The organism is Dyella sp. PARNA 12/25 (assembly GCF_055702865.1).
On record NZ_JBVQCI010000018.1, the window covers coordinates 1 to 43,881 of the forward strand.

General features: G+C 62.9%; 36 protein-coding genes. 18 read left to right on the plus strand and 18 right to left on the minus strand.

Annotated elements, in window-relative coordinates; genetic code table 11:
• Positions 1-235 precede the first annotated feature (235 nt).
• From rluF to AC0GUR_RS20750, 3 genes are all read right to left on the minus strand, one after another.
• Positions 236-955 carry a 23S rRNA pseudouridine(2604) synthase RluF gene (rluF, locus tag AC0GUR_RS20740; RefSeq protein WP_472879419.1) on the minus strand — a complete coding sequence of 240 codons (720 nt, stop codon included), beginning with the start codon at positions 953-955 and terminating at the stop codon, positions 236-238.
• 113 nt (positions 956-1,068) lie between these two features.
• A complete protein-coding gene (locus AC0GUR_RS20745; protein WP_472879420.1) occupies positions 1,069-1,842 on the minus strand; it encodes an ABC transporter permease in 774 nt (257 codons plus the stop codon).
• The gene (locus AC0GUR_RS20750; RefSeq protein WP_472879421.1) at positions 1,839-2,798 is read right to left on the minus strand and encodes an ABC transporter ATP-binding protein; all 960 of its coding nucleotides are present in this window, start codon (positions 2,796-2,798) and stop codon (positions 1,839-1,841) included. Before AC0GUR_RS20750 ends, AC0GUR_RS20745 begins: the two co-directional genes overlap by 4 nt.
• A 94-nt stretch (positions 2,799-2,892) precedes the next feature.
• On the opposite strand from AC0GUR_RS20750, the gene AC0GUR_RS20755 reads away from it, so the two are divergent.
• Both AC0GUR_RS20755 and AC0GUR_RS20760 read left to right on the plus strand, forming a co-directional pair.
• Positions 2,893-3,636, plus strand: coding sequence for an FAD-binding oxidoreductase (locus AC0GUR_RS20755; RefSeq protein WP_472879422.1), 744 nt, complete (start codon positions 2,893-2,895; stop codon positions 3,634-3,636).
• A gap of 330 nt (positions 3,637-3,966) precedes the next feature.
• Positions 3,967-4,332, plus strand: a complete 366-nt coding sequence (locus AC0GUR_RS20760; RefSeq protein ID WP_472879423.1) for a hypothetical protein — start codon at positions 3,967-3,969, stop codon at positions 4,330-4,332.
• Positions 4,333-4,356: 24 nt separating this feature from the next.
• Here the strand turns inward: AC0GUR_RS20760 and AC0GUR_RS20765 are convergent, their stop codons facing one another.
• From AC0GUR_RS20765 to AC0GUR_RS20780, 4 genes are all read right to left on the minus strand, one after another.
• Positions 4,357-5,397 (minus strand): fimbrial protein, encoded by a 1,041-nt coding sequence (locus AC0GUR_RS20765; RefSeq protein WP_472879424.1) that lies wholly within the window; start codon positions 5,395-5,397, stop codon positions 4,357-4,359.
• Complete coding sequence (locus tag AC0GUR_RS20770; RefSeq protein ID WP_472879425.1) at positions 5,394-8,153, minus strand: fimbria/pilus outer membrane usher protein; 2,760 nt, start codon at positions 8,151-8,153, stop codon at positions 5,394-5,396. The genes AC0GUR_RS20765 and AC0GUR_RS20770 overlap by 4 nt, the downstream gene beginning before the upstream one ends.
• The gene (locus AC0GUR_RS20775) at positions 8,150-8,896 is read right to left on the minus strand and encodes a fimbrial biogenesis chaperone (protein ID WP_472879426.1); all 747 of its coding nucleotides are present in this window, start codon (positions 8,894-8,896) and stop codon (positions 8,150-8,152) included. The genes AC0GUR_RS20770 and AC0GUR_RS20775 overlap by 4 nt, the downstream gene beginning before the upstream one ends.
• A 79-nt stretch (positions 8,897-8,975) precedes the next feature.
• Positions 8,976-9,530 (minus strand): fimbrial protein, encoded by a 555-nt coding sequence (locus AC0GUR_RS20780; protein ID WP_472879427.1) that lies wholly within the window; start codon positions 9,528-9,530, stop codon positions 8,976-8,978.
• Positions 9,531-9,998: 468 nt separating this feature from the next.
• Between AC0GUR_RS20780 and AC0GUR_RS20785 the strand changes: the two genes are divergently transcribed.
• The 5 genes from AC0GUR_RS20785 to AC0GUR_RS20805 are packed head-to-tail and all read left to right on the plus strand — an operon-like array spanning position 9,999 to position 14,369.
• Positions 9,999-10,619 carry a hypothetical protein gene (locus tag AC0GUR_RS20785; RefSeq protein ID WP_472879428.1) on the plus strand — a complete coding sequence of 207 codons (621 nt, stop codon included), beginning with the start codon at positions 9,999-10,001 and terminating at the stop codon, positions 10,617-10,619.
• Positions 10,616-10,810, plus strand: coding sequence for a helix-turn-helix transcriptional regulator (locus tag AC0GUR_RS20790; protein ID WP_472879429.1), 195 nt, complete (start codon positions 10,616-10,618; stop codon positions 10,808-10,810). Before AC0GUR_RS20785 ends, AC0GUR_RS20790 begins: the two co-directional genes overlap by 4 nt.
• A gap of 54 nt (positions 10,811-10,864) precedes the next feature.
• Complete coding sequence (locus AC0GUR_RS20795; RefSeq protein WP_472879430.1) at positions 10,865-12,433, plus strand: alpha/beta fold hydrolase; 1,569 nt, start codon at positions 10,865-10,867, stop codon at positions 12,431-12,433.
• A complete protein-coding gene (locus AC0GUR_RS20800; protein WP_472879431.1) occupies positions 12,430-13,164 on the plus strand; it encodes an ABC transporter ATP-binding protein in 735 nt (244 codons plus the stop codon). Before AC0GUR_RS20795 ends, AC0GUR_RS20800 begins: the two co-directional genes overlap by 4 nt.
• Complete coding sequence (locus AC0GUR_RS20805; protein WP_472879432.1) at positions 13,161-14,369, plus strand: ABC transporter permease; 1,209 nt, start codon at positions 13,161-13,163, stop codon at positions 14,367-14,369. Before AC0GUR_RS20800 ends, AC0GUR_RS20805 begins: the two co-directional genes overlap by 4 nt.
• 749 nt (positions 14,370-15,118) lie before the next feature.
• Here AC0GUR_RS20805 and AC0GUR_RS20810 read toward each other — a convergent pair.
• The 4 genes from AC0GUR_RS20810 to AC0GUR_RS20825 form a co-directional block, all read right to left on the minus strand.
• Positions 15,119-15,580, minus strand: a complete 462-nt coding sequence (locus AC0GUR_RS20810) for a thioredoxin domain-containing protein (protein WP_472879433.1) — start codon at positions 15,578-15,580, stop codon at positions 15,119-15,121.
• Positions 15,577-16,800 (minus strand): sialidase family protein, encoded by a 1,224-nt coding sequence (locus AC0GUR_RS20815; RefSeq protein WP_472879434.1) that lies wholly within the window; start codon positions 16,798-16,800, stop codon positions 15,577-15,579. Before AC0GUR_RS20815 ends, AC0GUR_RS20810 begins: the two co-directional genes overlap by 4 nt.
• On the minus strand, positions 16,790-19,075 hold the full coding sequence (locus tag AC0GUR_RS20820) for a TonB-dependent receptor (protein WP_472879435.1): 2,286 nt from the start codon (positions 19,073-19,075) through the stop codon (positions 16,790-16,792). Before AC0GUR_RS20820 ends, AC0GUR_RS20815 begins: the two co-directional genes overlap by 11 nt.
• A 206-nt stretch (positions 19,076-19,281) precedes the next feature.
• Positions 19,282-19,674 (minus strand): DUF2946 family protein, encoded by a 393-nt coding sequence (locus tag AC0GUR_RS20825; protein WP_472879436.1) that lies wholly within the window; start codon positions 19,672-19,674, stop codon positions 19,282-19,284.
• A gap of 326 nt (positions 19,675-20,000) precedes the next feature.
• Between AC0GUR_RS20825 and AC0GUR_RS20830 the strand changes: the two genes are divergently transcribed.
• On the plus strand, positions 20,001-21,701 hold the full coding sequence (locus AC0GUR_RS20830) for a dipeptidyl-peptidase 3 family protein (protein WP_472879437.1): 1,701 nt from the start codon (positions 20,001-20,003) through the stop codon (positions 21,699-21,701).
• A 154-nt stretch (positions 21,702-21,855) separates the two neighbouring features.
• A complete protein-coding gene (locus tag AC0GUR_RS20835; protein ID WP_472879438.1) occupies positions 21,856-22,311 on the plus strand; it encodes an REP-associated tyrosine transposase in 456 nt (151 codons plus the stop codon).
• A gap of 106 nt (positions 22,312-22,417) precedes the next feature.
• Here the strand turns inward: AC0GUR_RS20835 and AC0GUR_RS20840 are convergent, their stop codons facing one another.
• From AC0GUR_RS20840 to hemH, 5 genes are all read right to left on the minus strand, one after another.
• Complete coding sequence (locus tag AC0GUR_RS20840; protein WP_472879439.1) at positions 22,418-24,292, minus strand: aspartyl protease family protein; 1,875 nt, start codon at positions 24,290-24,292, stop codon at positions 22,418-22,420.
• A gap of 167 nt (positions 24,293-24,459) precedes the next feature.
• Positions 24,460-26,334 carry an aspartyl protease family protein gene (locus tag AC0GUR_RS20845; protein ID WP_472879440.1) on the minus strand — a complete coding sequence of 625 codons (1,875 nt, stop codon included), beginning with the start codon at positions 26,332-26,334 and terminating at the stop codon, positions 24,460-24,462.
• Positions 26,335-26,407: 73 nt separating this feature from the next.
• Positions 26,408-27,208 carry a helix-turn-helix transcriptional regulator gene (locus AC0GUR_RS20850; protein WP_472879441.1) on the minus strand — a complete coding sequence of 267 codons (801 nt, stop codon included), beginning with the start codon at positions 27,206-27,208 and terminating at the stop codon, positions 26,408-26,410.
• 44 nt (positions 27,209-27,252) lie between these two features.
• Complete coding sequence (locus AC0GUR_RS20855; protein WP_472879442.1) at positions 27,253-28,110, minus strand: alpha/beta fold hydrolase; 858 nt, start codon at positions 28,108-28,110, stop codon at positions 27,253-27,255.
• A complete protein-coding gene (gene hemH, locus AC0GUR_RS20860; protein WP_472879443.1) occupies positions 28,107-29,153 on the minus strand; it encodes a ferrochelatase in 1,047 nt (348 codons plus the stop codon). Before hemH ends, AC0GUR_RS20855 begins: the two co-directional genes overlap by 4 nt.
• Positions 29,154-29,262: 109 nt before the next feature.
• Here hemH and AC0GUR_RS20865 point away from each other — a divergent pair, with 109 nt between their 5' ends.
• The 5 genes from AC0GUR_RS20865 to AC0GUR_RS20885 all read left to right on the plus strand — a co-directional run bounded on the left by AC0GUR_RS20865 (position 29,263) and on the right by AC0GUR_RS20885 (position 31,877).
• The gene (locus tag AC0GUR_RS20865) at positions 29,263-29,952 is read left to right on the plus strand and encodes a lipid-binding SYLF domain-containing protein (RefSeq protein ID WP_472879444.1); all 690 of its coding nucleotides are present in this window, start codon (positions 29,263-29,265) and stop codon (positions 29,950-29,952) included.
• 70 nt (positions 29,953-30,022) lie between these two features.
• Positions 30,023-30,271 (plus strand): Sec-independent protein translocase subunit TatA, encoded by a 249-nt coding sequence (gene tatA, locus AC0GUR_RS20870; protein ID WP_472879445.1) that lies wholly within the window; start codon positions 30,023-30,025, stop codon positions 30,269-30,271.
• Between the two features lie 19 nt (positions 30,272-30,290).
• A complete protein-coding gene (gene tatB, locus AC0GUR_RS20875; protein ID WP_472879446.1) occupies positions 30,291-30,656 on the plus strand; it encodes a Sec-independent protein translocase protein TatB in 366 nt (121 codons plus the stop codon).
• Positions 30,643-31,407 carry a twin-arginine translocase subunit TatC gene (tatC, locus tag AC0GUR_RS20880; RefSeq protein WP_472879447.1) on the plus strand — a complete coding sequence of 255 codons (765 nt, stop codon included), beginning with the start codon at positions 30,643-30,645 and terminating at the stop codon, positions 31,405-31,407. Before tatB ends, tatC begins: the two co-directional genes overlap by 14 nt.
• A complete protein-coding gene (locus AC0GUR_RS20885) occupies positions 31,404-31,877 on the plus strand; it encodes a cupin domain-containing protein (RefSeq protein WP_472879448.1) in 474 nt (157 codons plus the stop codon). Before tatC ends, AC0GUR_RS20885 begins: the two co-directional genes overlap by 4 nt.
• A 680-nt stretch (positions 31,878-32,557) precedes the next feature.
• On the opposite strand, the gene AC0GUR_RS20890 is transcribed toward AC0GUR_RS20885, so the two are convergent.
• Together AC0GUR_RS20890 and AC0GUR_RS20895 are read right to left on the minus strand one after the other, a co-directional pair.
• A complete protein-coding gene (locus tag AC0GUR_RS20890; protein ID WP_472879449.1) occupies positions 32,558-33,925 on the minus strand; it encodes a S41 family peptidase in 1,368 nt (455 codons plus the stop codon).
• Between the two features lie 130 nt (positions 33,926-34,055).
• A complete protein-coding gene (locus tag AC0GUR_RS20895) occupies positions 34,056-35,255 on the minus strand; it encodes a murein hydrolase activator EnvC family protein (RefSeq protein WP_472879450.1) in 1,200 nt (399 codons plus the stop codon).
• Positions 35,256-35,638: 383 nt separating this feature from the next.
• On the opposite strand from AC0GUR_RS20895, the gene gltB reads away from it, so the two are divergent.
• The 4 genes from gltB to AC0GUR_RS20915 all read left to right on the plus strand — a co-directional run bounded on the left by gltB (position 35,639) and on the right by AC0GUR_RS20915 (position 43,817).
• On the plus strand, positions 35,639-40,084 hold the full coding sequence (gene gltB / locus AC0GUR_RS20900) for a glutamate synthase large subunit (RefSeq protein ID WP_472879451.1): 4,446 nt from the start codon (positions 35,639-35,641) through the stop codon (positions 40,082-40,084).
• On the plus strand, positions 40,081-41,520 hold the full coding sequence (locus tag AC0GUR_RS20905) for an FAD-dependent oxidoreductase (protein WP_472879452.1): 1,440 nt from the start codon (positions 40,081-40,083) through the stop codon (positions 41,518-41,520). The genes gltB and AC0GUR_RS20905 overlap by 4 nt, the downstream gene beginning before the upstream one ends.
• 606 nt (positions 41,521-42,126) lie before the next feature.
• The gene (locus AC0GUR_RS20910; RefSeq protein ID WP_472879453.1) at positions 42,127-42,987 is read left to right on the plus strand and encodes a methylglyoxal synthase; all 861 of its coding nucleotides are present in this window, start codon (positions 42,127-42,129) and stop codon (positions 42,985-42,987) included.
• A 68-nt stretch (positions 42,988-43,055) separates the two neighbouring features.
• A complete protein-coding gene (locus tag AC0GUR_RS20915; RefSeq protein WP_472879454.1) occupies positions 43,056-43,817 on the plus strand; it encodes an NRDE family protein in 762 nt (253 codons plus the stop codon).
• The last annotated feature ends 64 nt before the right edge of the window (positions 43,818-43,881 follow it).

Genomic DNA, 43,881 nt, shown 5'->3' on the forward strand with positions numbered 1-43,881 from the left:
GGGCCAGCAAAAGAAAAGTGACTCGAGCGTCGGCAGACGATCGAAACGCCCGCCGCGTAGGCGGCACGCTGGCGGGAGCGCCGAACCAGCGCCAAGAGCAAAGTCACTGGATCCCCGCCTTCGCGGGGATGACGGTGAGGGAGAGTACGTGTTCCCGCAAGCACCCCACCTTTTTCCCCTTATTTAGGTCTCACCCAAATACCCTCCCCGAAGGGGATAGGGGGCTAAAGGCGCGCTACCACTGCGTCCGACTCGGCAACAACCCCTTCAACTCCGCATCCGTCAAATTCCGCCACTGCCCCGGCTTCAAATGCCCCAACTTCACATTGACCACGCGCACTCGCCGCAACTGTGTCACGCGATAACCAAACTCTGCCGCCATCAAACGAATTTGACGGTTTAGCCCCTGTGTAAGAATGATCGCAAAGCCAAACTTGGCGATCTTGCGCACCTTGCAAGGCTTGGTCATCTGCCCATGGATGCGCACGCCACGCGCCATGCCCTGAAGAAACTCGTCAGTGACTGCCTTGTTCACCGCCACCAGATACTCCTTCTCGTGGTTGTTCTCCGAACGCAGGATCTCGTTGACGATATCGCCATTGCTGGTCAGCAGAATTAGCCCCTCGGAATCCTTATCCAGGCGCCCGATGGGAAAAACGCGTTGCTGGTGATCAACAAAATCGACGATGTTGTCCTTCACCGTCTGGTCGGTGGTGCAGGTAATGCCTACCGGTTTGTTCAGTGCGATATACACCGCGCGTTTGGCTGAAGGCGTGGCTGCGAGGATGCGTGCCTTGACGATTTCACCGTCTACGCGCACTTCATCACCTTCCAGTGCCTTGGCCCCGGTGGTCACGACTTCGCCGTTGATGGTGACGCGGCCGGCAAGCAGCAGCTCATCCGCCTCGCGGCGGGAGCAGATGCCAGCTTCGCTGATGTATTTGTTTACACGCATGGAATCAAAGTCTTTCCCTGTAGGAGCGCACTTGTGCGCGACAGCCCGGCGAGGCGGTACATCGCGTCTCTGCGGTCGTGCACAAGTGCGCTCCTACATGAGTGATGCAGTAATTACGAGCGCAAACCCACGCCGCGCTTGAGCAGATTCAGCGCAACCATGGACAGGCCCACCACAAACGCCAGCATCACCGCGAACGCTACGCCGATGTTCACATCGCTCACGCCCAGCACGCCGAAGCGGAACGCGTTGACCATGTAGAGGATCGGGTTGACCAGCGAGATGCTGCGCCACGGTTCGCCCAGCAGGTCCACCGAGTAGAACACGCCGCCCAGATAGGTGAGCGGGGTGAGCACAAAGGTCGGCACCAGCGCGATGTCGTCGAACTTCTTCGCGAATACCGCATTGACGAAGCCGGCCAGCGAGAACACGGTGGCGCCCATCAGCACCGACAGGAACGTGATGATCGGATGGGCGACGTGCAGATCCGTGAAGAACAGTGCGATCAGCAGCACCAGTGCGCCTACCACCAGGCCACGCGCTACCGCGCCGATCACGTAGCCAAGCAGGATCACCCAGTTAGGCATCGGCGATACCAGCATCTCTTCCACGGCGCGGCTGAACTTAGCGCCGAAGAACGAGCTGGAGATGTTGCCGTAGCTGTTGGTGATGATGCTCATCATCACCAGGCCCGGCACGATGTACTGCATGTAAGTGAAGCCATGCATCTGGCCGATGCGGCTGCCGATCAGCTTGCCGAAGATCACGAAGTACAGCGTCATCGTGATGGCGGGCGGAATCAGCGTCTGCGTCCAGATGCGCATGATGCGCATGATTTCGCGCCGCACGATGGTGTTCAGCGCAACGATATTCATGGTGCTGTTCATGCGACCTTCTCCACGTTTTCCTTGCCGCTGCGGCCGTTTTCCACCAGGCGCACGAACAATTCCTCAAGGCGGTTGGTCTTGTTGCGCATCGAGGTCACCGTCATGCCGCGTTCGCTCAGGCTGGCAAACAGCGAGTTGAGGTCGTGCGAGCGCGCCATTTCCACTTCCAGCGTGTGCTCGTCGAGGCGGCGCAACGTGATGCCGGGAGTCGCGGGCAAATCGACCGGCACGTGGTTGATGTCCAGCACGAAGGTTTCCACGTCCAGCGTGGCCAGCAGGCGCTTCATGGACGTGTTTTCCACGATGGTGCCCTGGTCGATGATGGCGATGTTGCGGCAGAGCTGTTCGGCTTCTTCGAGGTAATGCGTGGTGAGGATCACCGTGGTGCCGGCCGCGTTGATGCCGCTGACGAACTGCCACATGGAGCGGCGGATCTCGATGTCCACGCCGGCGGTGGGCTCATCGAGAATGAGCAGCTTCGGCTCGTTCATCATCGCTCGGGCGATCATCAGGCGGCGCTTCATGCCGCCGGAGAGCATGCGCGCCTGGTGCTGGGCCTTATCCCACAGGCGCAGCTCCTTCAGGTACTTCTCCGCGCGTTCGGCGGCGATCTTCCGCGGAATGCCGTAGAAGCCGGCTTCGTTCACGCAGATGTCGAACGGTTTTTCGAACTGGTTGAAGTTAATTTCCTGCGGCACCAGGCCGATCAGCTGCATGGCCTTGCCGCGCTGCTTGTTGACCGATACGCCAAACACCTGCGCATCGCCGCTGGTGGCGTTCACCAGGGAGGAAAGAATGCCGATCAGGGTGGATTTGCCAGCGCCGTTCGGCCCCAGCAGGGCGAAAAAGTCGCCTGGCTGGACCGTGAGACTGATGCCTTTGAGAGCTTCGACGCCATTGCTGTAGGTCTTGCGCAGGTTGTCGACGACCAGCGCGGGGGTGGGACTTGGGGACATGGGCTGCACCGGAGGGGCGAGCCCTTTATTATACGTGGCTTGCCCAGCCCGTCCGGTGAGACGCGGCGACCACACTGTTTCCTCCGGAAGTCCCATGGCCGACCACTTTCAGCTCCGCCTCGTCGACAGCACCATGCTGGCGCCCACCGTACGGCACCTGGCCTTCGAGCGCGCGGACGGTCAGCCCCTGACCTTTGTACCCGGGCAGTTTTTGCAGGTCCATTTCCACTATGAAGATGGCACCGCCACCAAGCGCAGCTATTCGGTGGGCACGGTGGGCGATGGCTCCTCGCCGGTGCAGCGCATCGAGATTGCGGTGAGCTATGTAGAAGGCGGCGCCGCCACCAAGCTGCTGGGCGACCTGCCGCACGGCGGCGTGATCGACGCCAGCGGCCCCTATGGCCGCTTCTGCCTGCAGGCCGGCGACACCAACAGCCGTTATATGCTGCTGGCCACCGGCACCGGCGTGACGCCGTATCGCGCCATGCTTCCGCAGATCGCCGAGCTGGTGAAACAGGGTCGCGAAGTGGTGCTGCTGTATGGCGCGCGCAATGAGGTGGAGCTGCTCTATGGTGAGGAGTTCGAGGCGTTCGCGCAGGCCAACGCGGGCTTCAACTTCTACGGGTGCCTGAGCCGCGAGCCGCGCGCCACGCCGCGCCCGAACGACCGCAAGGGCCACGTGCAGAACGTGCTGGCCGAACTGGCGCCAAGCGCCGAGCGGGACATCGCCTACCTGTGCGGCAACCCCAACATGGTCGATGCCGCCTTCGCCGCTTTCAAGGAATTCGGCCTGCCGGTGGCCCATATTCGCCGCGAGAAGTACATCTCCTCGCGCTAAGCGTCACCGGCTCGATCACAGGGCAGGCGCTTGCCCCGCATTGGCAGCGAGCGCTCTCCGACCTGTACTGCTGCATTAACGCGGTACAAACACGATATTCAAGTTATCTCGACATGGGCCGCTAACCCGACAGCCCGGCCCTTCCACTTATTCTTCCAACTATCCCGCTCTCGCCCCTGGAGGCCGAAAGTGTGATCTGTCTCACGCGAAAATGTGACCTAGTTCACATGGCTGAGACGTGCCTGGGTTTTCGATTAAAGGCCTGGTCGGCAGCGCCGATAGATCCCGAAAGTACCCCGCCTTCCCCGCGCGGTACGGGAAGGGGCCGTTATGAAGGGCTGGATTCGCAGGACCTGTGCAGGTTGCGTAGTCGCCTTGGCGCTAGGGGCGTCGTTCGCGCATGCGCAGGGCGAGGTGGTTTCGCAAGGCGAGGCGCGTTTGCAAGGCGGCACGATTACGTTTGTCGGGGCGATCTTGCAGTCGACGTGCAGTTCCATCGATGTGGTGCCATCGTCGCGCGGTGTTTCTCGCAGCGGTTGTGGCATGGTGCCAGGACATGCTGCCGCCCGTGCCTCTGTATATCGTCAGGATATCGTTTCACTTGAGAGCGACGTGAGCGGCAATCGTCTGCTCAACTATTTGGTCAGTTATGCAGGCGCTGCGAACACACGATTGCTGACCCGCACGTATGAGTGATCGCTTTGCGCATCGTTCGTCGGATTACTGATACGTGAGTGTGTAGGTGGCGGTACCGCATACGGAGCCCGCGGTTATCGGCGCTCCCGTCTTGTAGTACTGCACCACGAACGGCACCGACAGCGAGCCATTCGTGACCGTGCCGACCTTCTGCGACGCGTTGAAGGTAACCGGCTGCGAATTGAGCAGCAGCTGCAAAGCCACGTTGCTCGCCGGGCTGCTGCACGTACTCGGGTCTGGCGTGATCAGGCCAGGACTTGAGCCTTGTGTCGGCGAGGTCATGTACATGTACACGGTGACGTTCGAAGCGCAGCTGCCGTATGTGATATTGAAAGACGTGGCGCCGGCCGTTGTGGTGTTTGCCAGCGCGCTCGCGGTCACCGTGGGCAGGGGGATTGAAAAGTTCGCGTTCGGCATGGTGAGGCTGCATGACGGCGTGTTCACCGTCACCGCCGTGGTCGCCACTGAGGCGTAGTTTGGTGCGCTGTCCGTGTTTCCATAGGTGTAGTTGGTCAACTGCACCATGGTGAGGGCGCTTACCTGTCCCGGACTGATAGGGCCGGTCTTGATCAGCTGGGCCGTGAAGGTTTCGCTGACCGACGATTGGTTATTGGTCTTGGAGGCCAGCTCCCAGCCTGGAGCGCCGCCCGGGCCGTTCGGGCCACTGTCGGGATTCGTCGGGCTGCCGCTGAGCTTGATGGCGATGCCAGGGAGATTGGTGGCGAGCATCACGTAGCCGGAGCCGGCCTTATTGGTGGCGTCCAGTGCAGCAACGACAGTCGCCTGCGGCGTGACCTTGCCGTATTGTGAGATCACGTTGGAGCAGTTAAACGTTACCTTGACCGAACCCGCGCTACCGAGCGCGGAACCAACAGCGGCGTTCGACGCCGCCGTTACCGAGCTGGGCAGCCCGCTGATGGTGAACACCGCATTGTTGGATGGCGACGTACAGGCAAGCACGGCGCCAGCCATCGCTGCCGGACTGTGCAGCAGACCCAGACCAGCCGCCAATAGCAAGGCCGTGAACGACAGACGCTGCGCGAGGCGGTGGAAAATGTAGCTCACGGTGCGGTCCTCTCGGCGAATGTCGGGTTGCTGTCCAGCGTGCAGGTTGCCTGCAGCTGTTCGTAAGCGTGCGGGTTCTTCTTATCCAGTGGCGCCAACTGGTATGCGAACGAGCACGATTGCATCTCGCCCTGGCTGTTCTTCCAGCGCGCGCTCATCTGGCCTTGCTGATCCACACCACGTGCGAGGATCTTGCCTGCCTGGCCCACCACGCCCAGCGCAACGCCCTTTGCGTTGAATACCTCAGCGCCGAACGGCAGCGTATCGCCACCTGGCAAACGGGCCTGCACGATCACAGATCGGCCGCTCACGGTCTTGAACGTGAGCATGACCACCGAGCCCGCGTAGGGCGCTACCTGTGCGCTGGTGGACTCCATCTGCACATCGAGCGGCAGACCCTTCGGATCAACCTGCACGTTGTTGAGGATGTAAGGCATCAGATAGGGGACAAGCGCGTAGCCGGAGCTGTCCACCTGGGCGCCCGTCGCGTTGCTCACCTTCGCGCCTGCCGCGCCTGGCGCGTAGACGATGCCGACGGTGTCGCCGGTGGGCTGGCCAAACGTAATGCCACCCGGATGCGCCACGATGGCGCCACTGGCACCCACCGACGCCTGCGAATAATTCGAACCGCTGCCATAGCTGGCGCTGAGCAGGGCAAACGGGCTGCGATAGCCAACGTTGAGCGAGCCGGCGCTGCCGGTGTTGCCACCATGCGATCCCGTGGCACCGTAGTTGAACTGGTTCTCGGCGCCCAGTGTGCCGCTTACCATGGCCTGTTCCTGATTGCCGTTCACCGCATCGTGGTTCATGTTGAACATCAACATGGGCGAATGCACGTTGTCGCCAAGGGGCACGGTGACATTCAGGAAGTAGCTGTTGGCGTAGCGCCCGATCACGTCGCGTGTGCGCGTGACATTGAAACCGTAATTCACGCGGCCAAAGTGATTGTTGTAGCCAAGCTGGAACTGCGTGTCGGTGCCGTTGCGGCTCCAATAGTCGTAAGCGGAGCCGTTGACGTAGATGGTGCCGCCATGGGTGCCTAGAACCTGGCTCAGCGTCAGATCGAAGCGATTGCGCTGGCGCTGCAGCGTCGTGCCGATCAGCGAGGAATTGCTCAGCGCACCCGAACTAGACAGCGCAGCGGTTTGCGCCGGCGTAAGCACGGTGTTTACCGGCACGCCGTTGATCATCTGCGGCGCGGCAGGGATCACCGTGTTGTAGATATCCAGGCCGCGACGCGCGAAGTCGCGGGCCTGCGCGGCATCGGTCAGGCTGAGATAGCCGCTCGTGGAGTAGCGATACGCAGCCACGGTGAACGACGTCTGCGTCTGCGGCAGCAGCTTGCTGTAGCTCACGCGCAAGCTCTGGCCGGAGTGCGAATCACCGCCGGGGATTTCCGTATGGGCTTCTGTCAAATCTGCAGCGAATGCGCCAAAGCGCGTATTCACCGCGCCACCGATCAACGCAGCGGCGTAACCCTGCGAGCCAACGAGGCCGGCATAGCCGGTGAGCGTGTTGTTGATGCCATGCTGGATCGTTGCCTGCACAACGTCGGGCTTGTGCACCAGCGAACTGTCGCGCAATTCGCCCGCCACAACGCTGAAGCGCGTGGTGCCCGGGCGTAGCAACTGGGCCACCGATGCATAAGGCACGCTGAAGCTACGTACGCGTCCATCGGCTTCGGTAATCGTCACATCGAGGCTGCCGCCGTAACCGGTCGGATACAGGTCGTTGATCGAGAACGGGCCCGGCGCCACCGTGGTCTGGTAGATCTGCATGCCGTTCTGGCGAATGGTGATCAGTGCGTTGGTTTCCGCAACGCCGCGCACGACCGGCGCGTAGCCGCGCAACGAATCGGGCAGCATACGATCATCCGTGCTCAACTGGACGCCGCGGACGGCATAGCTGTCGAACACCTGGCCGTCAGTGAAGCTGTCACCGACTGTAAGTTCGGCACGCAAGCCCGGCAGCGCGCGTTGCACATAGGTCGCGATGTTCTGCCAGTGACTACGCGAGGGCTGACCTGCGTTGGCCGATTGCCAGGTAACGGTCGAGTTCTGGCGAAACTGCCACAGGCCCACGTTCACACCCGTGTTGAGTCCGAGGTAGGACGTGGTCTGGCTCAGGCCGCCGTTGCTCGTGTGATACGCGTTGAAGTTGTAGTTCAGCAGCGCCGAGAGCACGCCTGCATCCCAATACTCCGGGCTGACGTAGCCGCGTGCAGCCTGGCCCACGTAAGCCTGCGGCACGCTCACGTCGACGCGCAGCTCGGCCATGTTGAGCGTCATCGTGGCATCGGGAATCAGCTTGCCGATATCGACGCAAGCTGCGGGGTCAGCCAGTTGGGTCTGCATCTCGGCGGCTTTCACGGGGTGCAGGCCCAACTGGCTAAACAGCTTGTCATCCAGGCAGGCCGTGGCGCTGGCTTCTGGCGTAGCCGAGACAAACCGCACATCGCGACGGGCGGCCCAAGCCTGGTTGACGTAAACGTCGACGTTATAGATGCCCGGCGTTACCGGATTGCCATGTTCGAAACGCGACAGGTCGGTGGTGTTCTGGCCCGCGCCAGACAGCAGGCTGCGATCGAAATCAGCATAGCCGCCGGAGCTCGCATCCGCGCCCGTTGCGGCAGCAGCCGGGCCGGCACATGCGGCGCCAGCCCAGCTGGCAAGGCCCGCCAACATCGCACACAGCAGCACGTGGCGACGCACGGTCGGCCATGGCTGGCGCTGCGCGTTGGTGCGCAGGGTCCTCACGGCGACAGCGTGCCCTTAAACGATGCCGTGGCGCCGTAGTCGTTGATGCAGTCGTATTCGATGGCAGTGCCAGCCGGTGCCTGCTTCAGGCCCGCAACGTCCAGACGCAGATCGGAAAGCGGGGCCACCATGCCGGTGTCGCCGGCGTAAGACTGGCCACCGATGCTCAACGCCACCTTGGTGAACGTGACGTAATACGGTGTCGGGTTATGCACGACGAGCGTCGTGGCAGCGCCGCCAGCTGCGGCCTTGAAGCTCAACTGGGCGGGTGCCTTCTGCGGATCGCCGGCAAGGCCGTCGGGGCGGTAAAAGAGCTTGAGTCGCGAGCGGATCGCGAGCTGCAGATAATTCTTGCCCTGGTATTCCTGGCCGCTCGGCTTCGGCGGCACTTCCAGCACGTTGAGCCAGAACAGCGATTCACGATCTACCGGCAGCGGCTGCTTGCCCTGCGTAAACAGGATGCGCAGGCTCTGCTCCTTGTGCGGCTCCATGCGGAACAGCGGGGGCGTGATCAGAAAAGGGGTGTCCACCTTGTCAGGGGTGGAATGCGCGTCGCCGCTGTCGACCCAGGATTCGATCAGGGCTGGCGTGCTGTTGTCGTTGGTCAGCCGGACGGTGACTTCGCCATCCTTCGCGGGAAAGACCACTCGGGTGCCGGCAATAATCACATTGGCGCTGGCGCCGGCCGAGGCCAAGCAATACACCAGCAACCCCGTGCCCAAGGCGCGGAAGAAGCGTTTCATCGTTGGAATCCCGTTCGACGGCGAGGAGGCGTTGCGGGGTATCCGCGGCCGGCGACGCCGGCCGCGGACAGGGCGTGAATTACGGATACTGGATCGTGTAGTTCACGCTGCTGGTCACGGTGCCAGCGCCGACGGCGCCGCCGGTGCCCGTGCCATTGTTGTAGTACTGCACGTAGTAGTTCAGCGTTGCAGCATTGGAGGCGATGGTGGCCGTGGTGGTGCCGGTCTGCGTCGCCAGGTTGATCGCCGACTGGCTGTTGTTGAGCAGCTGCAGGTCCACGCCGGTGGCGCCGGCGACGTTCAGGCGGCCGTTCGCGTTGATCGTCGCGCCCGGCTCGAAGTAGGCCTTGACCACGCCCGTGCCCGAGCAAGCGGAGAGGTTGATGCTGAACGGCGTGGCGCCGGCGACAATGCCCGACGACGTGCCCAGCGCTCCCGTACCGACGCTCGGCAGGGTCACAGCGAAGCTGGCGGTACCCGTGCTGCCATTGGAGCTCGAGGCGATGGTGCAGGTGGTGGAGGTGATCTTACCGTTGAACGTGATGGTGCCATCGACGGCCTTGGCGGCCTGCGGTGCCAGTGCAGCCACGCCGAAGACGGCAGCCAGTGCAGCGGAGAGGAGAATCTTCTTCATACAGTGTCCTTTGACCTTGGTTGGTTGTAGCGGATGTTTGTGGCGCTTCCGGACACCGGGCGCGTGCCCCCCGACTGCGCTGTTTGGCTTCTGGCCCGTGCCCCCTTCGAGCTGGCTTCCAGATCGCTTACCCGGCCTAATGCAACCGGCATGCCAACCAGAAAGTGGCCGTGGAAACGGCCTCGTCGCGCGCTTTCTGAGAACTGGCTGTTAAGTCAAGGTGACGAATTGTGTGAACTGCGTCACGTCACATCGGGCCCCAAGGCCGGCCGATTGTGCAAATTGCGTCACATTTTAGGAAAAATCCTACGGCGATCCGCTCAAGTTCGTAGCGTGAAGGCCGATACCCTTCCTGTGTAAAGTACGCTTGACACACCCCGCGACGCCCCTTAGCCTTGTGTCAAGTTCACTTGACATGCAGTTCGGGAGGGAGCTCATGCAGTACGTCGAGACGAGGGGTGGCCGGTCATGAACAGGCCGGAGCGCAACGAGCACTGGCTTCGCGCCCCCATGCTTACCTGGCCCCGTTGGGCGCGTTGGCTGGTCACCCTGCTGACCTATGCGCTGATGGCTGGCGGGCTGTGGCTGATGACGAAAGGTGGCGTGTTGCTGCGTGTGGTGGGCGTGCTGGGTTTCGCGGCATCGCTGCCACTCATGATCCACACCCAGCGCGCAGTGAGGCGGGAGCGCAGCCGCCCGATCGAATACCGCTATGCCCGTGAATTCATGCCCGCCATGCTCGCCTATGTGCTGGTCATGCTGTACGTGTGGCCGCTGCAGAAAACCATGGACGCCGGCTGGCTCAAGGTGCTGACGGCACTGTCGCCCGTATTGCCGGTCGCCTGGGCCGTATTCGTTTCCATCCGCTATGTATTGGGCAGCGACGAGCTTGAACGCCGCCAGCACCTGGAAGCGCTGGCCATTGGAGCGGCGATCGTGAGCGTGGTCAGCATGGCGCTGGGCTTTTTGGGCACTGCCAAGGTATTCGCGGTCGATGGGGCGCTGGTGTTGCTCTTCGTGTATCCCGCCCTGTGCTTTGCCTACGGCCTGGCCCACTGCGGCATGCTCTGGCGCAACCGCTTCCAATGAACAACCGCATGCGCGACCTTCGCAGCGATCGCGGCTGGTCGCAGGCTGACCTGGCCGAGCGGCTGGATGTATCCCGCCAGACGGTCAATGCCATCGAAACGGGCAAGTACGATCCCAGCCTGCCGTTGGCATTCAAGATCGCGCGACTGTTCAGCCTTTCCATCGAATCGATTTTCGAGCCGGAGCCTTAAGGCCCCGCGCGCGAACTTGCACCACCCGAACGGAATGAGGGGAGAACTCAAGTGATGGCAATCAAGGGACGACTAGGCATCGCAGCCTTAGGGCTGGCCGTGCTTGGCGGCACACACTGGTATCCGCGTGCGATGGCTGCGGTGGAAGACAGCACCGTCGCCCGGCCCGCCGCGGCGTCGACGCAAGCCACGCCCGGCAAAACGCAAACCTGGCGACTGGGTTCGCTGACGCTGACGCCTTGCGAGCTCGGTCAGCCCAACAGCGGGCTGTCGACCGCCGCATGGTGCGCGCCATTCGAGGTACCGGAGAATCGCGACGATCCGCACAGCCGCAAGATTGGCCTGAAGCTGGCGGTGATCCGCAGCAGCGCGCAGGTGGCCAGCCGGGACATGCTGGTGCTGCTCGCAGGCGGCCCGGGCCAGGCAGCCACCGAATCGTGGCCTGGCGTATCGACCGCGCTGCAGCCGCTGACCGCGCATCGCCATGTGGTGCTGCTCGATCAGCGCGGAACCGGTGGCTCCAATCCGCTCACCTGCAACGACGAAAGCGAGCGCGCAGATGATGGCGCCGATGATTCGGATGCCCATCCCGACCGGCAGCGCGAAGAAACCGAGCGCTGCCTGAAGCAGCTCCAGGGCAGGGCCGACCCGCGTTACTACACCACCACCATCGCCGCACAGGATCTGGAAGACGTGCGCAAGGCGCTGGGCTCGCCCAGCTTCGATCTGGTGGGCGTGTCCTACGGCACCCGCATGGCACAGCAATACGCCATGCGCTTTCCGCAGGCCGTGCGCAGCATGGTGCTGGATGGCGTGGTGCCCAACGAACTCGCACTCGGGCAGGACTTTGCGAAGAATCTCGACGATGCGCTGAAGGCGCAATTCGCGCGGTGCACCGCCACCGACGACTGCCGCAAGCGCTTCAGTGATCCCTACCAGACGCTTTACCAACTGCGCGATGCGCTGCGCGCCAATCCGCACAAGGTGAGCTTCCGCGATCCGCAGACCTACCAGAGCGTGCAGCGTGAGTTGAACGAATACTCGCTGGCCAGCGTGGTGCGCATGTTTGCGTATACACCGCTCACCGCCGCACTGCTGCCGTTGTCCATCAATGCCGCAGCCCATGGCGACGTCGGGCCGCTGCTTGGTCAGGCCAAGCTGCTCTCGGGCGACCTGTCCGACACCATGAATGGCGGCATGCAGCTTTCGGTGATCTGCAGCGAAGATGCCGACCTGCTGGTGCCGCGCCCGGAAGATGCGCACACCATTCTCGGTACCCGCATGGTCGACACGCTGCGGACGACCTGCGCGGTGTGGCCCAAGGGCACGCGTCCGGCGGACTTCCATCAGCCGTTGAAATCCAATGCGCCGGCGCTGCTGCTTTCCGGACAGTTCGATCCGGTGACGCCATCGCGCTACGGCGATCAGGTGGCCAAAAACCTCCCGCAATCTCGCCACTTCGTGCTGACGGGGCAGGCTCACAACGTCATCAACGCCGGCTGCACGCCCCAGCTCGTCAAGCGCTTTATCGAAAACCTCAAGCCCGAAGCGCTGGACGCCACTTGCCTTGATCGCCTGCGGCCCACGCCGATGTTCATTGACTTCAACGGAGCCGCGCCATGATCGAAGTGAAGGATTTGCACAAGGCGTTTGGCACCGTAAAAGCCGTGGATGGTGTGAGCTTCACCGCACGTGACGGTGAGATCACCGGCCTGCTTGGTCCCAATGGCGCCGGCAAGACCACCACGCTGCGCATGCTCTACACCCTGATGAAACCCGACCGTGGACAGGTGATGGTGGACGGCATCGATGCGGCCGAAGACGCACTTGCCGTGCGCCGGCAACTGGGCGTGCTGCCCGATGCACGCGGGCTCTACAAGCGCCTCACTGCACGCGAGAACATCGATTACTTCGCGCGCCTGCATGGGTTGCCTGAAGACCTGATAACGCGTCGCCGCGAAGCGCTGGTGAAGGCGCTGGAGATGGAAGACATCGGCGACCGTCGCACCGAGGGCTTTTCGCAAGGGCAGCGGGTCAAGACCGCCATAGCCCGGGCGCTGATTCATGATCCGCGCAATGTGATTCTCGATGAACCCACCAACGGCCTCGACGTGATGGCCACACGTGCGTTGCGCCAGTTCATGCAGCAATTGAAGGCCGAGGGCCGCTGCGTGCTGTTTTCCAGCCACATCATGCAAGAGGTGGCCGCCCTGTGTGATCGCATCGTGGTGATCGCCAACGGCCGAGTGGTCGCTGACGAGTCGCCTGCCGCACTACGCGCGCAAACCGGCGAAACCAATCTGGAGGATGCTTTCGTGAAGATCATCGGCAGCGAGGAGGGCCTCGCCGCATGAACATGAGCACTACGACAACCGTCGGGCGCACGCGCGCTTTCCTCACCGTATTCCTCAAGGAAGTGAAAGAAAACCTGCGGGATCGCCGCACGCTTACCAGTGCCTTCCTTACCGGCCCGCTGCTAGGTCCCATCATCCTGGTGATGATGCTCAACATCACGCTCAACCGTCAGTTCGACAAGGCGGAAAAGCCGCTGCCGGTGCCGGTGATCGGTGTTCAATACGCACCCAATCTGATCGCAGCGCTGAAAGCCGGCGGCATCGAACCCACCGACGCGATCCCCAATCCCGAACTCGCGGTACGCAAGCAGGATGCCGATGTCGTCGTGCGTATCTCTCCCGACTTCGCCACGTCATGGCGCAAGGGCGAGACGGTACAGGTGGAGTTGATCTACGACTCGTCGCAGCGCGATGCCAATACGGCCGTTGAGCGTGTCACGCAGTTGGTGGAAACTTACGCGCGGCAGCAGGGCGCGATGCGCCTGGTGGCGCGTGGCCTGTCGCCGGGTACGGCGTGGCCGGTGGTGGCGGCACGCCGCGATCAGGCGACGGCGCAGGCGCGCGCAGCGCTGGTGTTCTCCATCCTGCCGTACTTCTTCGTGCTCACCGTATTCATGGGTGGCATGTACCTGGCCATCGATCTCACCGCGGGCGAACGCGAGCGACAGTCACTCGAACCCTTGTTTGCCAATCCGGTGCCGCGCTGGCGCATCCTGGCCGGCAAGCTGGCCGCCATCTGCACCTTCTCTGCGGTGAGCTTGCTGATCAGCCTGTTGGCGTTCGCGGTGGTGGGGCGTTTCATTCCCACCGAGAAGCTAGGGATGGAGCTGGACCTTGGCGCGCGTTTCAGCATGCACGTGCTGGTGCTGATGGCGCCGCTGATCGTGTTGCTGGCGGCGTTGCAGTCGATGGTGGCGGCGTTTGCCAAGAGCTATCGCGAGGCGCAGACGTATCTGTCGCTGCTGATGTTTGTGCCGGTGTTGCCGAGCATTCTGCTCTCCACCATGCCGATCAAGTCGCAGGACTGGATGTATACGGTGCCGCTGTTGGGGCAGCACCTTGGCATCATGCAGTTGTTGCGTGGGGATGGTGTGACTACGCAGCAATTGGGGTTGTGTTTGGTGGGGAGTTTGGCGGCGGCGGTGGTTGGGGTGGTGGTGACGGCTAGGTTGTATCAGTCGGAGAGGTTGGCGATTTCTGGGTAATGGGGGCAATCTTCTGTCTGGCGAGGCGCAACACGCGTTGTGCTCCCTCTCCCCTTCGGGGAGAGGGTTGGGGTGAGGGGTGGGTGCTTGCGATAACGCTTGCTCCCCTCACCGTCATCCCGGCGTAGGCCGGAGGCGCTTCACAACAGCGAAGCTGGTCATCCAGCGACTTTGCTCTCGGCCTTGAATGTGGCGCTACCGCCAGCGTGCCGCCTACGCGGCGGGCGTTTCGATCCCCTGCCGGCGCTCGAGTCACTTTTCTTTTGCTGGCCCAAAAGAAAAGTAACCCAAAGAAAATGGCCTCCAGAGCGAGGTTGTCGTAGCGTCGTGATTAATACAAGCCTTGGCGCTGACGAAGCCCGGAACGCCACGATCGCCCGACACGCGGTACGGCTACACCGCAACGCGCCATAGCGAAGAGGACTTAAAGCTGTCCGGTGCAGCTCTCAGCTCTCAGCTCTCAGCTCTCAGCTCTCAGCTCTCAGCTCTCAGCTCTCAGCTCTCAGCTCTCAGCTCTTAGCTCTCAGCTCTTAGCTCTTAGCTCTCAGCTCTTAGCTCTTAGCTCCCTCTCCCCTTGCGGGAGAGGGCTGGGGAGAGGGGGTAATCTTGCCTCACCATTCCGTTAGAGCCGTCACCCCGGCGCAGGCCGGGGTTCAGTAGCGTTGGCACTCAGTTTTAGCGATGTGGCAGGTGCGCGTTGGTTGTGGCCCCCCAACAGCACTCCATGGCAACCACCGCGCGCCTCCACCTTACGGCAGAAGCTTCCGCAACATGCCATCGCTCAGCTGCCCACTGACACCGCGCTTGGTACCGTCCGCACGAATCACCAACACATGCGGCATCTCCCCGCCCCAATTCGGATCGATCAGGTAGTTGAGTCGATCCGGCGTGTCGTCGGCATACGCGCGGGCAGGGAAGCCATCCATGCCGGCACTGTGCAGGCGCTGTGCAATGGCTTTGCTGGCGCTGATGCTGTCAGTCGCCACCGTAATCAGTTCGATTTGGTCAGGATGAGCTTGTTGCAAACGCGACAGCGCCTGCAGATTAGCTTCGCAGTAGCTGCAATCCAGTGACCACAACGCGATCAGTCGTTCGCCACGTGCGGGCGTCGCGAGCAGCGCCGGCACCTGGGATGCATCGAGTGGACGCAGGTCGAGTGCGGCGGCTGGCAGAGCAAGCGTCAAAGCAAGGGTGGCAAGCAGGTATTTCACGGCGCCTCCTCGTTGGTGGGCAGCAAGCGGAAACCGGTGGCGGTGTTCCATGCGACATAGGCGCGCCCTTGGTTCGCGACGAGTTGTGGCGAGCCAACGGCACCGACACTTTGCGCCAGCGCGCGAGGTGGCTGGAAGTTGGCGCCGCCGTCAAGGGACTCGCTCAGCATGAGCGTGTAGCCCTGGGGATCCACCTGATTCCATACCAACCAGACGTGCCGTTCCAACACTGCAATATCTGCGTGGGCTGCGCCCGCACCGGCAAACTTCATGGCGTGCCGCGGCGGATGGCCGGGATCGAGTTGGCCGTACCACAGCGCGGGACCGTGGCTGGCTTCGTACCAAACGGCGTGACGTGTGCCATCGCGGGCGATCGCTAAACCGGGGCCGTGATGGGGGCAGCCGGCAATCTGCCAGTCGGAGAACGTTGCACGTTCGACATGGGTCGACGCAGTGCCTGGCGCAAGCTCCGCATACGCGTGATCGCGAATGTTGTCGCCGTAGATGGCACGGAAGAACGTCGCGATATGGCCGTCAGGCGTGCGTGCGAGTGCGATGCGGCAACATTCGCAAGTGTGGTCGGCCAACTTGCGCTCAACGTTGAAATGGGCGCCACGATCGTCTGACCAACTGGTGTAGACCGCTGCACCCTGATACGGCTGGCCTTCTGCTTGCGATGCCAGCAGATCACGCTTGTCTATCCAGGCGATGACCACGCGGCCTTCGCCATCCACTGCCAGCGCATCGAAGCGATGGGTGATTTCGGCGGTGTCGCTGTGCACGGTGACAGGCGTCGAGAAGTGCGCGCCGCCATCCAGCGAACGAGCGAAGCGCACGAAGCCGGTATAGGGTTGCGCACGCGGCTGTGACCAAGTGACGTAGATCTCACCCTTGGTTCCGAAAGCCAGCTTCGGGCGGTTCTCGCCTTCAGCGTAGATCGGTTCGGCGACTGGATTAACCGCGATTGGCGCATCGAAGCTGCGACCAAGATCGCCAGATCGCCGCAGCCATACGCGGCCGTCCCGGCTGTCGACTACCCACAGCTGGCCTTGTGCATCAAAGGCAGCGCTGGCGCCGAGCGGCGGCTCCTTCATCTTGGTCATGTCATGACTGTCGTGCGCCGCCGAAGGCAGGGCAAGCAAGGCAAGGAGTGCGATGCACCACGCCCTCCACAAAGGAAAGCGCGGCAGCACCTGCACGAAACGGCGCTCAGTAGTCATAGTTCAACCCCAGGAAAACGGTCCGTTGTGGATACGGGTGCGGACTGACGTAGTACTTCTCGTTACCGAGATTGTCGATGCCGATCGAGGCAGTGAGACGCGGTTCAATGCGGTAGCTCACCTTGGCATCGAACACGCTGTAGCGACTGATGCCGCCGTAGGTGTCATGGTTGATGTCGGTGTTGAGCAGCGTGCTGTAAGCACCGCTGGAATAGCGATAGCCCAGCGCATAGGTCAGGCGATCGTTGGCGTGATACGTCGCCGACAGTCGTGCCCGCCACTTCGGAATGCGGGGAAACTGCTTGCCCACGGCGGCCGGCGCCAGCGTGTCCTGCTGCACCACGGATTCGGCGTAGGTGATGCTGCCCGAGATATCCAACCCCTGCACCAACACATCCGCTTCGTCGAGCGCGGTTTCCACCCCCCGTATGCGTGCCCGGTCGATGTTCTCGATCTGGGTGATGTTGGGGCTTACCGAGGTGTCGGTCTGCGAGAACAGGGCGTTGTGACGGTTCTCCTGGAACAGGGAGACGCGGGCGACACCACTGCCCCACACGTATTGCGTGGTCCAGTCGTAGGAGCGTGAATCCTCGGGCTGCAGGTTGGGGTTGTTCTGCACCAGTTGGCTGCCACTGATGACCTGCTGGTACAGCTCGGTCACGGTGGGATAGCGCACGGCGCGGCCGAACGAAAGGCGTGTCTGCAATGCTTGGGTGATCTCGAAGCTCAACGCGGCCTTGGGTGAAAAGTCGTGGCGCTGCTGATTCGGATACGTGGCGAGGGTGGGCTTGGTGGCCGCGTTCTGGTTGAAGCCATCGAAAGCGCGCCAGTATTCCTCGCGTGCTCCTAGCGTCAGTGTCGAGCGCGGCGCGAGTGTCCACACGTCTTGCAGGTAAAGGGCCTGTGTCTGCGTTTCGCCGCCGGAGGCTGCGGTCAGCATGCCATTGGGTGCAGAGCGCCAGTCGGCCAGGGTGTAGGTGTTCTGCTTAAGCAGGAAATCATCGATGTGATAGCCAAAGCTCAGCTCGTGCGTTTGGCCGAACAGCGGTGCGGGTCGCCAGGTGCCGCGCAGTTCACCGGTGTGCCAGCCGGTGCCGTCCTGCACCTGATTGCTGCCAACCATGCTCTGCCCGTAACGCGAGGCCGAGCGCGATTCGTCCTTGAGGTAGTGGTAGTTGCTGTACGCGGCGTGCCAATCAAACGCACCATGCGTGTCGCTGCCAATGGATAGCGCGTTGACCATGTGCAACTGGTCGGCGGTGCCCGGGTTGAGGCCGGAGACCGTATACGCGCGACCACCGATGTTGACGTTGCCGTTGTAGAACGGGTTCCCCGTGCGTGTGTCGGTGAGGTAACTCTGCACCGATGTGGTGGAATCGTTGTGCCAGAGGCCAAAGGTGTAGAGCGCCTTGATCTCGGGCGTGATATCCCAACCCAGCTTGAGCTTGCCCTGATCCTGCTGCGTATGGTCGATGGAGTAGGCGCCGAAGATCAGTCGCGGATTGCCGTTCTGGTCCGTGTCTTGATGAGCCCCGGTCACCGGCGTGGCCGCTGCGGTCGCCGCTTTGCTCGACAGGTTGGCAGTCGAGAAACTCATCGGATGGCCCTGCGCATTGAGGTGATCGTAGGTCACCCATAGCGAGAAGGGGCCCCAGCGGTTGCCAGCGGCGATAGTGAAGTCGCCACTGGCGTTGTGCTGATTGGTGCCGTAGAGGTTGAAGTGTTCCATCGCCCCGGTCAGGCCGATGTGGACTTCCGCGCGTGTGGGCATGCGCGTCTCCAGCGTAATCACGCCGCCCATCGAATTGCCGGGATACAGCGCACTGAACGGCCCGTACATCACATTGACCCGTTCAATTTCCGCGGGCGACACCAGGCCCCAGCGCGGCGGAAAGCTGTAGCTGTTGCCAAGCAAGTTGGAGAGCAGCAGGTCGTCGGCGTACACCAGGGATTGGGCGCTGGACACGGTGCCGGTGGTGCGGGTGGCGACGATGCCGTTGCGGTCGCCAATGTAACGCTCGCGCACTTCGATGCTCGGCAGGTACTTCAGGGACTCTGCCGAGGTCATGAGGTTGACGGTGTCGTGGATCTGCTGGGCACTGAGACTTTCCACGACGGCAGGTGCCGTGGCCAGCGCTCTGGGCAGCGGTTTGTCGGCAGTGCCGGTGACCATTACCGACGATAGCGTCGAGGTCTCGCGATCGGGTGTCGCGACGGCCGCAAAGCTAGGTGTCGATGTCGAGTCATTCGACTGCGCCTGGAGCCCTGGCGACATGAGCGCCAACGCGGACCAAACGGCGACGGAGAGTTTTGAAGGATGCCACGTAGAAGGCGCATCACCTGAGTGACGCGTGGAAAGGGTCGGGGGGTAACGCATGGGGACAGATTTCCAGCGGGGATAGCGACGAACTGCGCACGAGCAGGCGCGCGTCAGCGCACGCCGAGTCCGTGGGAATCGCAGCGATACAAGTCGTGACTGGATTAAACGAGCGGTGGTCCCCGGGAGTGCGTCACCAGCGGTGCAGCTGATGGCGCATCCGGTACAACATGCGCGAGGGATGGTGAGACGACCAGCAGCGCCGGCGGCAAGACGAGCGCCGATGCCAACAGCGCAGGGCTATGGCTCATCAGAGAGCAATAGCCGCAGGCATCCATCGATAGCGGTTGCCCGGCATCGGGCGGGGCCTGCCGATGATCGTGGCCGGCGTGGTGAGTCGGGCAATCCGCATCCGTGGTTTTGGCCCCATCCGCGGGCATGGGCATGGCCATGTCCATCGCCATGATGGCGGCGGTCGTCGGCGATGCCAGCACACGGGACACGGTAGGGACGAGCGCCAGCAGTCCCATGGCGGCAATAGCCAGCCAAGCGACCATCCGCTGGTGTGCTCGTCTACGGAACAATGCCGTCCTCGGAAACCCCAAAACCCTAGAGTGGGCTCAAGGATTATGCATGGGACGCTTACAGGGCCGAAACCGTTGCGGCGAAAGACCACATGAAATCATTGGTGTGAGTGGGTGTGGCCCCGGGGCCGGAGTGGCCGTTTCCATTGAAACGGGTGAGGCTAGATTGTCCCCTCACCCCAGCCCTCTCCGCGCTCCTCAAAGGCGTGGCCATCCATGGCCACTCCCCGCCTGCCCCGGAGGGGAGAGGGAGCGGGCGGTGGCGTTACCATGGGGCTTTCCTTCCGCCGAGAACCACCATGCGCCGCCATCTGCTTGCCCTGAGTCTCCTCGCCGCCCTGGCCGGCTGCAGCTCCCACGACAACGCACCCACGGCCCAGTCCCCCACGCCGGCTCCGGCCGCCACGGCCCCTGCCGTGCCGCCGCCGTCGACGGATGCGGAGAATGCCGCGCAGCGCATGGCCAACTATGCGCCCGTCAAACTCACGGCCGACCTCTCGGCGTTCGATGAGAAGCAGAAGCAGATGATTGCGCTGCTGGTCGAGGCCGCCGCGGTCACCAACGACATCTACTGGCAGCAGTCCTGGGGCGACAAGGCCGCGCTGATGGCGCGCATTCCGGATGAAACCACGCGACGCTTCGCCGAGATCAACTACGGCCCGTGGGACCGCCTCGACAACGATCAGCCGTTTGTCGCAGGCGTGGGCGCGCGTCCGGCGGGTGCGCAGTTCTATCCGGCCGACATGAGCAAGGACGAGTTCGACAAGGCCGACCTCAAGGACAAGACCGGTCTCTACACGCTGCTGCGCCGCGATGCGCAGGGCAAGCTGGTGACCGTGCCCTATCACGAAGCGTATAAGGCCGACCTCGAACGCGCCGCGGACCTGCTGCGCAAGGCAGCTGCCTTGTCTGCCGACAAGGAGTTCGCGAACTATCTCAAGCAGCGCGCCGACGCGCTGCTGAGCGACGACTATCGCCCGAGCGATTTTGCGTGGATGTCGATGAAGAACAATCCGGTGGACATCGTGATCGGCCCCATCGAAACCTACGAAGACCAGCTCTACGGCTACAAGGCTAGCTATGAGAGCTACGTGCTGGTGAAGGATCAGGCGTGGAGTGCCAAGCTCGCGCGTTTCGCCAAGTATCTGCCGGAGCTCCAGCGCGAGCTCCCGGTGGACGAAAAGTACAAGGCGGAAAAGCCGGGGTCGGATGCCGACCTCAACGCCTACTTCGCCGTGTACTACGCGGGCGATGCCAACGTCGGCGCCAAGACCATCGCCATCAATCTTCCGAATGACGAGGAAGTCCAGCTGAAGAAGGGCACGCGCCGCCTGCAGCTGGAAAACGTGATGCAGGCGAAGTTCGACAAGATCATGCTGCCCATTGCCAAGGAGTTGATTGCCGACGATCAGCAATCGCACCTCACCTTCGATGCATTCTTCGAGAACACCATGTTCCACGAAGTCGCGCATGGCCTCGGCATCAAGAACACGCTCACCGACAAGGGCATGGTACGCACGGCGCTGAAGGATCAGGCGTCGAGCTTCGAAGAAGGCAAGGCCGACATCCTGGGCCTTTACATGGTCACCAAGCTCGCGGAAAAGGGTGAGCTGGATAAGACCAAGTTGATGGACAACTACGTCACCTTCCTCGCCGGTATCCTGCGCTCGGTGCGCTTCGGTGCCAGTGACGCGCACGCCAAGGCCAACATGGTGCGCTTCAATTTCTTCCAGCAGCAGGGCGCCTTCTCGCGTGACACGGCGACCGGTCGCTATCGCGTGGATTTCGACAAGATGACGGCGGCCATGAATGCGCTGTCCGCGAAGTTGCTCACCATCCAGGGCGATGGTGACTACGACGCAGCGAAGAAACTCACCGAGACCATGGGCAAGGTCGACGCGACCCTCACTGGCGATCTCAAGCGCCTCGATCAGGCCAAGATTCCGGTCGACATCACTTTCGAACAAGGGCTGGATGTGCTGGGTTTGCAGAAGCCCTGATTCCGCTACACCCAAGGTGGGAGCGCACCCTGTGCGCGACAAGCCAACGAAGTGGTGAATCCATGACACCTCTTCGGAGCACAGTCCGTACTCCTACATGGGGATACGGACTGACCTGATGACTCCATGGTCCGTGCAATGCATCGTTCGGGCCATGAATCCATCGCCGGGCTATCAAGCCCTCCGCCGTGGCCGTGTCTCGATCACTGGTCAGGCGTATCTGCTTACAACCATTGTTGCCGGTCGGCGACCGTTTTTCAGTGACGTGCAGCAGGCAAGACTCATCAGCCGGCAAGTACATGATCCGCGTTGCTGGGGTGATGCTGAGCTACTTTGCTGGGTATTGATGCCGGACCATTGGCACGGCCTAGTGATTCTCGGGCCGAGGGACAGTCTTGCTGTCGTCATGAACCGGTTCAAATCGCTCACTGCTAAAACCCTGACGGGCATCCTGCCTACGCCACTATGGGAGCGGGGATATCATGATCATGCGCTTCGGCGAGACGAGGACGTGCGCGCTGTAGCCCGCTATATCGCGAGCAATCCAGTGCGCGCCGGTCTGGTCGAAAACTTTCTCGACTATCCGTATTGGGATTGCTGCTGGCTCTGACGTCACCTGTGGGAGCGCACCCTGTGCGCGACAGGGTGCCTCAGTGGTGCCCTCCGTAGTTTGTCGCGCACAGGGTGCGCTCCCCCAGAAGCCGTAGACGGCACGGTTACCTCGGCGCCAAGTCCCGCATCTTCATGGTCACCTCGCGCCCATCGGCCAGCCTCAACGTCAGTGGCGTGCCTTCAGGCAAATGACTGCTCATATCGCGCAATTGGCCAAAGCTCAGAGCGCTGGCGGCTTTTCCGTTGGCGGACACAATGGCGTCTCCCTGCTTGAGGCCGGCTTGCTGAGCAGGGCTGCCGGGCATCACGTTGCCGACGTCGAAGCGGTCCGGGTGTCCCTGGGTTTTCTCCGCGCGGAAACCAGCCATGGCGTAGTGCCGTGCTGTCGTATCTGCGCGGGGCGTCAGCACCATCTGCTGGCGACGGTAGTCAAAGTGAACATTGAAACGCGACAGGATGTCCTGACCAATGTTGCCCGCCTCGCTGGGATTGCCGGTGGCACCGGCATCGGCGCGGGTCAGCATGGCGACGACGTTGCCGAGGTTTTGCGTGCCCAGCTCAAATGACTTTGCATGGGCGATGTGCGCGGTGAAAAGGCCGCCCACGCCGCCGGTGGGAATCGGCAGGCCCGCTTCATAGCGCTTCGCGATGCCGTTGCGGTCGGCCCACTGCGGGAAGGTCAGTACATAACCGGCATTGCCGGTGTCGACGCCATACATGCCGTTATGACCATCCTGCGTGGCCTGCACGAGTGGCATGTCGTCGGTGAAGCGCAGCGTCACCGCGGCGCCCTTAGCCGCAGGCGGTTGCTCGCCGAGGTCGTATGGCGCCAGGTGCAATTGTTGGTGGTCGTAGTCGAAAGTGATGGCAAAGCGCTCGAACATCTCCAGGCCCAGGATGCCAGCGATGGGGGCGCCATCGCCGCGCTCGTAGAAACCGAATGGATAGGGCAGTACGGTGAAGGTGAGGTCGCGCACGTGCGCATTGCCCAACGCCGTGTCGTGCACTTTGGTATATGACGTGCTCATCGTGCCGGAGCCTGAGCCGCCACTCACGCCTTGCCCCTGGGTCTGAAAGCCCAATTGTTTGGCGACATCACTGGTGAGAATGGCGTGGCCGCCGGTATCGAGGATGAACGGCATCGGCGGCTTGCCGTTGATGCTTACATCGACCAGCAAGATGCCGCCCTCCATATGCATCGGGGTGACCGCATCGCGGGCTCCGTTGGCCATGGTCACGTCGCGTACCTTGCCGTCAGGACGTTGCAGCGCCGTGGTCGGTGCACTAGTGAGCAGGCGGTACTGCCCGACGGTGTCGGTACTTTCGCCGTCGCCGTTGCCGGCCAGGTTGGCACTCGAGCTGGTGATGCGGAACGGTAGTTGCAAACCACTCACTTCGCGGTAGTCGCCATAGTGCGCAGTCGAGATAAGAAACGAGCTGGCATAGACAGCACGATCCAGCAGGTGCGTCGTCGGAGAGATCCACAAGGTGACGGTACGACCGCCCGCCGGAGTGGCCTCGATGCGTTGATAGGTATGCCCGTTGTCTTGCATATCGGGCAAACGGCGATAGCTCACCGACGCGTGCGAATCGAGATAGCCGAAGCGGCGCAGCCAGCTTTCCGTGGTGGCGACGGCGCGTGCCTCGTCGGAGTCGAGCGGATGGATCAGGCCGGTGATGTCTTCACGCCATTGGCCGTTGGCGTCGACGCCCTGGGCGGCGCCAAAGACGTCGTTGCGCATGCGTGAGACGTACTGGCCGGTGCGCAGGTCCACGGTGGACTGCCATGGCCCGCTGAGCCCATCCCCATCCTCCTTGCCATCCATCTGCAGGCCGGCCACCGCGTTCCAGTGCGCGCCGCCATAGGCCTGGCGCATGTTTTCCAGTAGCGAGGAGCTGTCGTTCGCTGGAGCGGCCAACGCCTGACTCAGGGCGCTGGCGAGCAAGAGACCAAGCAGGGGGCGGGCACGATGAAGCATGGTGGCACTCCTTGGATCGGGTGGGGTCATGCTCCATCGCTGCGCGTGTCAGGTCTAGGACGCGCGTGGCATATCAGCACGCCCGTTGCAGCCTGTGCCGGAAGTCACCTGAGGCTTCCCCGGCTATGCACCAGAGCGCTCGTGCGCTCCGGTAAGGCTGCTGCAGGTTATTTCGGTGCGATATCGCGCATCTTCATTTCCAGCACGCGTCCATCGGCCAGTTTTAGGGTCAACGGTGTCCCTTCCGGTTGGCTGGAGCTCATGGCGCGCAAATCGTAAGAGCCAAGCGTCGATGCCGGCTTGCCGTTGGCCGCGACGATGGCGTCGCCTTCCTTGAGGCCCGCCTGCGCTGCGGGGCTGCCGGGCATGACATTGAGGACATCGAAGCGATCGGGCTGATCCTTCTTCTTGGTCACGCGGATACCGGCCATGGCGTAATGCGTGGCGGGAGCATTAGTGCGCGGCATCAGCACCATCTGCTGGCGTCGATAATCGAAATGCAGATTGAAGCGCGAAAGCACGTCCTGCCCGATATTGCCCGCTTCCGTGGGGTTGCCGGCAGCGCCCGCATCAGGGCGGGTAAGCATGACGACGACGTTGTCCAGCTTCTGCTTGCCCAATACGAGGTCGTGCGCGTGCGCAAGATGCGCGGTGAACAACCCGCCCACGGCACCCGTGGGAATGGGCGCACCGTCGGCATAACGAGCCGCGATACCGTTGCGTTCGGCCCATTGAGGGAAGGTCATCACATAGCCTGAGTTGCCTGTGTCGATGCCGAATATGCCTTTGTGGCCGTCTTGCTGCGCCATGATCAAGGGCATGTCGTCGGTGAAACGTAACGCCAGCGCATCACCCTTAGCTGCGGGAGGCGCCTGGCCGTGATCGAAAGGTTGCAGTAGCAGTTCGCCACGGTCGTAACTGAAGGTCACCGCGAAGCGCAAGAAGATTTCCAGGCCAAGGATGCCCGCAATCGGCTCCTTGCCTTCGCCACGCTCATAGAAGCCATAAGAGAAGGGCATCACGCTGAAGGGGAGGTCGCGTACGTGCGCGTCGCCCAGTGCCGTATCACCCACCACGGTGTAGGAGGAGCTCATGGTGCCGGGACCTGAGCCAGCGATGACGCCTTGGCCGCGTGTCTGCAAACCAAGCTTTGTCGCCGCATCGGCGGTGAGGATGGCGTGACCGCCGGTATCCAGGATGAAGGGCGCCGAGGGCCGCCCATTGATGCTGACATCAACCAGTACCACGCCACCCTCCATGCGCAGCGGTGTCGTGGCCGTCAATGCGTTGTGTGCGATGGTGACGTCGCGCACGTTATTGGCTGGGCGTTGGGTGTCGACGACGGCATCCTTGCCCAGGGCGCCGTAGCTTGTCACGATCGTGTCGCTCTCGATGACATTCGCACCAATGATGGTGTCTTGTGACTCATGAGTGCGGAAAGGCAGTTGCACGCCATCCACTGGACGATAGTCGGAGTAGCGCTGCGTTACGGTAAGAAATGAGTTCTGCCAGACAGCACGGTCCAGGCGATGCGTCGCGGGATCGATCCACAAAGTTATCGGTCGGCCACCCTCAGGCGTTGCCTCAAGGCGCTGATACTGACGCTGTCCATCTTTCGCATCCGGCAGCACGCGATAGCTGGTTGGAATCGACGGTCGCAGAAAGCCGAAACTGCGGAGCCAGGTCTCGTTGGCCGTGGTGACTTTTGCTTCATCGGAATCGAGTGGGTGCGCCAGGCCGGACATGTCCTGACGCCAGTGGTCTTGGGCATCGACACCCTCCGCCGCGGTGAACAGTTCGTTCTTCGCGGTGGTGATGTAGTACCCGTTGCGAAGGTTTACGGTGGTCTGCCACTCGTTAGTCAACCCTTCACTGGTGAGCTTTCCTTCGGCATGCCAGCCGCTGGCGTCATGCCAGTAGGTGCCGTAGGCAAGCCGCAGCTCGCGCAGCATCGCGTCCGCGTCGTTGACGTTGGTGGCCATGGCGGGGGAGGCCAAGCCGGTGAGCAGCAGGCCTGCAAAAACGAGGGAGCGTCGAAGCATGACGAGTTCCAGGTGGGGAATGGCGTGATAGTTGTCGAGCACAGGCGACGTGATCTAGCACGCCCGTGACAAATCAGGATGCGCTTTGCAATTGCTGCCGATAGTCACGGGGCGTCTGGCCCGTCACGCGTCGGAACACGCGTGCGAAATGACTCTGGTCGCTGAAGCCGGCGGCGGCCGCCACCTCGGCGATGGATCGTTGCCGGTCACTCAGTGCTGTGCGTGCCAGCTCGATGCGCAACTCCCGCTGATATTCGCCCACGGAAACCCCTAGCGCCTGCTGGAAGCTGCGCGCCAGATGCGAGGGATGCACGCCGGCCAGCGCCGCGAGTTCGTGCAGCGACAAGGTGGCGGAAGGATCGTCGTGCAGGCGATCCAGCACGCGCTGCAGCCACGCCGGTCGTCGAGTTGCGTCGCTCGCGCGGCAGGCGACTGCCGTCAACTCCAGCACCGCCGACTGTAGCGCGAGCGACGCCGCATCATCGGTGGCTCGCAGCTCGCTTTCGATGCGGGCGAGCAGACGATCGGCTCCAGGCAGACGCAACTGGCGATAGTCGCCAAGCAAGCGTGCAATGGCTTCATCGGTTCCGTCAGCGAAGAAAATGCTAATGCAGCGCGCGCCTTTGGGACCGAAGCGATTGGCGTGACGATGGCCTTGCGGATGCGTCAGCAGCAGTCCCGGCTCACAGGTAATGTCATGGCTCGCCGATTGCTGGCTGTATCCACCGGCCGCGACCAGACACAGATAAGCCTCATCGTGCTCATGCCAGGGCAGGGCATCGCCGCCGGTGTACGGCGTGGTCGATACCTGCACGCCGCCGAGTCGGCGTACGTGTTCGGGTGACCCGTAGTTGGCACGCTGAAGATGCTGCATGCCGCCAGTCTAGGCCGCGCACGCCCGGTAGCATGTGCCGTCGGTCAGGGCTGCAGGTGTGCGATGGCCCAGGCAGCGACGGCGGCGGGATGCTCCAGGTGCAAATGGTGTCCGCCACCCATATGCGTCACGGCCATATCGCCGACGCAGCTGGCGCGCGCCTGCATCTGCGCGCCCGGCAAATACGGCGTATCCGGCTGCGCCAGCAGCAAGGCGGTAGGTGCCTCGATGCCCTGCAACAGCGCGTGGATCTGAGTTTCGGCCATGCGCAAAGGCGAAGGCCGGTTGAGTCGCGGGTCGCTGCGCCAGTGCCATCCGTCCGTAGTTTCACGCAGGCCGCGCTCGACGATGGGGCGAGCCTGATCACCCGGCAGCCCACTGGCCATGGTGCGTGCGCTGATGGCTTTGTCGATGGACGGAAATGCCCGCAACGAACGCCCCGTGGCATGCGTTGTCATTGCATCGCGAAAGCGGCGCAGCGTGAGATGCCCGTCGTCGCCGATAGGACCAAGGCCTTCGATCAGCAAGAGTCGTTCGACCCGCTCCGGCTGTGCAGCCGCCACCAGTGCGGAGATACCCGCGCCGAGCGAATGGCCGAGCAACACGTAGCGCCGCAAGCCAAGGACATCCGTGGCGGCGAGCACGCTGCGCACATAGTCGACAAAGTGGTAGTGCATGCCTGCCGGCAGGTGATCGGAGTGGCCGTGCCCCGGCAGGTCCAGCGCGATAAATCGCCAGCGGTCGGCCAGCAGAGGCGCCAGCCGTGCATAACTGCCTGCATTGTCGAGCCAGCCGTGCAAGGCCAGCAACGGCGGCGCATCCGCCTTGCCCCATATCTGGGCGCGCAAGCGCAGGTGCGGTAGTGCGATGTCGTGTTCGACGGGGGACAGGGTGGCGCTCACGACGCTGCAAACTCCGCCCAGCCCCCAGCGTGCCGCATTACCAGCGCGGCGAGGCTCTCGACTTGCCCAGGCGTGTCGTTGAGTGCGGGGATGTAGCGCAGCTCGTCGCCGCCGGCTTCGCGGAAGAACTCATAGTTTTGCATGGCGATTTCTTCCAGCGTCTCCAGGCAGTCCACCGCAAAGCCGGGGCAGGCCACATCCAGCCTCCTGACGCCGCTGGCGGCCAGCTCGCGTACGGTGGCGTCGGTGTACGGCTTTAGCCATTGCTCACGACCGACGCGCGACTGATAACTCACCAGCAGCTGTGATTCGTCGAGCTTCAGCCGTTTGCGCAGCGCGCGTGCCGTCGCCTGGCACTGATCGAGATAAGGATCGCCCGAGCGCACGTAGCGTTCGGGAATGCCATGGAATGACAGCAGCAGTTTCTCGCCGCGTTCGTGGCTGGCCCACCACTGCTCCATGCTGCGTGCGAGCGCCTCGATGTGCGCCGCGTCGTCGTGATAGTCGTTGATGATGCGCAGCTCAGGTGGCCAGCGCAGCGACTTCATGGCGTCCGCCACGGCGTCGATCACCGATCCGGTCGAGGTGGCGGAATACTGGGGATACAGCGGCAGCACCAGCAAGCGCCTTACGCCTTCGCGCTGCAGTTGTTCGATCTGTTGTTGCACCGACGGCTGGCCGTAACGCATGGCCAGCGCCACGCGCACGGGGGCGCCCTGTTGGGATAGCGCCTCCTGCAGTCGCGTCGCCAGCGCCTCGCTGCCGACTCGCAGCGGCGAGCCCTGCGCCGTCCAGATGCGCTGATACGCATGCGCCGAGCGCGAGGGGCGCACGCGCAGAATCACCCCATGCAGGATCAGCCACCACAGCCAGCGCGGGTAGTCGATGACGCGGTGATCGCCAAGGAACTCAGCAAGGTACGGGCGGACGGCGCGTGCCGTCGGCGCCTCCGGTGTACCGAGGTTCACCAATAGCACTGCAGCCTGAACAGGCTGGTCATGGGAAGCACCGGCAAGGCCGGTATAGTCGTGGCTGCGTGGCATGGTGGCTGCGACGGAGAAAACCGTCGCAGAGTCTGCCACAAGCCGTAGTGGGCGCCGTGGGAACCTTCGCCGCAGGCGGTCCGTCCAAGAGTCAGCTCAGGAGTTGTCCATGTTCAAAGCATCCATGCGCCATCTGTTGCTCACCGCCCTGGTCCTGCTGCTGCCGGCCATGGCTGTCCATGCCGAAGACCCGCCGCTGGTGCGTGCCCAGAACTCCGTGCGCGTGCTCAACGACATCATGCAGGCGCCCGACAAATCGATTCCCACCGACCTGCTCAAGGACGCCAAGGCCATCGCGGTGATTCCGGACCTGCTGAAGGTGGGCTTCATCTTCGGTGGTCGCCGTGGCGAGGGCCTGATTTCGGTCAAGGCCCCGGATGGCACCTGGTCCAATCCCAGCTTCATCACCATGACGGGTGGCAGCGTGGGCTTCCAGGCGGGCGCATCGTCCACCGATGTGATCCTGGTGTTCCGCACCCAGCGTGGCGTGGACAGCATCGTCAATGGCAAATTCACCCTGGGTGCGGACGCAGCCGCGGCTGCTGGCCCGGTGGGTCGTACCGCCGCCGCATCCACCGATAGCGACTTCAAGGCCGAGATCTACTCCTATTCCCGTTCGCGTGGTCTTTTTGCCGGCGTGGCGCTGGACGGTTCGGCCCTGCGCATCGATTACGACGCCAATGCAGCCATTTACGGCCCGGGCGTGACGCCACGCCGCATCTTCGAAGGCGGGGTAAGCAACGTTCCCACCCAGGTGGTCGATTTCAGGGACCGCCTGGAGGAGTACACTCAGCGTTGATCTGTGGGAGGGGCGGCGCGATAGCGTGACGGCTTCGTTCCGCCGCTTGGACATCCCTGAGGCCTGATACATGAGCATTACCCATCTACTCATTCTGCTGGTCGTCGTCGTGCTGATCTTTGGCACCAAGAAGCTGCGCAACATCGGTTCCGACCTCGGCGGCGCCGTGCGCGACTTCAAGAAGGGCCTGGACGGTGGCGAAGACGCTGCCAAGCCGAATGATTCGACTGACCCGAATGAGCGTCTGCGCGCCGACCCGCCGGCCAGCGCGAGCCAGAACCAGAACCAGAACCAGCACGACACCACCGAGCAGAAGTAATTCGGACGGCTGGTAGGCGATGATCGAGATCAGCTTCGGCAAGCTGGTACTGCTAGCGCTCGTCGCGCTGATTGTGCTCGGCCCGGAAAAACTACCGCACGCAGCGCGCACCGCCGGTGCGCTGCTGCGTCGTGTGCGCACCGGCTGGGACAGCGTGCGCGCGGAAGTGGAGCGCGAGCTGCAGGTGGAGGAGATGCGCAAAACGGCGCGCGAAGCCGCGGCCCGCGCTGAAGCGGCACAGGCCGAACTCGACGAAACCCTGCGCAAGATGCGTCCCACTGGCGGTGAGCCGGCCGCCGCCGCCGCGCCCACTGCCGAACCGGTGATGACCGCCACGACTGCCGACACCGAGTCGGTCAAGGAAGCACCGCATGGCGGCGCCTGAGCTCGACGGCCCTGAGGCCGATAGCCTGGAACAGGGCCTGTTCTCGCATCTGATCGAGCTTCGTTCGCGCTTGATGCGCGCCATCATTGCCGTGGTGGTGGTGCTGGGCGCGCTGATTCCGTTTGCCAACCGGCTGTACACCAAGCTGGCGGCACCGCTGGTGTCGCGTTTGCCTGAGGGCTCGCACCTGATCGCCACGGAAGTGGCGAGTCCGTTCGTGACGCCGTTGAAGCTCGCGTTCTATGCGGCGTTGTTCATCAGCATGCCGGTGATCGTTTATCAGCTGTGGGCCTTCGTGAGCCCCGGCTTGTACCGCAACGAAAAGCGGCTGGCGCGTCCGCTGCTGGTGGCTGCACTCGTGCTGTTCTACCTGGGCTGCGCGTTTGCCTATTTTCTGGTGCTTCCGGCGGCCTTCCGCTTCCTGACGGCGGTGACGCCGCAGGGCGTGGAGATGATGACGGACATCACGCACTACCTCGATTTCGTAACGCTGATGTTCTTCGCCTTCGGCCTGTGTTTCGAGGTACCGGTGGCGGTAGTGATTCTCGCAGCGATCGGCGTGGTGAATCTGGAGCAGCTGCGCAATGGTCGTCGCTACGCCATCGTGGGTGCCTTCACCATTGCCGCCTTCATCACGCCACCGGACATCACCTCGATGATCATGCTGGCAATTCCGATGTGCTTACTCTACGAACTGGGCCTGCTGGCAGTGCGCTGGTTGATCAAGCCCACGGATGCGGCTGCGACATGAGCGACCTCGCGGCCCGCATCGAGGAACTGAAGTCCTCGTTGCAATTGCAGCCGCATGTCGAAGGTGGGCATTACCGACGCTTTCATCCGCCCAAGGGTGATGGGGCGGAAGCTCGCCATGCCATGAGCGCCATCCACTATTTGCTGGAGGCGGGCCAGTTCAGCAGTTGGCATCGCGTGGATGCCGAGGAAGCCTGGCATTTCGTCGAGGGCGAGCCGCTGGAGCTGTTGATCTATCACCCCAAGCGCAACCATCTGGAGCGTTGCTGTCTGGGGGTGTTGGGTGCCGATGTGAAGCCGATGGCGGTGGTTCCTGCGGGTGCCTGGCAGGCGGCGCGGCCGTTGGGGCGCTATGCGTTGATGACGTGTGTGGTGGCGCCGGCTTTTGAATATGACGGGTTTGAGTTGTTGGCAGAGGGGGATCCGCTGGCGGGGCATTTGGCGGGGTTGGTGCCGGAGATTGGTTTCTGACTTTTGTTTCCTCGCCTCTTCGGGAGAGGGTTAGGGCGAGCCCCGAAAGAGGCGTAACGGTAGGGTGCTTGCGAGATCGTCTGTCCCCCTCACCGTCATCCCCGCGGAAGCGGGACAAGCGCGAAGCGCGCAGAACGCCCGTAGGGCGGCCCCGAAGGGGCGAGCGAAGCGAGTCATCCAGTGACTTTGCTCTCGGCCTTGAATGTGGCGATACCGCCAGCGTGCCGCCTACGACGCAAAGCTAGTCCCCGTGGGACGCTCGAGTCACTTTTCTTTTGCTGGCCCAAAAGTCCCACGGGGATTAGCTTCGCGTCAAAAGTAACCCAAAGAAAATGGCCTTAAGAGCGAGGTGGTCGTAGCGTCGTGACTGATACGAGCCTTGCCGTCCGCGAAGCCCGAATCGTCACGATCGCACGACATGCAGTACGGCTACACCGCAACGCGCCTTAGCGAAGAGGGCTTTATGCGGTCGCTCGATGGTTGCGCGTCGGGACGTTTGCGACGCACCACACTTCTCCCTCTCCCCTTGGGGGAGAGGGCTGGGGTGAGGGGTGGGTGCTCGCGGGAGATCTGCAAAAAAAAGGGCCCGCTCTTGATGGTGGGCCATCGCAAGATTGACCCCTCACCCTAACCCTCTCCCCGAAGGGGAGAGGGAACTAAAAGCCTATTTATGCCGGGCGTTAGTGCTTCGTCGCCGGCGCCGTCGGCGCGACGCGATTCAACGCCAATCCCTTCAACACATTCAACGCCTGCGACAACGCATAGTCCTGCGTAGCGAGCTTGGCGTTCTCGGCGCTGCCATCGTTGTCGATGTCCTTGCCACCCTTGCCATCCTCATTGGCGAGGTGGTTGGGCAGGTCGGCTTCGGAGCTGATCAGCACGGCTGCACTGTCGGTCTTGTTCACTGCGAGGTCGGCCAGGGCGATGTCGGGCTTGATACCTTCGGCCTGGATCGAGGTGCCTGCGGGTGTGTAATAGCGCGCGGTGGTGATCTTCACCGCGTGCTCGGCATCGAGCGGCAGCACGGTTTGCACCACGCCCTTGCCGAACGTGCGGCGTCCGATGATCAGTGCGCGGCGATTGTCCTTGAGCGCGCCGGAGACGATTTCCGCCGCGGAGGCGGTGCCGTTGTCTACCAGCACCACCATCGGTGCGCCGTTGAGCAGGTCGCCCGGATGCGCTTCGAAGCTGAGGTTGGAATCCTGCAGGCGGCCGCGTGTGGTGACGATGGTGCCGCTGTTGAGGAAGTCGTCGCTTACACCAACCGCCGCCGTGAGCAGGCCACCCGGGTTGGAGCGCAGGTCGAGGATCGCGCCCTTCTGAGGACCGTTCTTGCGGATCAGCTCGTTGAGCTTCTTTTCGAGGTCAGCCGCGGTGTCGTCCTGGAACTGGCTGATGCGGATGTATGCATAGCCGGGTTCGATTTGGCGCACTTTGACGCTGGTGACCGAGATGCGCTCACGCACCAGCGGAATGTCCACCGGCTTGTCGCTCTTTTCGTGCAGCACGGTGAGGGTGATCTTGGTGCCCGGGTCGCCGCGCAGCTCCTTGAACATCTCGTCGATGTTCTCCGAGTCCACCGGCTTGCCATTGACCTTGACGATGGTGTCGCCGGCCTTGATGCCGCCACGGGCCGCCGGGGTGTCGTCGATGGGGGCGACGATGCGCAGCGTGCCGTCCACTTGCAGCACTTCAATGCCCAGGCCGCCGTACTGGCCGGTGGTGTCCTCGCTGAGTTCGGCCAGGCCGTCCTTGTCCAGGTATTCGCTGTGCGGGTCCAGGCCACTGAGCATGCCGCTGATGGCGGCCTTCATCAGCGTCTTGTTGCTCACCGGCTCCACATAGGCCTGGCGCACAATCTCGTACACGCGGCTGAAGTTGCGGATGTCGTCCAGATCCACCTGGTCGGGCACGGCTGCCGCCGCAGCGGGCGTGCTGGCCGGGGCGGCCGGGCGCTTGGCGCCGGTGTTCTGCACGGGGGCGGTCTGGGCCTGCGCCAGCGGCGCCGCCAACAGCAGGACGGCCAGGCTCAAGGTGGAAAACCGCATGGTATGGGGGACTCCGGGGAAAACAGGGGGTATGGCCGACAGGGCGCAACGTAGCTGCTTGGACAGCCGATTTGCACCGAAATTCAGTGCCATGGCATGTAGATTAGCGTGCGACGCCGCGTACCCGGCGTCAACGTGCTTTACCCAGCCATGTGCGCGGATCCACGGGTTTGTTGTCCTGGCGCAGCTCGAAATAGACGCCGGTATTGACCCCGGTCGGGGCGCTGGCCGTGCCGACCACCTCGCCCGAGCTCACCTGGTCGCCCACGCCGTGCAGGATGGTTTCGTTGTTTCCGTACATGCTCATCCAGCCGCCGCCGTGGCTGACGATCACCAGCATGCCGTAGCCGCGCAGGAAGGCCGCGTAAACCACGCGACCCGCCGCGACCGCGCGTACGTCGCTGCCGCCGGGGGCCTTGATCAGCACGCCGTTGCCGTAGGTGTTGACTGCACCGGCAGCCGGCCATGGCAGGTTGCCGCGAATATTGGCCAGGCCCTTGCCTGCAGGTGGCGCCGCGCTGCCCGCATTGGCACGGGCGGCGCGCTCGGCTTCGCGGGCGGCTTCGGCAATGGCCTTCTGCAGCTTCTCCACCAGCTGGTTGAGGGAGGCTTCGTTCTGCTTGAGGGCAGCCAGCCGGGCGCCCTGGTCCTTGTACTGGGCGTCGGTATCGGCCACCAGCCTGGCCTGGCTGGCACGTTGCTGCTCCAGCGCCTTGGCCTGGGTCTCGCGTTCGGCGCGACTGGCTTGCAGGGCCTGCTGTTGCGCGGTGATCTGGGTTTCCAGGTCCTGCAGGCGGGCCAGGTCGCCCATCAGTTTCTGCACGCGTTGCACCCGGTCCTCCTGGAAATACTTGGAGTAGGCCAGCGCCTGGGAGATGCGGGCCACGTCTTCGTCACCCATCAGCAGGCGCAGGTCTGAGCCGCGGCCCAGTGCATAGGTGGCGCGCAGCAGGTCAGCGATCGCTGCCCGCTGGCCTTCGAGATTCTTCTGCAGTTCGGCACGCTGAGCCTGTAGTTGGTCCAGGTCTTTCTGTTTGGCCGTCAATTGCGTATCGGTGTCGCGAACGGCCTTGGCCGCAGTGGCCACGGCATTGGCCTGCTTGGCCAGCTCGGCGGTGGCGCTGTCGCGCTTGGCCGCCGTCTCCGCCTGTTCCTTGGCCAGCGCGTCCATCTTGCTGCGCACGTCCGTGAGCTTCTTCTCCGCCTCGGCCTGCTCGGCCTTGGTCTTGTTGTCCTGCGCTGCCCACGCGGGCAGGGCGACGATGGAGAGGGCGAGCGCGCCAGTGATGGCGCAGGCAAGGGGGCGGGCAGAACGGACAGGTATCGGCATCGGCCGATTATCACAGAGCGCGATGACGGCGCGCGAGCCGCTCTCTGCCGCGCATCGAGCCGGTCGGTGGATGGGAAGGCTGTCGTCGATACCCGCACTGGTATGCCCGATCGCATCGCCGGATTCGCCGCGCGCGTTACTTCAAGTCGAGCAGCGCACAACGAAGTGGTCTCATCGATGCACGTGCTGCGCTGCATTCACTGCGCGCGTGATTTGTCCTGCGGACAAAAATAATTCCAATTGAAACTTTCATTTGGACGTAAAGATGTCTTTGACGCGACGCACCAATTGTGTTTTATTCAAAGCCACACTCGGACATGTGGCAGCGGCGCCTTCGGCACCGTTGGGACCGCGTGTCCTTATCCATCGGCCGGGGAGGCAAGATGGCGAAGGCAGTTTCAGCGACGCTTTACGACGTTGCATTCGAGCACGATAGCTGTGGCTTTGGCCTGGTCGCGCAGATCGATGGGCACGCCAGCGCGTGGGTGGTGGACACCGCTTTTGCAGCGCTGGCCAAACTGTCCCATCGCGGTGGCATCAATGCCGATGGCGTGAGTGGCGATGGCTGCGGCGTGCTGTTTCATCGTCCGCTGAACTGGCTGAAGGCGCTTGCCGCCGAGTCGGGTATTGCGCTGGGTGACCGCTTCGCGGCGGGTGTGGTGTTCCTCGATCCGAAGGGAGGCGATGCTGCCGTAATGACCTTCGAGCAGCGCCTTCTTGAAGAGGGCTTGCGCGTAGCAGGCTGGCGCGATGTAGCCGTCAATGCAGACGCTTGCGGTCCACTCGCGGCGGCTGCACAGCCCCGTGTGCGGCAGATTTTCGTTGAGCCCGCGGCATCAATGGATGATGGCGTGTTCGAGCGTTTGTTGTTCCGAGCACGGCGCCGAGCGGAAATGGCGTTGGCAGACGACCAGCATTTCTATGTGGTTACGCTGTCGGCACAAGTTATCGGCTACAAGGCGATGGCGGCGCCCGGCCACCTGCGCGACGTATTTGCCGACCTCAGGCATCCGGCTCTTACCGCCGATGCCGTGGTGTTCCACCAGCGCTACTCCACCAATACATTGCCGCAGTGGCGGCTCGCGCAGCCGTTTCGGCTACTGGCGCACAACGGTGAGATCAACACCATCCGTGCCAACCGCCGCTGGATGCAGTCACGCGAATCCATCCTGCATTCGCCGCTGGTGGATCTCTCCGAAATCGGCCCACTGGTCAGCCAGACGGGTTCGGATTCGGAGAGCCTCGACAATGCGCTGGAAGTGCTGATCGCGGGCGGACTCGATCTGTTGGCCGCGATGCGCGTGCTGGTGCCACCGGCATTCGCTGCACGCGAGGGCATCGACGAAGACCTCGCGGCGTTCTACGAGTACTACGCGCTGCACAGCGAGCCGTGGGATGGCCCCGCGGGGCTGGTGATGTGCGATGGCCACTACGCGGCCTGCACGCTGGATCGCAACGGCCTGCGCCCCGCGCGATGGGCCTTGTCGGCAGACAACCATCTCATCGTCGCCTCCGAAGCGGGTCTGTGGGATGTGCCGTCCTCCCAGGTGGTCGCCAAGGGTCGGCTGGCGCCGGGAGAGATGATCGCGGTGGATCTGCAGCAGCATCGCCTGTTGCGCGACTCGGATATCGATGACATCAACCGCAAACGCGCGCCGTTCCGCGACTGGCTGCGCGCTGGCGTGAGCTACCTGGAATCGGATCTCATCGACCCGTCGCTGGCGGCGGAACCGCTGCCGGCAGATGAGCTGCGTCGTTACCAGAAGCTGTATGGACTTTCGCGCGAAGAGCGCGAGACGGTGCTCAAGGCCATGGTGGAACTGGAGCAGGAAGCTACCGGTTCGATGGGCGACGACACGCCGGTCGCGGCGATGTCTCGCCAGGTGCGCCCGCTGTTCGATCGTTTCCGCCAGGGCTTCGCGCAGGTCACCAATCCGCCGATTGATCCGCTGCGCGAGAAGCTGGTGATGTCGCTGGTGACGCAGATCGGCCCCGAAGCCAACGTGTTCGACCTGACGCCGGAAAACGCAAGGCAGGTTCTGATCAATTCGCCGGTACTTTCGCAGCGCAAGCTACGACAGTTGCTCGCGCTGCCCCAGTTTGTCGATACGCCACGCTTCGACCTGATGTATGCGCCAGAGGAGGGGTTGGAAGCTGCGCTCCGCCGTCTGTGTGCAGATGTGGAGCACGCCGTGCGTAGCGGGTGCTCGCTGGTGTTTCTCAGCGACCGTTATCCGCAGAAGGATCTGCTGCCGATCCACTCTCTGCTTGCCGTGGGTGCGGTACATGCGCATCTCATCGACCAGGCGCTGCGCTGCCAGTGCAACATCGTCGTGGAAACAGCGACGCCGCGCGACCCTCATCAGTTCGCGTGTCTGCTCGGCTTCGGTGCCACGGCCATCTATCCCTGGCTGGCCTACCAGAGCCTGTTTGAGCTCGGGCGCGAAGGTCATATCGCCAGCGATCGCTTCGAGGTGGGCCGAAGCTACCGGCGCGGCATTCGCAAGGGCCTTCTCAAGATCCTGTCCAAGATGGGCATCTCCACCGTTGCGGGCTATCGCGGTGCGCAGCTATTCGAAATCGTCGGGCTCGCGCCCGAGGTGGTGGCGCTTTGCTTTCCCGGCACGCCCTCGCGTATCGGTGGTGCGGGCTTTGCGGAACTGGAACAGGATCAGCGCATTCTTGCTGCGGAAGCCTGGACTGATGCCTCACCGCTGCGCGCAGGCGGCATCTACAAGTTCGTGTACGGCGGCGAGTACCACATGTACAACCCGGATGTGATCGCCAGCCTGCAAAAGGCGGTGCGCACGGGTGACCATGCAGACTATCGCGCCTACGCGAACTTTGTGGACCATCGCCCGCCATCGGCATTGCGAGACCTACTCTCGCCGCAGCCATTGGGATCACCCATTCCGCTGGAAGAGGTGGAGTCGGCCGAAAGCATTCTGCGTCGCTTCGACTCGGCGGGCATGTCGCTGGGCGCATTGTCTCCCGAAGCGCATGAGGCGCTTGCCATTGCGATGAATCGACTTGGTGCGCGCAGCAACTCCGGTGAGGGCGGCGAAGACCCCGCGCGTTACGGCACCGAGAAAACCTCGAAGATCAAGCAGGTCGCCTCAGGTCGTTTCGGCGTGACGCCTGCGTATCTCGTCAATGCGGAAGTGCTGCAAATCAAGATTGCCCAAGGCGCCAAGCCGGGCGAAGGTGGCCAGCTGCCGGGCCACAAGGTCGACGCCACCATTGCGCGGCTGCGGTACGCCAAGCCCGGTATCGGCCTGATCTCACCGCCACCGCATCACGACATCTACTCCATCGAAGACCTGGCCGAACTGATCCACGACCTGAAAGAGGTCAATCCCGAAGCGCTCGTTTCAGTGAAGCTGGTCAGTCATGCCGGTGTGGGCACGGTCGCTGCGGGTGTCGTGAAGGCGGGCGCCGATCTCATCACCGTGAGTGGTCATGATGGTGGTACCGGCGCGAGCCCGCTTACATCCATCAAATACGCGGGCACACCGTGGGAACTGGGGCTGGCCGAAACGCAGCAGACGCTGCGCCGCAATGACCTGCGTGGTCGGGTGCGCCTGCAGACCGACGGTGGCCTGAAGACCGGTCTCGATGTCATCAAGGCTGCGCTGCTCGGTGCCGAGAGTTTCGGCTTCGGCACGGGACCCATGGTGGCATTGGGTTGCAAGTACCTGCGCATCTGTCACCTCAACAATTGCGCTACCGGTGTTGCCACACAGCACCCAGTGCTGCGCAAGGAACACTTCATCGGCCTGCCGGAGATGGTGATGAACTACTTCCGCTTTATCGCGGAAGACGTGCGCACTCATCTAGCGCAACTCGGCGCGCGCGACTTGGGCGAGATCATCGGCCGCGCGGATCTTCTGGAGCAGGTGGATGGCACCACGCCGGTACAGCACCGATTGGACCTGACGCCTTTACTAGGCGACGGTTCGCTGGGAGCAAATGTTGACTTCTCCTGCTCGTTGCCACGCAACCCGATGCGTGATGAGGCCGAATTAGCCGCGCGTATCCACGTGATGACGCTCGATGCGGTTGAGGGCAAGCGCGGTGGCGAATTTGCATTCGACATCGCCAACACCGATCGCGCGATTGGCGCGCGTCTCTCCGGCGACGTGGCGCGTCGTTACGGCGATCACGGCATGGACGAACACCCGATTCTGCTAAGGCTCACAGGCGCTGCGGGTCAGAGCTTGGGCGCATGGAATGCGGGTGGCGTGCATATCGACCTCACCGGCGAAGCCAACGACGGCGTCGGCAAAGGCATGGCCGGTGGCCGCATCGTGGTGCGCCCACCGGCGGATTCGCCCTTCGCTACTCAAGACGCCGCCATCATCGGCAACACCTGCCTGTACGGCGCCACCGACGGCGAGCTGTACGCCGCCGGCCGCGCGGGCGAGCGTTTCGCGGTACGCAATTCCGGCGCGCTCGCTGTGGTGGAAGGCGCAGGCGATCACTGCTGCGAGTACATGACCGGCGGCGTCGTTGCCGTGCTCGGCAAGGTCGGCCTCAACTTCGGCGCGGGCATGACTGGCGGCTTCGCTTATGTGCTCGACATCGAGCGCACCTTCGTCGACTGCTACAACCACGAGCTGGTGGACATCCTGCGCATCTCGCCTGAAGGCATGGAGCACTACATGCAGCATCTACGCGGGTTGGTGGCGCGTCATGTCGAACTGACCGGCAGCGATTGGGGGCGCCACATCCTGCGCGACTTCCGTGGCCTGCAATACAAGTTCTGGTTGGTGAAGCCCAAGGCGGCAAGTCTGGCGGCGCTGGCGGAAGAGCTGAGGAGCGCGGCATGAGCGACAAGATCTTCCAGTTCCTCAATGTGTCGCGACAGACCCCGCGTACCGTGCCGGTATCCATCCGCGTACTCGGCTACGGCGAGATCTCCGGTGATTTCGGTTCGCCCCAGGCCGCCACGCAGGCCGAACGTTGCATTGATTGCGGCAATCCGTACTGCGAACACGCGTGCCCCGTGCACAACTACATTCCGAATTGGTTGAAGCTGGTGCAGGAAGGTCGCTTGATGGAAGCGGCTACGCTGATGCACGAGACCAACCCTTTACCGGAAATATGCGGCCGCGTGTGCCCTCAGGACCGTCTATGCGAAGGTGCCTGCACGTTGGAACAAACCGCGTTCGGCGCGGTGACCATTGGCAGCATCGAGCGCTGGGTGACCGATGAAGCGTTACGTCAGGGCTGGCGGCCGGATCTCTCTGCCGTGGTGGAAACCGGCAGGCGCGTCGCCCTTGTTGGTGCCGGCCCCGCCGGCCTGGCCTGTGCTGATCGCCTTTGTCGCGCTGGCATCGCAGCGGACGTCTACGATCGACAGAGCGAGATTGGTGGACTGCTGACCTTCGGTATTCCCCCTTTCAAGCTGGACAAGGGTGTGGTTCGTACGCGTCGCGAGCTGCTCGAAGGGATGGGGGTGCGCTTCCTGCTGAATTGTGAAGTGGGGCGTGACATCGAGTTTGGTCAGTTGCTGGACGAGTACGACGCCGTGTTTGTGGGCACGGGTGCCTACACTTACGTTGATGCGGCGTTGCCCGGTCGCGACCTGCGCGGTGTCCATGATGCGCTGCCGTTCCTGATTGCCAACACCGAGCGCTTGCTGAGGGATGAAGCACCGCCACCGGCTTTTGACTTCCGTGGCAAACACGTGGTGGTGCTGGGTGGTGGCGACACCGGCATGGACTGCAATCGCACCGCCATTCGCTTGGGTGCGTCCAGCGTTACCTGCGTCTATCGCCGCGATGAGGCCAATATGCCGGGGTCGGCGCGCGAGGTGAATTACTGCAAGGAGGAGGGTGTCACTTTCCTGTTCCAGCGGCAGCCGTTGGAAATTCTTGGTGGTGCGCGTGGCAACGTACGCGGCGTGCGTGTTGTTGAGACCGCACTTGTTGATGATGGATCGGGTCGTTTGCGTCCACAGAATGTGGCCGGGTCGGAGTATGTGATCGACGCGGATGTGGTGATTCAGTCGTTCGGTTTCCTGCCGAGTCCGCCGGATTGGTTGCGGTCGCATGGCGTGGTACTCGATAGGACGGGGCGTGTCATTACTGGTGCAGACGGGGCGTTGCCGCATCAGACAAGTCATCCGCAGATCTTCGCGGGTGGCGACAATGTGCGCGGGGCGGATCTGGTGGTGCGGGCGGTGTATGACGGGAGGGAGGCGGCGGCTTCGATGGTGAGGATGTTGAGTGAGGTGGAGTCGACAGCATTCGCACACGCGTAGCAGCTTTCTTTCACTTCTCTCATTTGGGGAGATGGTTGAGGTGAGGGGGTGAGCTCGCAATAACGCGTGTCCCCCTCACCGTCATCCCCGCGAAGGCGGGGATCCAGTGACTTTGCTCTCGGCTCTGAACAAGGCGCTGCCGCCAGCGTGCCGCCTACGCGGCGGGCGTTTCGATCGTCTGCCGACGCTCGAGTCACTTTTCTTTTGCTGGCCCAAAAGAAAAGTAACCCAAAGAAAACGGCCTCAAGAGCGGGGTGATCGTAGCGTCGTGGTTAATACGAGCCTTGGCACTAACGAAGCTCTGAACGTCACGATCGCCCGACACGTGTTACGGCTACACCGCAACGCGCCATGGCGAAGAGGACTTAAAGCGGAGGCTCGCGTCGGTGCACGCTAGGCGTTCGCGATGCACCGCACTTCTCCCTCTCCCCTCCGGGGAGAGGGCTGGGGTGAGGGGCCAATCTTGCGACGACGGATGTTCATGCGCGCGGCCATCCTTCAGCGCAGCTCTCGCTCGGCAGCTAACGGGAACAGAGCGCTAGCGCAGCACGGTCTCACCTTTGCGCTACGCTTGCTCGCCCCCAAGACCCACCGGAACCCAACCCCATGCGCCTCGGCCTCGCCGCCAACCAACTCCATCACGCCCATGCGGATGCCGCGCTCTTCCGCTGGTTGCGTGCCTGCGAGGCTGGCATTCGCGAACTGAATCTGGGGCTGCACGCCGTGGGCCGCACCTACGACACCATTCATCGCACCGGTTATCTGGATGGCTATGCACCGCTGAAGCGTTATCCCTATGGGCGCGAGGGTGGCCTGATGAAGTTGGTCGCCGAGGTGGTTGGCTTGGGTGACGATCGTGTGTTGGACGGCGCGATCTACCTGATCGATCCGGTCGATCCGTCATCGATTTTTCCCGAGGCGGTGGCGCTGAAGCGTCAGTGCGTGATTCACGGTAAACCCTTCATCTCTACCGTGGCCTCTGCACGGGATTGGATTGAGATGGAGCGTATCCATGCCGGGATGGCGCTGGATCCCGGCGCGAATGGGTTTTACGCGTTGGAGACGCAGACTGTTGCGCTGATTGCACACGATGCGATGAAGCCGCAGATGCTCGCGTATGCCGCTGAGCACTTCGATGTGCTGTCGCGCTTTGCGCATCGCGTCGGCACGGGAACGACGGGGCAACGTTTGAACGAGCTGGCCTGGAGTCGCGGTTGGCCGGCGGAGGTGCCGTGGGTGACGCGCTATCAGAGTGGCCCGATGGGTGGGGATGCGCAGATTGCGGATCTGGTGCTGGAGCGGCGCTGCCAGCGCGCGATCTTCTTTGAAGACCCGCATGTGGCGCGGCAGCATGAGGCGGATATCCAGCTGCTGGAGCGTGCGGTCACCACTCGAACCGATGATGCGGTGTGCATGACTTCGCCGCGCGTGGCGGAGCGTTGGGCGGCGGCTGTGCGCAGACGTTGATCGCGCATGCTGGCGCTCGAGGAGACGCTAGCTGACAATGGTTGGCATATGCCGGGAGCCGCTTCGATATGTGCCTGATCGCCTTCGCATGGCAGGTTCACCCACGCTGGCGGCTATTGCTGGCTGGCAATCGTGATGAGTTCCACGCGCGGCCAAGTCTGCCCTTGGCACGTTGGGAAACGCTGCCGATTATCGCAGGGAAGGATTTGGAAGCCGGTGGCACCTGGCTCGGTGTTACTGACGGTGGGCGCTGCAGTGTCGTCACCAATGTGCGTGATCCACGCGATCCGCAACATGGGCGCTCACGTGGACTGCTTGCGCTGGATTACCTCGGCGGGGCCGCGGATGCATCCTCACACGCCGAAGCGCTGCTGAAGACCGCGGCGGACTACCGTCCATTCAATCTGCTGACCTTCGATGCCAAGCACGCGTTTTATCTCGGCAATCGACCCGATGCGCGTGCCCAGGCGGTGACGCCAGGCGTTCATGGTCTTTCCAATGCCGATTTCAACACGCCGTGGCCCAAGACGCGCGCGTTGATGCAGCGATTGCAGGCATGGATTGATGCAGGCCATGACGATGAGTTCGCGCCATTGTTCGAAGCGCTTGCCGACCCCCGTGGCTATCCCGATGACGAGCTGCCCGATACAGGTGTAGGTCTGGAACGGGAGCGTTGGCTGTCGTCCGCCTTCATACGCGGCGAGCACTACGGCACGCGCGCCAGCACGGTGGTGGCGATTGGGCACGATGGTCGCGGCGTAGTGGTGGAGCGGCGCTTTGGGCCGTTTGGTCGCGAGGAGGGTGAGACGGCCATGCCGTTCTCGCCCTGATGCCACCATCTAATGTAGGAGCGCACTTGTGCGCGACCGCGGCACGTCGGTCGCGCACAAGTGC

What these genes read in the sequence shown, in the direction of transcription:
- rluF (WP_472879419.1), bottom strand. Translation starts at nt 955, where the DNA reads ATGCGTGTAAACAAATACATCAGCGAAGCTGGCATCTGCTCCCGCCGC.
- AC0GUR_RS20745 (WP_472879420.1), bottom strand. Translation starts at nt 1,842, where the DNA reads ATGAACAGCACCATGAATATCGTTGCGCTGAACACCATCGTGCGGCGC.
- AC0GUR_RS20750 (WP_472879421.1), bottom strand. Translation starts at nt 2,798, where the DNA reads ATGTCCCCAAGTCCCACCCCCGCGCTGGTCGTCGACAACCTGCGCAAG.
- AC0GUR_RS20755 (WP_472879422.1), top strand. Translation starts at nt 2,893, where the DNA reads ATGGCCGACCACTTTCAGCTCCGCCTCGTCGACAGCACCATGCTGGCG.
- AC0GUR_RS20760 (WP_472879423.1), top strand. Translation starts at nt 3,967, where the DNA reads ATGAAGGGCTGGATTCGCAGGACCTGTGCAGGTTGCGTAGTCGCCTTG.
- AC0GUR_RS20775 (WP_472879426.1), bottom strand. Translation starts at nt 8,896, where the DNA reads ATGAAACGCTTCTTCCGCGCCTTGGGCACGGGGTTGCTGGTGTATTGC.
- AC0GUR_RS20780 (WP_472879427.1), bottom strand. Translation starts at nt 9,530, where the DNA reads ATGAAGAAGATTCTCCTCTCCGCTGCACTGGCTGCCGTCTTCGGCGTG.
- AC0GUR_RS20785 (WP_472879428.1), top strand. Translation starts at nt 9,999, where the DNA reads ATGAACAGGCCGGAGCGCAACGAGCACTGGCTTCGCGCCCCCATGCTT.
- AC0GUR_RS20790 (WP_472879429.1), top strand. Translation starts at nt 10,616, where the DNA reads ATGAACAACCGCATGCGCGACCTTCGCAGCGATCGCGGCTGGTCGCAG.
- AC0GUR_RS20795 (WP_472879430.1), top strand. Translation starts at nt 10,865, where the DNA reads ATGGCAATCAAGGGACGACTAGGCATCGCAGCCTTAGGGCTGGCCGTG.
- AC0GUR_RS20800 (WP_472879431.1), top strand. Translation starts at nt 12,430, where the DNA reads ATGATCGAAGTGAAGGATTTGCACAAGGCGTTTGGCACCGTAAAAGCC.
- AC0GUR_RS20805 (WP_472879432.1), top strand. Translation starts at nt 13,161, where the DNA reads ATGAACATGAGCACTACGACAACCGTCGGGCGCACGCGCGCTTTCCTC.
- AC0GUR_RS20815 (WP_472879434.1), bottom strand. Translation starts at nt 16,800, where the DNA reads ATGACTACTGAGCGCCGTTTCGTGCAGGTGCTGCCGCGCTTTCCTTTG.
- AC0GUR_RS20820 (WP_472879435.1), bottom strand. Translation starts at nt 19,075, where the DNA reads ATGTCGCCAGGGCTCCAGGCGCAGTCGAATGACTCGACATCGACACCT.
- AC0GUR_RS20825 (WP_472879436.1), bottom strand. Translation starts at nt 19,674, where the DNA reads ATGGTCGCTTGGCTGGCTATTGCCGCCATGGGACTGCTGGCGCTCGTC.
- AC0GUR_RS20830 (WP_472879437.1), top strand. Translation starts at nt 20,001, where the DNA reads ATGCGCCGCCATCTGCTTGCCCTGAGTCTCCTCGCCGCCCTGGCCGGC.
- AC0GUR_RS20835 (WP_472879438.1), top strand. Translation starts at nt 21,856, where the DNA reads ATGAATCCATCGCCGGGCTATCAAGCCCTCCGCCGTGGCCGTGTCTCG.
- AC0GUR_RS20840 (WP_472879439.1), bottom strand. Translation starts at nt 24,292, where the DNA reads ATGCTTCATCGTGCCCGCCCCCTGCTTGGTCTCTTGCTCGCCAGCGCC.
- AC0GUR_RS20845 (WP_472879440.1), bottom strand. Translation starts at nt 26,334, where the DNA reads ATGCTTCGACGCTCCCTCGTTTTTGCAGGCCTGCTGCTCACCGGCTTG.
- AC0GUR_RS20850 (WP_472879441.1), bottom strand. Translation starts at nt 27,208, where the DNA reads ATGCAGCATCTTCAGCGTGCCAACTACGGGTCACCCGAACACGTACGC.
- hemH (WP_472879443.1), bottom strand. Translation starts at nt 29,153, where the DNA reads ATGCCACGCAGCCACGACTATACCGGCCTTGCCGGTGCTTCCCATGAC.
- AC0GUR_RS20865 (WP_472879444.1), top strand. Translation starts at nt 29,263, where the DNA reads ATGTTCAAAGCATCCATGCGCCATCTGTTGCTCACCGCCCTGGTCCTG.
- tatA (WP_472879445.1), top strand. Translation starts at nt 30,023, where the DNA reads ATGAGCATTACCCATCTACTCATTCTGCTGGTCGTCGTCGTGCTGATC.
- tatB (WP_472879446.1), top strand. Translation starts at nt 30,291, where the DNA reads ATGATCGAGATCAGCTTCGGCAAGCTGGTACTGCTAGCGCTCGTCGCG.
- tatC (WP_472879447.1), top strand. Translation starts at nt 30,643, where the DNA reads ATGGCGGCGCCTGAGCTCGACGGCCCTGAGGCCGATAGCCTGGAACAG.
- AC0GUR_RS20885 (WP_472879448.1), top strand. Translation starts at nt 31,404, where the DNA reads ATGAGCGACCTCGCGGCCCGCATCGAGGAACTGAAGTCCTCGTTGCAA.
- AC0GUR_RS20890 (WP_472879449.1), bottom strand. Translation starts at nt 33,925, where the DNA reads ATGCGGTTTTCCACCTTGAGCCTGGCCGTCCTGCTGTTGGCGGCGCCG.
- AC0GUR_RS20895 (WP_472879450.1), bottom strand. Translation starts at nt 35,255, where the DNA reads ATGCCGATACCTGTCCGTTCTGCCCGCCCCCTTGCCTGCGCCATCACT.
- gltB (WP_472879451.1), top strand. Translation starts at nt 35,639, where the DNA reads ATGGCGAAGGCAGTTTCAGCGACGCTTTACGACGTTGCATTCGAGCAC.
- AC0GUR_RS20905 (WP_472879452.1), top strand. Translation starts at nt 40,081, where the DNA reads ATGAGCGACAAGATCTTCCAGTTCCTCAATGTGTCGCGACAGACCCCG.
- AC0GUR_RS20910 (WP_472879453.1), top strand. Translation starts at nt 42,127, where the DNA reads ATGCGCCTCGGCCTCGCCGCCAACCAACTCCATCACGCCCATGCGGAT.
- AC0GUR_RS20915 (WP_472879454.1), top strand. Translation starts at nt 43,056, where the DNA reads ATGTGCCTGATCGCCTTCGCATGGCAGGTTCACCCACGCTGGCGGCTA.